Annotated in this window: 43 protein-coding genes and 1 tRNA gene; 20 read left to right on the top strand and 24 right to left on the bottom strand. The window is 63.4% G+C overall.

Annotation, left to right across the window (positions count from 1 at the left end; translation table 11 throughout):
• The 11 genes from AAV94_RS06245 to AAV94_RS06195 form a co-directional block, all read left to right on the top strand.
• On the top strand, positions 1-429 hold a 429-nt coding region (locus AAV94_RS06245), incomplete at its 5' end, for an IS5 family transposase (RefSeq protein WP_046740683.1).
• A gap of 139 nt (positions 430-568) precedes the next feature.
• Positions 569-1,552 (top strand): Bug family tripartite tricarboxylate transporter substrate binding protein, encoded by a 984-nt coding sequence (locus AAV94_RS06240; RefSeq protein ID WP_046741477.1) that lies wholly within the window; start codon positions 569-571, stop codon positions 1,550-1,552.
• 361 nt (positions 1,553-1,913) lie between these two features.
• Positions 1,914-2,513 carry a glutathione S-transferase N-terminal domain-containing protein gene (locus AAV94_RS06235; protein ID WP_046741476.1) on the top strand — a complete coding sequence of 200 codons (600 nt, stop codon included), beginning with the start codon at positions 1,914-1,916 and terminating at the stop codon, positions 2,511-2,513.
• 194 nt (positions 2,514-2,707) lie between these two features.
• Positions 2,708-3,262: a ClpXP protease specificity-enhancing factor gene (locus AAV94_RS06230; RefSeq protein WP_046741475.1), complete on the top strand. Its 555-nt coding sequence runs from the start codon at positions 2,708-2,710 to the stop codon at positions 3,260-3,262.
• 79 nt (positions 3,263-3,341) lie between these two features.
• The gene (gene surE / locus AAV94_RS06225) at positions 3,342-4,151 is read left to right on the top strand and encodes a 5'/3'-nucleotidase SurE (RefSeq protein WP_046741486.1); all 810 of its coding nucleotides are present in this window, start codon (positions 3,342-3,344) and stop codon (positions 4,149-4,151) included.
• A 71-nt stretch (positions 4,152-4,222) separates the two neighbouring features.
• Positions 4,223-5,008 carry a protein-L-isoaspartate(D-aspartate) O-methyltransferase gene (locus AAV94_RS06220; RefSeq protein WP_046741474.1) on the top strand — a complete coding sequence of 262 codons (786 nt, stop codon included), beginning with the start codon at positions 4,223-4,225 and terminating at the stop codon, positions 5,006-5,008.
• A gap of 13 nt (positions 5,009-5,021) precedes the next feature.
• The gene (locus tag AAV94_RS06215; RefSeq protein ID WP_046741473.1) at positions 5,022-5,822 is read left to right on the top strand and encodes a peptidoglycan DD-metalloendopeptidase family protein; all 801 of its coding nucleotides are present in this window, start codon (positions 5,022-5,024) and stop codon (positions 5,820-5,822) included.
• 122 nt (positions 5,823-5,944) lie between these two features.
• Positions 5,945-6,955 carry an RluA family pseudouridine synthase gene (locus tag AAV94_RS06210; protein WP_046741472.1) on the top strand — a complete coding sequence of 337 codons (1,011 nt, stop codon included), beginning with the start codon at positions 5,945-5,947 and terminating at the stop codon, positions 6,953-6,955.
• 268 nt (positions 6,956-7,223) lie between these two features.
• The gene (locus AAV94_RS06205) at positions 7,224-8,660 is read left to right on the top strand and encodes an alkaline phosphatase (RefSeq protein ID WP_046741471.1); all 1,437 of its coding nucleotides are present in this window, start codon (positions 7,224-7,226) and stop codon (positions 8,658-8,660) included.
• 29 nt (positions 8,661-8,689) lie between these two features.
• Complete coding sequence (locus AAV94_RS06200; protein WP_046741485.1) at positions 8,690-10,201, top strand: alkaline phosphatase; 1,512 nt, start codon at positions 8,690-8,692, stop codon at positions 10,199-10,201.
• Between the two features lie 132 nt (positions 10,202-10,333).
• Positions 10,334-11,071 carry a hypothetical protein gene (locus AAV94_RS06195; RefSeq protein WP_156454360.1) on the top strand — a complete coding sequence of 246 codons (738 nt, stop codon included), beginning with the start codon at positions 10,334-10,336 and terminating at the stop codon, positions 11,069-11,071.
• A gap of 45 nt (positions 11,072-11,116) precedes the next feature.
• On the opposite strand, the gene AAV94_RS06190 is transcribed toward AAV94_RS06195, so the two are convergent.
• The 14 genes from AAV94_RS06190 to AAV94_RS06130 all read right to left on the bottom strand — a co-directional run bounded on the left by AAV94_RS06190 (position 11,117) and on the right by AAV94_RS06130 (position 26,618).
• Positions 11,117-11,737 (bottom strand): flavin reductase family protein, encoded by a 621-nt coding sequence (locus AAV94_RS06190; RefSeq protein WP_046741470.1) that lies wholly within the window; start codon positions 11,735-11,737, stop codon positions 11,117-11,119.
• Positions 11,738-11,776: 39 nt separating this feature from the next.
• Positions 11,777-12,397, bottom strand: coding sequence for an isochorismatase family protein (locus AAV94_RS06185; protein WP_046741469.1), 621 nt, complete (start codon positions 12,395-12,397; stop codon positions 11,777-11,779).
• A 44-nt stretch (positions 12,398-12,441) separates the two neighbouring features.
• The gene (locus AAV94_RS06180; protein ID WP_046741468.1) at positions 12,442-13,473 is read right to left on the bottom strand and encodes a M29 family metallopeptidase; all 1,032 of its coding nucleotides are present in this window, start codon (positions 13,471-13,473) and stop codon (positions 12,442-12,444) included.
• A 39-nt stretch (positions 13,474-13,512) separates the two neighbouring features.
• Positions 13,513-14,286: an alpha/beta fold hydrolase gene (locus AAV94_RS06175; protein WP_046741467.1), complete on the bottom strand. Its 774-nt coding sequence runs from the start codon at positions 14,284-14,286 to the stop codon at positions 13,513-13,515.
• A 25-nt stretch (positions 14,287-14,311) separates the two neighbouring features.
• Positions 14,312-15,067 carry a maleate cis-trans isomerase family protein gene (locus AAV94_RS06170; RefSeq protein WP_046741466.1) on the bottom strand — a complete coding sequence of 252 codons (756 nt, stop codon included), beginning with the start codon at positions 15,065-15,067 and terminating at the stop codon, positions 14,312-14,314.
• A gap of 92 nt (positions 15,068-15,159) precedes the next feature.
• Positions 15,160-16,311: an FAD-dependent monooxygenase gene (locus AAV94_RS06165; RefSeq protein ID WP_046741465.1), complete on the bottom strand. Its 1,152-nt coding sequence runs from the start codon at positions 16,309-16,311 to the stop codon at positions 15,160-15,162.
• Positions 16,312-16,569: 258 nt separating this feature from the next.
• Positions 16,570-17,367 carry an ABC transporter ATP-binding protein gene (locus tag AAV94_RS06160; protein WP_046741464.1) on the bottom strand — a complete coding sequence of 266 codons (798 nt, stop codon included), beginning with the start codon at positions 17,365-17,367 and terminating at the stop codon, positions 16,570-16,572.
• The gene (locus AAV94_RS06155) at positions 17,364-18,155 is read right to left on the bottom strand and encodes an ABC transporter ATP-binding protein (protein WP_046741463.1); all 792 of its coding nucleotides are present in this window, start codon (positions 18,153-18,155) and stop codon (positions 17,364-17,366) included. Before AAV94_RS06155 ends, AAV94_RS06160 begins: the two co-directional genes overlap by 4 nt.
• Positions 18,152-20,089, bottom strand: a complete 1,938-nt coding sequence (locus AAV94_RS06150; RefSeq protein ID WP_046741462.1) for an ABC transporter permease — start codon at positions 20,087-20,089, stop codon at positions 18,152-18,154. The genes AAV94_RS06155 and AAV94_RS06150 overlap by 4 nt, the downstream gene beginning before the upstream one ends.
• Before the next feature lie 107 nt (positions 20,090-20,196).
• On the bottom strand, positions 20,197-21,426 hold the full coding sequence (locus AAV94_RS06145) for an ABC transporter substrate-binding protein (RefSeq protein WP_046741461.1): 1,230 nt from the start codon (positions 21,424-21,426) through the stop codon (positions 20,197-20,199).
• Positions 21,427-21,693: 267 nt separating this feature from the next.
• A complete protein-coding gene (locus tag AAV94_RS14370) occupies positions 21,694-22,197 on the bottom strand; it encodes a tannase/feruloyl esterase family alpha/beta hydrolase (protein ID WP_052754939.1) in 504 nt (167 codons plus the stop codon).
• Positions 22,188-23,177 carry a tannase/feruloyl esterase family alpha/beta hydrolase gene (locus tag AAV94_RS14365; RefSeq protein ID WP_052754938.1) on the bottom strand — a complete coding sequence of 330 codons (990 nt, stop codon included), beginning with the start codon at positions 23,175-23,177 and terminating at the stop codon, positions 22,188-22,190. Before AAV94_RS14365 ends, AAV94_RS14370 begins: the two co-directional genes overlap by 10 nt.
• A gap of 621 nt (positions 23,178-23,798) precedes the next feature.
• Positions 23,799-24,251, bottom strand: a complete 453-nt coding sequence (locus AAV94_RS06135) for a MarR family winged helix-turn-helix transcriptional regulator (RefSeq protein WP_046741460.1) — start codon at positions 24,249-24,251, stop codon at positions 23,799-23,801.
• A gap of 72 nt (positions 24,252-24,323) precedes the next feature.
• Positions 24,324-26,618, bottom strand: a complete 2,295-nt coding sequence (locus tag AAV94_RS06130) for a xanthine dehydrogenase family protein molybdopterin-binding subunit (protein WP_156454359.1) — start codon at positions 26,616-26,618, stop codon at positions 24,324-24,326.
• A 391-nt stretch (positions 26,619-27,009) separates the two neighbouring features.
• Between AAV94_RS06130 and AAV94_RS06125 the strand changes: the two genes are divergently transcribed.
• From AAV94_RS06125 to AAV94_RS06115, 3 genes are read left to right on the top strand one after another with little or no spacing between them, the layout of a single operon-like run.
• Positions 27,010-27,528 carry a (2Fe-2S)-binding protein gene (locus AAV94_RS06125; RefSeq protein ID WP_046741459.1) on the top strand — a complete coding sequence of 173 codons (519 nt, stop codon included), beginning with the start codon at positions 27,010-27,012 and terminating at the stop codon, positions 27,526-27,528.
• Positions 27,528-30,527 (top strand): c-type cytochrome, encoded by a 3,000-nt coding sequence (locus AAV94_RS06120; RefSeq protein WP_046741458.1) that lies wholly within the window; start codon positions 27,528-27,530, stop codon positions 30,525-30,527. Before AAV94_RS06125 ends, AAV94_RS06120 begins: the two co-directional genes overlap by 1 nt.
• A gap of 15 nt (positions 30,528-30,542) precedes the next feature.
• Positions 30,543-31,916, top strand: coding sequence for an XdhC family protein (locus AAV94_RS06115; RefSeq protein ID WP_084824779.1), 1,374 nt, complete (start codon positions 30,543-30,545; stop codon positions 31,914-31,916).
• On the opposite strand, the gene AAV94_RS06110 is transcribed toward AAV94_RS06115, so the two are convergent.
• The 8 genes from AAV94_RS06110 to AAV94_RS06075 all read right to left on the bottom strand — a co-directional run bounded on the left by AAV94_RS06110 (position 31,887) and on the right by AAV94_RS06075 (position 40,932).
• A complete protein-coding gene (locus AAV94_RS06110) occupies positions 31,887-32,438 on the bottom strand; it encodes a DUF3299 domain-containing protein (RefSeq protein WP_046741457.1) in 552 nt (183 codons plus the stop codon). The two genes, AAV94_RS06115 and AAV94_RS06110, sit on opposite strands and share 30 nt — an antisense overlap.
• A gap of 36 nt (positions 32,439-32,474) precedes the next feature.
• On the bottom strand, positions 32,475-33,740 hold the full coding sequence (locus AAV94_RS06105) for an ABC transporter permease (protein ID WP_046741456.1): 1,266 nt from the start codon (positions 33,738-33,740) through the stop codon (positions 32,475-32,477).
• Between the two features lie 3 nt (positions 33,741-33,743).
• Positions 33,744-34,454 carry an ABC transporter ATP-binding protein gene (locus AAV94_RS06100; protein WP_046741455.1) on the bottom strand — a complete coding sequence of 237 codons (711 nt, stop codon included), beginning with the start codon at positions 34,452-34,454 and terminating at the stop codon, positions 33,744-33,746.
• A 129-nt stretch (positions 34,455-34,583) separates the two neighbouring features.
• Positions 34,584-35,246, bottom strand: coding sequence for a ZrgA family zinc uptake protein (locus tag AAV94_RS06095; protein ID WP_084824778.1), 663 nt, complete (start codon positions 35,244-35,246; stop codon positions 34,584-34,586).
• 348 nt (positions 35,247-35,594) lie between these two features.
• On the bottom strand, positions 35,595-37,328 hold the full coding sequence (locus AAV94_RS06090) for a PHA/PHB synthase family protein (protein WP_084824777.1): 1,734 nt from the start codon (positions 37,326-37,328) through the stop codon (positions 35,595-35,597).
• A gap of 131 nt (positions 37,329-37,459) precedes the next feature.
• Positions 37,460-39,673 (bottom strand): DUF3141 domain-containing protein, encoded by a 2,214-nt coding sequence (locus AAV94_RS06085; RefSeq protein WP_046741454.1) that lies wholly within the window; start codon positions 39,671-39,673, stop codon positions 37,460-37,462.
• Between the two features lie 33 nt (positions 39,674-39,706).
• Entirely contained in the window at positions 39,707-40,462 is a 756-nt protein-coding gene (phbB, locus tag AAV94_RS06080; RefSeq protein ID WP_046741453.1) for an acetoacetyl-CoA reductase, read from the bottom strand.
• A complete protein-coding gene (locus AAV94_RS06075; protein WP_046741452.1) occupies positions 40,459-40,932 on the bottom strand; it encodes a phasin family protein in 474 nt (157 codons plus the stop codon). The genes phbB and AAV94_RS06075 overlap by 4 nt, the downstream gene beginning before the upstream one ends.
• A 1,160-nt stretch (positions 40,933-42,092) precedes the next feature.
• On the opposite strand from AAV94_RS06075, the gene AAV94_RS06065 reads away from it, so the two are divergent.
• The 4 genes from AAV94_RS06065 to AAV94_RS06050 are packed head-to-tail and all read left to right on the top strand — an operon-like array spanning position 42,093 to position 48,585.
• Positions 42,093-43,595 (top strand): efflux transporter outer membrane subunit, encoded by a 1,503-nt coding sequence (locus tag AAV94_RS06065; protein WP_046741450.1) that lies wholly within the window; start codon positions 42,093-42,095, stop codon positions 43,593-43,595.
• A gap of 15 nt (positions 43,596-43,610) precedes the next feature.
• Positions 43,611-44,681: an HlyD family secretion protein gene (locus tag AAV94_RS06060; protein WP_046741449.1), complete on the top strand. Its 1,071-nt coding sequence runs from the start codon at positions 43,611-43,613 to the stop codon at positions 44,679-44,681.
• A 5-nt stretch (positions 44,682-44,686) separates the two neighbouring features.
• Positions 44,687-47,452, top strand: coding sequence for a ribosome-associated ATPase/putative transporter RbbA (gene rbbA / locus AAV94_RS06055; RefSeq protein ID WP_046741448.1), 2,766 nt, complete (start codon positions 44,687-44,689; stop codon positions 47,450-47,452).
• A gap of 2 nt (positions 47,453-47,454) precedes the next feature.
• Positions 47,455-48,585 carry an ABC transporter permease gene (locus tag AAV94_RS06050; protein ID WP_046741447.1) on the top strand — a complete coding sequence of 377 codons (1,131 nt, stop codon included), beginning with the start codon at positions 47,455-47,457 and terminating at the stop codon, positions 48,583-48,585.
• Between the two features lie 16 nt (positions 48,586-48,601).
• On the opposite strand, the gene AAV94_RS06045 is transcribed toward AAV94_RS06050, so the two are convergent.
• Positions 48,602-49,174, bottom strand: a complete 573-nt coding sequence (locus tag AAV94_RS06045; protein ID WP_197408021.1) for an HdeD family acid-resistance protein — start codon at positions 49,172-49,174, stop codon at positions 48,602-48,604.
• 596 nt (positions 49,175-49,770) lie between these two features.
• Here AAV94_RS06045 and AAV94_RS14600 point away from each other — a divergent pair.
• On the top strand, positions 49,771-50,523 hold the full coding sequence (locus AAV94_RS14600) for a TetR/AcrR family transcriptional regulator (protein ID WP_197408020.1): 753 nt from the start codon (positions 49,771-49,773) through the stop codon (positions 50,521-50,523).
• 176 nt (positions 50,524-50,699) lie between these two features.
• Here AAV94_RS14600 and AAV94_RS06035 read toward each other — a convergent pair.
• Positions 50,700-50,776 (bottom strand) — tRNA-Pro (locus tag AAV94_RS06035).
• A gap of 229 nt (positions 50,777-51,005) precedes the next feature.
• On the opposite strand from AAV94_RS06035, the gene AAV94_RS06025 reads away from it, so the two are divergent.
• Positions 51,006-52,156 (top strand): IS3 family transposase gene (locus tag AAV94_RS06025; protein ID WP_407927304.1). Its coding sequence is split into 2 segments (ribosomal slippage): positions 51,006-51,252 and positions 51,252-52,156, totalling 1,152 coding nucleotides; the frame shifts between segments, so codons are not numbered across the junction.
• Positions 52,157-52,183: the final 27 nt, after the last annotated feature.

The raw sequence follows: 52,183 nt of genomic DNA, 5'->3' as shown, positions 1-52,183 counted from the left end.
CGCATCGGCGACGCGCCGATGCTGCCTGAGCTGCTGACGCAGATCCCGGCGACTGAAGCCGTGGCGACGGTGAGCGGCGATGGTGCCTATGACACCAAGGCCTGTCATGCCGCGATTGCGGCACGCGGAGCCGCCGCCGTGATCCCGACCCGCAAGAATGCGCAGACCTGGAAAGGCAGCAGCGCGGGCGTCGAGGCTCGCAACGAAACCTTGCGATCAACCCGGCACCTGGGCCGGACGATCTGGAAGAAATGGAGTGGTTACCACCGGCGCAGCCTGGTGGAAACCAAGATGGGTTGCTTCAAGTTGCTGGGCGAGCGGGTCATGGCCCGAGATTTCGACCGCCAGGTGACGCAGCTTCAGGTGCGCGCGGCGATCCTGAACCAGTTCACGCGCTTGGGCACGCCACACACGATACGTGTGTCCTGAGCAGACTGGGGAAAGGGGTAGCTGCGCTCAGTGGGGCAATTGCGCAACAGCGCCCATGCGTGTAAACCACAATATCCCGTTAGCGTAGGCGCACTTACGCTGTCGGCGTTGTTTCCAAAATCGTTGGGGAGGCGCATCGATGGCACGTCGTTCTTTACTCATCTCCGTGGTCGCGATGGTGCTGGCTTTGCCTGCTGCGGCGCAGAGCTACCCGGGCAGCAAGCCGATCACCATCATTGTCCCGTTCACCGCGGGAGGGCCGACCGACAAGGTGGCCCGTGATTTTGCCGAAGCGTTTCGCAAGAGCCTGGGTAATGTCTCCGTCGTCATCGACAACGCGCCCGGTGCAGGCAGCACCATCGGCATTGCCAAGGCGGCCCGTAGTGCCCCGGACGGCTACACATTGCTGCTGACGCATATCGGCATGGCGACGGCTCCGTCGTTGTACCGCAGGCTGCCCTTTGATGTGCAGGAGGATTTCGCGTACCTGGGCATCATCAATGACGTGCCGATGACGTTGATTGGTCGCCCCACACTGGAAGCGGATTCATTTCCGGCGCTCATCGAATGGGCCAAGGCGCAACCGGAGGGGGTGAATCTGGGCAATGCGGGCCTGGGTTCGGCGTCACACCTGTGTGGGTTGATGCTGCAGAGCGCTACCCGGCTGGAGATGGTCACCATCCCTTACAGCGGGACGGCGCCTGCGATCTCCGACCTGCTGGGCGGTCAGATTGACCTGCTGTGTGACCAGACGACCAATACCACCGCGCACGTGGCAGCGGGCAAGGTCAAGACCTATGCCGTGACCACGCCGCAGCGGCTGCACTCCGCCATCTACAAGGATGTGCCAACGCTGGAGGAGCTGGGGTTGACGGACTTTAACGTCACGATCTGGCACGGCCTGTATGCGCCCACTGGTACGCCGCAGGAGGTGCTCAGGACGCTCAACAATGCGTTGAAGCAGGCCCTGCGCGATCCGGAGTTCGTGCGTCGCCAGACCGATCTGGGGGCAGTGGTGGCGACCGATGCACGCACCAGCCCGGCTGAGCACAAGGCGTTCGTCGCCGCCGAGATCGACAAGTGGGGGCAGGTGATCCGGGCGGCTGGCCAGTTTGCCGATTGATCCGTGAACATGTGACTGCGTTGCGCCGCAACGCACTGCGGGCGATGCGCCCCAGTGGCGGCCCGGTTATTGCGCTGCGAGCGGCTTCGCCTGTCGTGCCAGAGCGTGCGGTCGTGGCCGCGGTACGCATGACAAGTTCGTGGACAGGATTTCGGCGCAGCCCGGTCAACGGTTGGTGAGATCGCACCCCCTTGAAATTCGCTGGCCGCTTTTTGTATGATTGCCTGTGCGAGACTGCGCCGTGCACAACCTGTGCAGCAGCACTGCCGCTTCACGACAGGCAGACTGCAGCGCGCGGCGGCGTCTTCAACAGTGGCTGCGATTTTGCGCCACTTTTCTTTTTTGTGAGGAAACACCCACCATGATGGTCCTTTACTCGGGCACGACCTGCCCGTTCTCCCACCGCTGCCGTTTCGTTCTGTTCGAAAAAGGCATGGATTTCGAGATTCGTGATGTGGACCTGTTCAACAAGCCTGACGACATCAACGTCATGAACCCATATGGCCAGGTGCCCATTCTGGTGGAGCGCGATCTCATCCTCTACGAGTCGAACATCATCAACGAATACATCGACGAGCGCTTTCCGCATCCGCAGCTGATGCCGGGCGATCCGGTCGATCGTGCGCGGGTGCGCCTGTTCCTGCTCAACTTCGAGAAGGAGCTGTTCGTGCACGTCTCCACCCTAGAGTCGGCGGAGGAAAAACTCAAGGACAAGGCGCGTGCCCACATCCGTGATCGCCTCACCCAGCTGGCACCCAACTTCATCAAGAACAAATACATGCTGGGGGAGAATTTTTCCATGCTCGACGTGGCGATCGCGCCGCTGCTGTGGCGTCTGGAGCACTACGGCATTGAACTCAGCCGCAATGCAGCGCCGCTGCTCAAGTACGCCGAGCGGCTGTTTTCCAGGCCCGCGTATATCGAGGCATTGACGCCTTCCGAGAAGGTCATGCGCCGGTAACGCGCCTGTGCCGCGCGCCGTCCTGCCGGGATGTGCCTTCCAGCGGCCTGTCTTGACAGGCCGTTTTCATGCGCGTGCGGCGCGTTTTGCATGCTCGTGCGCCGAACTTTGGTGTAGGGTATGCATCTTTTGTGGTGCCATTGGCTCAGGACGTGCCATCATCGCATCTTCGTTGATCCCATAGTCAAGCCATCATGAGCGAACCCACCTTGCCCTCCACACAGCCCTATCTGCTGCGCGCCCTGCACGAGTGGTGTACCGACAATGGCCTGACGCCGTACCTTGCCGTCAAGGTCGATGGTTCGGTGCAGGTGCCCCCGGAGTTCGTGCGCAACGGCGAGATTGTTCTCAACGTCAGCTACGATGCCACGGCCAAGCTCCAGCTCGGGAACGACTTCATCGAGTTCCAGGCGCGTTTTGGCGGCGTGCCGCGGCAGATCGTGGTGCCCGTCCATCGCGTGATGGCGATCTATGCGCGCGAGAATGGTCAGGGCATGGCATTCACGGTCACGGATACCGGTGGGGAAGCATTGCAGACGCAGGCCGGGCAGGGCGCTGCGGCGCCCGTGTCTGAAGCAGCGCAGCCTGCTGCGGACGATCATGCCAGCCAGCCCACGCCGCTGCCGTCGCCCCGCAAGAAGAGCCGGCCGACTGCGGTGGCGAGCAGCAGTGACGATGACAAGCCACAGCCGCCAACTCCCCCAGGCCCCGGTGCCGCCAAGCGCCCCGCCTTGCGGGTCGTCAAGTGATAGGGATCTGTACGCGGCTGCAATGGCGCCGCTGCGGCCGCGCCTGACGCGTGCATGCGGCGATGGAACTTGAGACATGCTGAGAATACTGCTGTGCAATGACGATGGCTACCTGGCTCCGGGGATCGTCGCCCTGCACGAAGCGTTGAGCGAGCTGCCGGACGTGCACGTGCTGGTGGTGGCGCCGGAGCACAATAACAGTGCCAAGTCCAACGCGCTCACATTGCACGCGCCCCTGTATGTGCGCGAGGCGCACAACGGCTTTCGCTATGTCAACGGCACTCCGGCCGACTGTGTGCATATTGCGCTGACAGGCTTGCTTGACGACCGTCCTGACCTTGTGGTCTCGGGCATCAACAATGGCGCCAACATGGGCGACGACACGATTTACTCCGGTACCGTCGGCGCTGCGATGGAGGGTTTTCTGTTTGGCATTCCGTCGCTGGCCTTCTCGCTGGTCGAGCGAGACTGGGCGCATCTCGACGCGGCAGCGCGCCGTGCGGCCCTGTTTGTTGCGCAGCTGCAGGCGCAGTCACACATTGCCGGGCAGCGCTGGCTACTCAATGTCAATATCCCCAACCTGCCGCTGACCTTGCTCAAGCCTGTGAAATGGTGCCGTCTGGGACGACGGCATGCTGCCGAACGGGTGATTTGCCAGAAGAATCCCCGCGGCGAGATCATGTACTGGATCGGCGCTTCTGGCGCCGCAGCCGACACGAGTCCGGGCACGGATTTTCATGCGGTGGCGCAAGGCCACGTCGCGGTGACGCCGCTACATGCGGACTTGACCGATTACCGCGCGTTGGAGCATTGGGACAAGCGGTTTAGCGATGACTGCCCGGATGCGTTGGCATCGGCGCAAGACCGAACCGAAAGGGGCCTGGAGTGAGCACGGCACCCAGGCGCCCACGTTTTCCCGCGCAGGTGTTGCCGCAACCGGCTGCGCCGGCGCGGGCAGGCATGCGTGGTCCAGTTAGTTCGGCGGCGGCCTCTGTCATGGTGCCAGCCGGACTCGCGCAAGCGTCGGCGCCGACGGCGACGGCTGTCGGTGCGTTACCCACCTTGGCGGGAGGCAGACTGGTCGATGTGACTGGGCAGCAGGGAGCCCGCGAGCGGATGGTGCAGCGGCTGCGGGGGCTGCAAGGGCTGCATCCAGCGGTCATTGCCGCCATGCGCGATGTGCCGCGCCATTTGTTCGTCGATTCGGCACTGGTGGGCAAGGCCTATGAAGAAAACAGCCTGCCGATAGGCTTTGGCCAGACGATTTCCAAGCCCGCGGTGGTGGCACGTATGCTGTCACTGATCATGGAGACGGTGGGATCCGCTCACGCCGAGCGTATTACAGGCAGGGTGCTGGAGATTGGTACCGGCTGCGGCTATCAGGCCATGGTGATGAGCCGTCTGGCTGACGAGGTCTACTCCATCGAACGGCTGAGGGGGCTGCACGATCGCGCGCGCGCAAACCTGCGACCCATGCGGGTGGCCAATCTGCACCTGCTGTTTGGTGATGGCATGGCCGGTTATGCGCGTGGCGCCCCCTATGCGGCTATTGTTTCCGCGGCGGGGGGCGATGCCATTCCGCAGGCTTGGGTGGAGCAGCTTGCCGTCGGCGGCCGCATCGTGGCCCCGACGGCTACCGCACAAGGCCACCAGGTGCTGGTGGTGGTGGACAAGACCCCCACTGGCGTTCGCCAGCAGACGCTGGAGGGCGTGCATTTTGTTCCGTTAAAATCGGGAGTTGATTAAAGGAAAGGCGACAATGCTTCATCAGAATCGTTGGTTCAACGCGGGCAGTTTGTTGGTGGCGTGTCTGCTGGTTGCAGGCTGCTCGGGTGTGGGCCTGAACCAGGCGCCGGTTGAGGACCGCACTGCGGCAGGCAGTGTGATGCCGCCACAGTCAGCGCCTGCCGGACACTACATCGTCAAGCCTGGCGATACGCTGATTCGTATCGGCCTGGAGACGGGGCAGAGCTGGCGCGACATTGCGGCGTGGAACCAGATCGCCAATGCCGATGTTATCGAAGTAGGCCAGGTGCTGCGTGTCGTGCCGCCGGAAGGAGGCGCTTCACCTGCGCCAGCATCCGGGGTGCAGGTGCGGCCAGTCAGTACGCCGGGCAGTTCTGGTACGCCGGCTGCCGCTGCTGGTCGTGCGGTCACGCCAGTGACCGTCTCACCGGGCGCGGCCAACCCGTCCGGCTTGCAGCTGATGTGGCCGGCCAACGGCCCCTTGCTGGCAGGATTCAATGAGTCGACCAACAAGGGCTATGACATCGGCGGCAATGCCGGTGACCCCGTATTTGCCGCCGCCAATGGCCATGTGGTCTATGCCGGCGCAGGCCTGCGTGGTTATGGCAACCTGATCATCATCAAGCACAACGATGATTACTTGACCGCCTACGCGCACAATCGCAGCTTGCTGGTCAAGGAAGACCAGCGCGTCGAGCGCGGGCAGAAGATCGCCGAAATGGGCGATACCGATGCGGACCGGGTCAAGCTCCATTTCGAGGTGCGTCGTCAGGGCAAACCGGTCAATCCGGCCAATTACCTGCCCAAGCGCTGAGCGGCCTGGCCGCTTTGCGCTGCGATGGACGCGCGGGCCATTGCATTGCGTGAGGGTGGCCTGCACTGCCTTGCATGAGGATCGGTGGTTGTGCGACCGCCGATCTTTTTTATTTCTGCTGCATGCCTGACCTGTCTTCCCTCTCAAGTGCATTGGACGACTCCACTGAGGAGCTGGAAGCCGTTGCCGAACAACGGCATGGCCCAATTGGCGAGCACTTGCACGGTGAGCGGCTGGACAAGGCGGTGCATGACCTTGCCCCCGAGTTCTCACGCAGTTACCTGCAGGGCCTGATCCGGCGCGGGCTGGTGCGCCTGGACGACCAGGTCGTCATCAAGCCTGCGTACAAGGTCTCGGCAGGCCAGCTGCTGGCTGTTGGGCTGCAGCCGAGCGCGCAAAGCCAGGCGTTCCTCCCGCAGCCAATGGCGCTGGACGTGCGGTATGAGGATGAGGATGTGCTGGTTGTCAACAAGCCGGCAGGGCTGGTAGTGCATCCTGCCGCAGGCAACTGGAGCGGTACCTTGCTCAATGGGCTACTGGCGCGGTCGCCCGTATTTGCGACGCTGCCACGTGCAGGCATCGTTCACCGCCTGGATAAGGACACCAGCGGATTGATGGTAGTCGGCAAGAGTCTGCCAGCAATAAAAAATCTCGTCGAGCAGATCGCCAGCCGCGAGGTTTCACGCCGTTACCTGGCCATTGCAAGGCGCGCACCACGCGCCGCATGGCCGTGGGCGCAGGAAGGAAGCAGTATTGACGTGGATGCCGCCATCGGCCGAGATCCGCACAATCGTCTGCGCATGGCGGTGCTGGCTGACACCGCCCCGGGGGCCAAGCTGGCGCGCACTACCATCACTCTTTTGGCGCGACAGGAGGACTGGGTATTGCTGCATTGCGCGCTGCATACCGGCCGAACCCATCAGATCCGGGTGCACGCCAGGCAGCTGGGTTTTCCGCTGGTCGGCGATGCTGTCTATGGGGGCGCCGCGTATCCCGGTCTGGCACGGCAGGCCCTGCACGCCTGGAAACTGGCATTTCGGCACCCGATCACGGGGGATCCGATAGAGGTCCTCAGTGACGCACCAGCCGATCTGCAGACCATTTGCGACGCCCTCGGGCTGCGATTGCCCTGACCTTGCAGATGTGCGCCCGCGGCTTTCGTATCTGCTTTCTTTGAGTGTGGCGAACTAGCGCGCGGATGGCGCTGCCGCTTCTTCCGTGGCGGTGACCGGTGCCAACGTTGGATTCCGGCAAAGTTGATAATTGATTATCGACTTGATATGTTTAAGTGCAGTTATTCGCAATGTTCATGCTTGTGACACGGAGCCGTCATCTGCGCTTTCTATAGTCCGGCACGCTTAGCGGCGTGATGGATGCTGCGGCTTCACACAAGGACTTTTCATGACATACCAGAAATTGACTCCGGTCATGCTGGCTGCTGCAATGCTGCTCGCGGCATGCGGAGGCAGTGATGACAACGGCCCCAGCCCTGTGGTCCCCCCCGAAAACGCACCCAAGAAAAATGTCGTGTTCTTTCTCGGCGATGGCATGGGCATCACCACCTTGACTGCCGCGCGCATTTACTCAAAAGGCGAGGACGGTGCGCTGACCATTGATGAATTGCCCGAAACCGCATTCATCCATACCTATTCGCGCGACGGCCAAGTAACCGATAGCGCGCCCTCCATGGCCGCCTACATGACCGGCGTGAAGATGAATAATGAGGTCATCTCCATGTCCGCCGAAACCAGTGCCGTAGATGCGCAGGGCAAGGCCTATGCCGTCAACGAGGATTCGACCTGCCCGGCTGGCAATGGTGAGCCGGTGCCCACGCTGCTGGAATTGATGAAGCAAGCAGGGTATGGCACCGGTATCGTGACCACCACGCGGGTGACGCATGCCACGCCCGCGACTACCTATGCGCACGTGTGCCATCGTGATGCCTACAACACCATTGCTGCGGCGCTGGTGCCGGGCGGCGAGGGGTACAACGCACGCCTGGGGGATGGGCTTGACGTGATCATCGGCGGCGGCATCCGCAATTTCCTGCCTGCTGGCACGCAAGGCAGCCGTCGCAATGATGAGCGCAACCTGGTGGCCGAACTGCAGGCCGCCAACTACCACTTTGCGGCCAATCGCGCACAGTTCGATGCACTGCCCACCGACGGCAGCAAGATTGCTGCTTTGCTGACTCCCAGTGACATGAGCTACGAGTTCGACCGCGACCCTGCAAAGGAGCCCAGCATTGCCGAGATGACCGAAAAGGCCATCGATGCGCTGGCTGCGCAAAATCGCGGCTTCTTCCTCATGGTCGAAGGCGGCCGCATCGACCATGCTCTGCATGCGACGAACGCCCGCAGAGCATTGGATGACACGGTGGCATTTGACCAGGCGATCGCAACCGCCATCGAGAAGCTCGAAGCGATCGACCCTGGTCTGCAGAACACCCTCATTGTCGTAACAGCCGACCATGACCACACGCTGCAAATGAATGGCTACGCGGCTCGTACCGGCCCGACCACACCGACCAACCCTGGGGTGCTCGGCTTGGTTAACAACTACGTCAATGGTCAGCCCTCAACGGACGTGGATGGCAACAGCTACACCATCCTCGGATTTGGTAATGGCCCGAACCGTCCAGCTACGCGCAGCCCTCTGACCGAGGCACAGGTGGCAGATCCCGACTATCTGCAGGAAGCTGTGGTTCCCCTCGCCGTCGAAACCCATGGTGGTGGCGATGTGTTCCTGGGCGCCAAGGGCATGGGTGCCGAGCGTTTCAAGGGCACGATGGTCAACACCGAAGTCTTTGACTTGATTAAAGAGGCCGTAGGCCTGTAAGCCGCGTCCCACCGATGAGGAAAACCATCATGACATGTACTATCCGCAAATCCTCGATCGTGCTGGCGCTTGGCGCAGCACTGATGGCCGGCGCGGCGCCTTCCTGGGCTCAGCAGGCCAGCCAGACCGCCAAGAACGTGATCTTCTTCCTGGGCGACGGCATGGGGCCGGTGACGGTCACCGCGGCGCGTATCTACAAGGGTGAGAAGGAAATTGCCGCCGGTGCGGACCTGGAGACCTCCGAGCGCGCCGAACTGGTGATGCAAAAGCTCGGCTACGCTGGGCGTATCAAGACCTTCTCCAACGATGGCCAGACGACCGACAGCGCGCCTTCCATGGCCGCGTATATGACCGGCGTGAAGATGAACAACGAGGTCATCTCCATGAGCACGGAAACGCAGGCTTATGCGCCGGATGGCACCCAATACATCAACGGCGAAGATACGACCTGCCCGCAAGGCAATGGCCAGCCGGTGACCACCTTGCTTGAGCTGGCCATCGAACAAGGCCGCGCCACAGGGGTGGTCTCCAACACCCGTCTGGGGCACGCCACGCCAGCAACAACCTATGCGCACGTGTGCAACCGCAACGCCTACAACACCATCGCCGAGCAGTCCGTGCCAGGCTACCCGGAATTCAACCCGAAACTGGGTTCGGGCATAGACGTGATGCTGGGCGGTGGTTGGCGCAACTATCTGCCCAAGTCGGCCTACCCGCAGAGCCGTCGTACTGACGATCGCAACCTCGTGGCCGATCTGACGGCCCAGGGGTACACCTATGTGGACTCCGGCTCCGCATTGATGACACTGGATGCGGCCAATACGAACAAGCTTCTGGGTCTGTTTTCCAACAGCGAAATGGCATACGAGCTGGACCGCGTCAAGCTTGGCCTGGACCAGCCCAGTTTGGCCGACATGACGCAAAAGGCGCTGGAAGTACTCACCAAGAACGACAAAGGCTTCTTTTTGATGGTTGAAGGCGGCCGTATCGACCATGCCCTGCATGGCACCAACGCCAAGCGTGCCCTGGAGGATACGCTGGCACTGGATGCGGCAATCGAAAAGGCTGTGGCGTTCATGGAGGAACGTGACCCTGGACTGGCGAATACCCTCGTTGTGGTGACTGCCGACCATGACCACGCCATCGCGTTCAACGGCTATACCAAAATCGGCAATCCCATCCTCGGACTGGTACACGATTACACGACAGGCGAGGTTGTCAAGGCAGCTGATGGCAAGCCCTACACCACCCTGGTGTTCGGTAACGGTGGGCGCGCCCCAGAAGGCGCGGTTAACCCGGAAGATGGCGATGCGTTCATTTCGCCATCACGCAGCGCTGAGCGGCAGGATCTGAGCAATGCCGATACTACGGCCGATAACTTCCTGCAGGAAGTGGGCGTACCGCTTGGGACTCCCGGTGCTGAAACCCACGGCGGTGGCGACGTGATGCTCTATGCCGGTGGTGCGGGCGCACGCCACTTCCGCGGTACCTATGACAACACCAAGGTGTTCGAGAAGGTGCGTGCAGCTGCCGGGCTGTGACGAAGTCTGCACCAGGCTGAGGGGCGTGTGTTCGGCACGCCACTGCAACCGCCCAGGGCCTGACGCCAGATTGCGCCGGGCCCTGGGCGTTGCCGCAGCTGCCTGATCGATTGAATAAATGGATATCTGACGATGACATCTTCCCAAGTACTGCGCAGCATACTGGTGCGCTGTATGGCACTGCTGGTTCTCGCGACCGCTGGCGTACAGGCAAAAAACCAGCCAGCGGTAACCATGCCTGCGCCCGACGTATACCTGCAGCTGAGCTACCACACCATCAACATCGGTGCGGACGGCGTGCAGCGCGAGGCGAGCTATCAGAAGCTGATGTACCGGCAGGGCAATCGCATCTGGATCGAGAAAACGCAGCCCAAGGCCCTGCTTGACAGCGCCGCGCACGGCCATGCGGTGGCGCAGCGCGGCGGCACGCATGCCGGCCATGCTCATACGCTGGCACAGGATGCGCCGTTGATGGTGACCCGCCAGGATGATGGGCAGGTGCTGGTGCAGGTGGTACTGCGGCAACTGGATCTGCTGATCGATGTGGAGCGCGGCCACCAGGGCAACGTCGGCTACAACGGCTCCTGGGATGCCAGCTACTGGGTGATCCCGCCGGCATCACTGGCAGGACTGCAGCCTGTTGGCAAGCCGCGCGACGGCGTGCAGATCTATCGCCGTTTCGAAGATGAAAGCATGACGGAGGTTGTCTGGGATATCGACAGGCAGTATCCCATCCGCGTGCTGCGCCGTGGTCCGCACGACATGACCTACTATCTGATGACCGCCGAGGAAGTCGCGCCGCCGCAGGTACTGCCATGGACCCAGCTGGCGGAACTCAGGCCGGGTGACTACTCCGATTTGCTGGATTAGGGGCGCTACGCGCGCCGTCCGCTGTCCGATTGCTGTGCGCCATGGTTAGCTGCCATCTGAGGCCTTCGGCCGGGGCATGGTGAAGATTTCATCAATGGTGGCAAAGTCCTGGTAGCCAAGGCGTGTCAGCAGCCTGAATCGGCACACGTCGAAGCGACCCTCGGCCGTCAGGCAGTCGTCGCGCAGATGCACCACATCCACGCGTGCCACCATGAGGAAATTGTCCGCGCCCTGCAGCGTGATGGTGTTGAGCAGACGGCATTCCAGCGCGGCGGGCGCATTGGCCAGGCGTGGGCAGTCGATGGACTCGCAGGGCACCGTAGCCAGGCCCAGCAGTGCCGCCTCGTTGACGACGCCGGGATACGGGGCGGATGACTGGTTGAGCGCCTCGCGATCATCGTAGCCGGCGATGTTGACGCAAAAGACGCCCGATTCACGCGCCAGTGTCAGGGTGTCCTTGCCCTGCGCGCGATCGGGTTTTTGGCCAATGGATGCCACCACGATCTGCGGTGGTTCGTAGGCGACTGCGCTGAAGAAGGAGTAGGGGGCCAGGTTTTCCTGGCCGTCCCTGCCTCGTGTGCTGATCCATGCGATCGGGCGCGGCGAGACGATGGCCGAGAAAGGATTTCTCGCCAGTGGCAGTGGCGCATCGGTACGGTAATGCATGGCGAGCGTTGACTCTGCAGCGCAGTCAGGGGGTGGTCGTTACAAGGACTGCAGCCATTCTAGGATGTCAGAGGAGGAAGTGACATCGGCATATTTTTGCTGCATGTCATAGAGGCTGGCCTCATGGGGCGCCTGGGCGCGATCGGCGCAGCAATCGCGGGGCACGAGGACATTGAAGCCCGCCTGCACGGCATCGACGACAGTAGCGCGCACGCAGCCCGAAGTGGTGGCGCCAGCGACGATCAGGGTATCGGTGCCCGCGGCGGTAAGCAGTGCAGCGAGGTTGGAGCCAAAGAAGGAGGAAGCGCCTTTCTTGGTGATCACAACGTCCTCCGGCTGGATACCGGTGGCCGCATCGATCTCGACCAGACGGGTGCCTTCGAGCAGATCCGCCATGCCCTTGGCCTTGCGAAGCCAGGCCAGCTGGGCGATCTCACCAGGGTGGTAGGCAATCGTGGAGAACACCACCGGAAAGCCCTGGCTGCGCAGCTTGTCGCAAATGCGCCTGGTGGCGGCCATCTGGGCCGAGGCATCCGAAGCGGTCGGATACTGCAAATCCGTAAAGCCGTAGGAGAAGTCCACCACGATGATGGCCGGGCGCGTGCCGCGCGGCACGGGGTGGCCGAATCCGGCCGCCGAATAAATCTGTTCCTGAGACATGGATACTTTCGTCTTTTGAGGGGTTCGCAGCCAGTACGAGGGGCCTAGCCGCGTGTCATCTGAATATCCTTGACGACGATGTCGCCATCGATCACCACCGGCGCATCGTCGAGAAACAGCGAGCAGCCGCGCATCGGAATATCCAGATGGCAGGCCGTATCGTTGGGCCCGCCCAGCTCATTGTTGGGGCCGGTGGAGAACATCACATTGCCGTAGAAGCTGCGCGGCTCCATGCCCATGCCGCCGGGGAACTCGCCGGGCACGAAGTTGTGCCACTTGGCCTGCGGGTTCATGCCCCAGCCCACATGGCTCATGCCATAGCCGCGCTTGTCGCCAAAGCTCTCCATGTAGGCCTTGACGATCTGCGCTTCCAGCCCGCCGCGGATATCGGTGATCCAGCCCTTCTCGATCGTGTAGGTAATGGGCTCGCGCACCATCAGGTTCTGCGGCAGCAGAATGTCGCCGGGCGCCACCACGATCGTGCCATCGACGCCGTCATCGTCCCCGCCGGTAAAGACAAAGCCCGAGGGCCAATGATCCCAGCGGCCGGGCGTATCGGTACAGGCGTACTCGGCTATGGTCGGATAGGTGTTCAGCCGGTAGGTCACATCCGTGCCGTGCGGGGAGGTGATGCGCATGACCTTGGCTTCTTCCAGGATCTTGGCGGCAATCTCCACCTTCTCGCGCAGCTCCGGATAGGGCAGCAGGCGCGCCAGCAGTGCGGGCGGCTCGACTGCAGTGAGAATGCGCGTGCCGGCGGCCTGAATGGCGAACTGCTCCTTGGAAAACAGCAGGAAGATGCAGTCGATGAGCATGTCGCACTGCTTGAGCGCCTCGACCGCATCGGGCATGGCCGCCAGCCCTGTGACGCCCACTGACCAGCCATCGGAGGGCAGGGGGGCGGGCAAGCGCATGTGGTACATGTTGGCGCCCAGGCGCTGGCCCGCGGCCATGAAGGCATCGGCATAGTCCAGCCGGTCATTGCCTTGGGTCAATACGATCAGGCGCTCATCCTTGCGCACGCCTGACATCTTGAGCTGATGCAGGCAAATCTCGGTAAAGCTGGCGTGGTCCATGGTCAATCTCCTTGCTTTGCTACCTGGAACAGGTGGTTCTTACACACGAAAGTCCGAAACGGCCGCCAGAAAACCTTCCAGGTCATCCCAGGGAATCATGTGGCCCGCACCCTCGACCTTGCGCACTTCCAATTGCGGCATCAGGCTTTGCACTTCGGCTTGGTCTTCAGGCAGCACCACGGTGGCGCCACCGGCAATCACCAGGCGAGCGGGCAGCTTGATGTGCGGCAGATCGGCGTGGATGTCATCGGTGGCAAAGCCATCCCAGGCCTGGCGGATAGCGCCCCACTGGCAGGTATGCAGCCACTGCGCGCGCAGCGCCAGTTGTTCCTCGCTCCACGAAGGGCAGAAGGTGCGCATGTCCTCGGCGCTGCAGCCCTTTTGCGCCATGCGGATGGAATCGCTGTACCAGGCCCACTTGGCCGGGTAGGGGCGTCGGCCCGGACCGGACATGGGAGGATCGACCAGGATCAAGCCCGAGAACGCATCGGCATTCTTGCGCGCAGCACGGATGGCCGTGCGTGCGCCCATGGAATGGCCCAGCACAATGGGCTGGCCCAGTTGCTCGCCCAGCGCCACCGCGTCATCGGCCATGGCATCCAGCGTGTAGTCCAGATCGCCCGCCTCGCTCAGGCCGCGCCCGCGCACATCGAGCACGTGCACGTCAAAGTTGTCGGCCAGACGCTCGCCGACAAAGCCCCAGGTAATGGCTGGAGAGGTGATGCCCGGAATCAGCAACAGCGTGGGGCCATTGCCCGGATAGTGGATCAAATGCTGGCGAATGCCGTTTGCGTGCAGGTGATAGCCTCGCATGAGGGATTTCCTTTCGACTGTCGATTCAATAAGCGCCAGAGAGCAGCGCGCCGCCGCCGGGCACGCGGGTGGACAGCTGCAGCGCACGCAGCATGGCCCAGGTGGTGGCTACTGCGGCGGTGACCACCGGCTTGCCGGTCAAGGCTTCCACGGTCTGGATGGCAGGCAGCGAGGGCATCTGCACGCAGGCCGAGAGCACAATGACGTCGGCATCCTGGTAATCCATGGTCTGCACGATGTCGGGCAGGTTCATCGGGTCATGGGCGGCCACGGCCAGGTTGTCCTGAATCTCTAGCGCGCGGCTGTCGACCACGTCGAAGCCCTCGTGGGCGATGTAGTCAAAGACCATCTGCGCCAGCGGCTTCATGTAGGGCGCGACGATGGCGATCTTCCTGGCCTTCATGGCGTGCAGCGCATCGACCAGCGCACCGGCGGAGTTGATCACCGTCGCATCGCTGTCGTTGCCGCGCACCACCTGCGTCAGGCGGTCCTTCGAAGCACAGTGGTAGCCCAGGCCCATGGACATGATGGCCACCAGGCAGGCGTAGCCCATGACGTCGACCTTGGCATCCGAGAGCTCGAGCGCACAGCGGTCGCTGTCGGCATCCATCCTGGAGAGTTCTTCCTTGGTCACATGCTTCATGCGCATGCGCGAGGAGTGAAAGGTAAAGCGCTCGGGCGCAATCAGCTCGCGTGCGCGCAACATTGCGGGTATCTCCGTCTCCATCGTGATGTTGGAGCTCGGCACAATCTGGCCTATTCGGTAGGGTTTGGTGGTCATGAAACACCTTCTGGTGCTGGCAGGGAAAGCAGCCGAGGACGCCTGCTTTCCAATTACGTGAAAAGGCACAAGGCCTGCGCGATGTGGGGTGATCACCCCACCAGCGGTGCGTGGATGGGGTCGTAGGCGTAAACCCATGCCGGATCCTCCGGCTGCTTGAGCCATGTGTTGGCGTTGGAGATGGTCTGCACCTTGGTGGCCCGCTCGCGCCGTGTGGCCTCGTAGATCCTGAAGGCGTCCTGGTACTGGGCCATGCCCGTCTGTGTCAGTGCGCGGGTGAGGATGGCGGCGTCCTCGATGGCCATGCAGGCACCCTGTGCCATGTGCGGGCGCATCGGATGGCAGGCATCGCCCAGCAGGCAAAGGCGGCCACGGCTCCACAGGCTGAGCACATCGCGGTTCCAGAACGGCCATTTGGTCACCTCGGTGGTGGCATCGATCAGGCCCTGCACCATGGGGTGTGCATCGCCGCCGAAAATAGCTTCCATCTCTTCCTTGGAGCTGTCGACGAAGCCGGTCTCGTGTTCCCAGCCGCCCTCGATGGGCACGCCGGTGACGTAGTAGTACTCGCTGCCATCGGCCTTGGTGGCATAAGCCATGATGTGGCGCGATTTTTCCCACCACCATTTGACGCAGCGTTCGTACTCCAGGCCGGTGGAGGCCAGCTTGTTCATGTCGATCAGCGCACGGTGGCCGACCCAGCCGGAAAAACGTGGTTTCTCCGGGCCAAGCAGTTTCTCGCGAATCATGGAGTTGATGCCATCCGCGCCGATGACCAGGCTGGCAGTTACCTGCTTGCCGTCTGCAAAGCTCAGCAACACGTCGCTGTCACGCTCCTGCAGGTCGACCAGGCGATGGTTGAAGTGCACGATCTCGGACGGCAAGGCAGCAATCTGCTCGGCGTGCATGTCACCACGATGGATGGTGATGTAGGGCGCGCCATATTCCGAGACAGCGTAGTCGCCCAGCTTGATCTTCGAGAGGTACTCGCCGGTACGGCCATCGCGCGAGAACCAGTGGCTGGGGTGCGCGCCGATTGCTGCGAGGCGATCTTCCAGCCCGATTTTGCGGAACACCTTCATCACGTTCGGGCCGATGTGGATGCCAGCGCCAAGGCGTGTGAACTCCGGTGCCTGCTCGAAGCAGTGCACGGAAAAACCGGCGTCGATGAGCAACGCTGCCGCGGCGGCGCCGCCCAGGCCTGCGCCGATGACGGCTATGTCGATGTGTTGAATCTCTGTCATTGTTGTTTCCTCGTGTGTCGAACGAAAAGCACGACATGCCTGCGTGCAAGCACGTCGCTGGTAAATGACTGGCGGCCGCGCAATTGGGGGCCGTCGATGCGGGCATGCTCCTCTCACGAAAGGGAGGGCATGGCCCTGTCGCCGCTGAAGGCACAGGCATCCCGCCCGCGCCTCTGGCGGCACGCGTTATCGTCAGTGCGCAGGAAGGGGGCAGGTGGCGTCATGCCGGCATGGCATTGCCGCCCGCGCCGGTCAGCGCTAGACCGTCAGATAGGTTCTGCGTACTTCCTCGTTGGCGGCCAGCTCGGCCATGGTTCCTTCGTACTTGAGCTGGCCCTTCTCCAGGACATAGGCGCGGTCGGAGACCAGCTCGGCAAAGTGCACGTTCTGCTCGGACAGCAGGATGCTCGTGCCCCTGGCCTTGAGCGCCAGAATCATGTGGGCCATCTGCTCTACGATGACTGGCGCCACGCCTTCGGAGGGCTCGTCGAGCAGCACCAGGAAAGGGTTGCCCATCAGGGTGCGCGCGACGGTGAGCATCTGCTGCTCGCCGCCACTCATCTGTCCGCCGGGGCGATCCTGCATGGCGCCCAGGTTGGGGAACAGCTGGTACAGCGCCTCGGGTGTCCAGGTCACGGCTTCGCTGCCGTCGGGCCACAGGCGCGCGGGCTGGCGGCCCACTTCCAGGTTCTCCGTCACGGTCAGATCGGTGAACACACGTCGATCCTCGGGCACGAAGCCCAGCCCCATGCGAGCGATTTCGAAGGACGCCTTGTTCGAAATGTCCTGCCCGAGAAAACTGACGCGGCCGCTGCGCCGGCTCAGCAGACCCATGATGGCCTTGAGCGTGGTGGACTTACCCGCGCCGTTGCGGCCCATGAGTGCCACCACCTCGCCGCGGCGCACCTGCAGGCCGATGTCAAAGAGGATGTGCGCCGCGCCATACCAGGCGTTGAGCTGCGCGACCTCCAGCAGCGTCTGCGTGCCGGGTGTGGCAGGTCCGATTGGCGTGAAGGCATCAGCCTGCGCCGTCGTTGATGCAATAGCCATGGTCATGCCGTCTCCTCCTGCGGCGCCTGGGATGGTTTCTCGAAAGTCTTGCCGCTGCCGAAATACACTTCCTGCACCTTGGGGTCGTTGCGGATCTGCTCTGCCGAGCCTTCCGCAATCAGCCGGCCCCGTGCGAGCACGATCATCCGGTCGGCATAGGCAAACACCACGTCCATGCTGTGCTCGGTGAACAGCACGGCCATGTTGCGGTTCACCACCAGCTGCTTGGTCAATGCCATCAGCGCGTTGCGCTCCTTGGGAGCCATGCCGGCGGTCGGCTCGTCCATCAGCAGCAGCTTGGGGTCGTTGGCCAGCCCCATTGCCAGCTCGACGCGCTTGACGTCGCCATAGGCCAGCTCGCTGCAGGGCCGGTTGGCCTGTGCGCGCATGCCGACCTGATCGAGCAGCTCCAGCGCTTCACTGCGGTACTGCGACGCCGCGCTGCGCCAGAAGGTGTAGATGCGCGACTGGTGCGACAGCAGCGCCATCTGCACGTTCTCGACCACCGTCAGGGAGCTGAATGTTGCGGCAATCTGGAAGGTGCGCCCGACGCCGAGGCGCCAGATGTCACGTGGCTTCATGCCGACCAGCTCGTGCCCTGCGAGCTTGACCGAGCCGGCCGTAGCGACAAGCTGGCCTCCGACCATGTTGAAGGTGGTGGACTTGCCCGCCCCGTTGGGGCCGATGAGGGCGAGCAGCTCGCCCGGGTAGAGGTCGAAGTGGATGCCGTCCACCGCCCGGACGCCGCCGAACGACTTGCACAGCCCTGTTACCTGCAAAAGTGGTGCAGTCATGCCTGCTTCTCCTTCTCGCTGCGAAGGGCCATCCTGGCCGTTTGCCGGTGCGCCCACCAGTCGCCCGCCTGCCTTGCAAAGCCCGCAATGCCCTGTGGGAACACCATTACCAGCAGCAATATCACGCCGCCAAAGAGCGCCCGCCAGTACTCGGTGGCCCGCATGATGTAGTCCTGCAGCACGTTGAACGTGGCTGCGCCGACGATCGGGCCCATCAGCGTCTGCACCCCACCGAGCAGCACCATCACCAGCCCGTCGACCGACTTGTTCACCGACAGGGCGTCCGGGGAGATGCTGCCCTTGGAGAACACATACAGCGCGCCAGCCAGGCCGCCGAAGATGCCGGCAATGACGAAGGCTATCCATTGCACGCGCTTGACGTCAATGCCGATGGCGTCGGCGCGCAGCGTGGAGTCCCTTCCGGCGCGCAGCGCAACGCCAAATGGCGCAAAAAGGATGCGGCGCAGCAGCAGAATCGACAGCACCACCACTGCCAGCGTCAGATAGAAGTAGGCCGAGCCCGACAGCCAGCTGCTGGGCCATACGCCGATCAGCCCGTTGGAGCCGCCGGTGAAGCTGTCCCACTGGAAGACGATGGACCAGACGATCTGCGAGAACGCTAGGGTCAGCATGGTCAGGTACACGCCCGAGAGGCGCACGCAGAACCAGCCGAAGAGCAGGGCGCCAATGCCGGCGACGATCGGCGCCAGTGCCAGCGCCAGTGGCATGGGCATCATCACGGCCTTGAAGAGGATGGCTGCGCCGTACGCGCCCAGACCGTAGTAGGCAGAATGCCCGAAGGAGTGCATGCCGCCCGGCCCCATGATGAAGTGCAGGCTGGTGGCAAACAGCACGGCAATGAGCACGTCCTGCGCCAGCACGGGCGCATACGGGAACCAGTCCGTCAGCACGGGCAGACTGGCCAGAATCGCCACCACCCCCATCATCAGCAGCTTGAACTGTGGCGAGCTCGGGCGCAGCGGCGCTTCGGCGGGGGCCATGTTGCGGCTGGCGGCCTGCGGGCGGCCCATCAGGCCCCAGGGCCGAAACACCAGCACCAGCGCCATGACGAGAAACTCCACCACCAGTGTCAGTTTCGAGAACGAAACCTCCACGCCGAGTATGTGCATATTGCCAAGGCCGATGCAAATGGCCTTGATCTCTGCAATCAGTAGCGCGGCCACGTAGGCGCCCGGAATGGAGCCCATGCCACCGACCACGACGATGATGAAGGCCTCGCCGATGGCCTTGAGGTCGAGCACCAGGCTGGCCGGCTCGCGCGGCAGCTGGATGGCACCGCCCAGCCCGGCTAGCATTGCCCCCAGTGCGAACACGCCGGTGAACAGCCAGGCCTGGTTGACTCCCAGTGCGCCAAGCATCTCGCGATCCTGCGTAGCGGCACGCACCAGCACGCCCCAGCGGGTGCGCGTGAGCAGCAGCCACATCAGTGCCAGCACTGCCGGACCGACCACGATCAGAAACAGGTTGTAGGTCGGGTAGGGGCGCCCGAGCAGATCGATGGAGCCGGTCAAGCCCGGGGCACGACGTCCCAGCAGCTCCTCGGGGCCCCACAGCCAGAGCACGAAATCGTTGATGATCAGCACCAGCGCAAAGGTTGCGAGCAGCTGAAACAGCTCCGTCGATTTATAGATGCGCCGTAGCACCACCACTTCCACCAGTGCGCCGATGGCACCGACAAGCAGTGATGCCAGTACCAGGCTGCCCCAGAAGCCGATGCCGGCGGTGGCGCCGATGCCCAGCCGCTCGACCAGCGAATAGGCAATGTAGATGCCCAGCATGTAGAACGAGCCGTGCGCGAAGTTCACGATGCGGGTGACGCCGAATATCAGTGAGAGGCCGGCAGCCACAAGAAAAAGCGAGGACGCTTCGGCCAGCCCGTTAAGCAGCTGTGCCAGAAAGCCAGTTAAATCCATGGGAATCTCTATTCCTAGATGCGCTTGGCGTGTCGAATGGTCAAAAAGAGGGCGGCTGCTGCCCACGTCCAGTGCAGGACGGGGCAGGTTCTCGCCGCCGTTCAGGCTTAAGGCGTGGCGGGGCGCAGCTTGGCGACTTCCTCGTCAGGTGGCAGCAGCTGCTCGCCGGGGACGTAGTAGAAGTCCTCCATGACGCCTTCACCGTCCTTGAGCGCGATGCGACCCACATAGGTGCCCATGGTCGATTGGTGGTCGATCGCGCGGTACTCGATGACACCGTCGGGCGTTGGCACCTTCAGGCCGGAAAAGGCCTTGATCATCGATTCCGTGTCGGTCTTGCCGCCGGCACGCTTGACACCTTCGACGATGGACTTGATGGTGGAGTAACCCACCACCGAACCCAACCGCAGGTTGCCATCTCCGAACTTGGCTTGATAGGCCTGCACGAACGCCTTGTGCTCAGGCGTGTCGATCGCGTACCAGGGGTAGCCGGTGACGATCCACCCCACTGGCGCCTCGTCGCGCAACGGTTCCAGGTATTCGGGCTCGCCCGTCAGCACACTGACCACCGGAATGCCCGCAAAGGCACCGCGCGTAGTGCTTTCCCGCACCAGCTTGGCCAGATCCGGCCCGAACAGCGCGTTGAACACGGCATCCGGCTTGGCATCGGCCACGGCCTGTACCACGCTGCCGGCATCCACCTTGCCCAGCGGCGGAGCCTGCTCGATCACGAACTCGACATCCGGCTGCGCTTGCTTCAGAAGCGTCTTGAAGGTCTCCGCGGCGGACTGCCCGTATTCATAGTTCGGGTAGATGATGGCCCAGCGCTTCTTGTTCAGCTTGACGGCCTCCGGCACCAGCGACGCTGCCAGCATGTAGGTCGAGGTGCGAAGGCGGAATGTGTAGGGGCTGCCACTGTCCCAGGTGATCTTATCGGTCAGCGCCTCACTGGCCAGGAAGAACACCTGCTTTTGCCGCGCGTAATCAGCCATGGCCAGCCCTACGTGCGAGAGGAAAGTGCCTGCCAGGATGTCGACTTTTTCGCGCGAGAGCAGTTCCTCGGCCTGACGCACTGCTTCGCCCGGGTTGGCGTTGTCATCGCGGATGATCAGCTCGAACTGCTTGCCGTTGACGCCACCCGCCGCATTCGCTTCCTCCAGCGCCAGGGCCATGCCCTGCTTGTAGGCTTCCAGGAAAACAGGCTGCGCCTTGTAGCTGTTGATCTCACCGATCTTGATGGTGTCCTGTGCCGATGCGGCCATGGCAAGGGTGGCGGCACCGATGGCGGTGGCCCAGCGCACCGTCTGCAGGCACTGGGGAAGAAGGGGTAGGTTCATGGTCTCTCCTGGAAGCGGTTGAGGCTGCGCGGTAGCGCGATTCAAGCGACATAGAATGCATGCGCTCGAAATAAGGAAGCAATAACCGTTCCAGGTCGGCCTACGCGAGAGCAGGCAGGGGATGCACCAAAAGAATGCTAATAGACTGTCATTTCAGCTATTTTTTACCTGTTTCAGGGGTTTGTGCATCTTGTTGGTGCCTATCCTAGGGGGTGATAAAACGCCTTCTCTTATGCCAATGTTATGATGTATACACTTAAAATATCTTCATCGACACGCAAAGTTTTCTGCGTCTTCCAGGCTTCCCGAGCCTTTGTAGACAGCTTCCTGCGGGTAGGGGCAGAGCGGGCGAGTGCGGCCTGGCCAGTCCGTGCCCGCGCCCGCCGTCGCGATCAACACGTCCGGAGCGCGGCCTGCCTCCACCCAGCCGATGACAGCGCCGACGGCATCGAACTGGTCGGTCGCATTGCCGCCCGCGCAGTGCGCCATGCCTGGCACGAAAAAGGCGCGTGCGGTATCGGCAGTCTGTGCATCTCCGTAGCGAGCGCGCAGCCGGTCGTAGTACGCCGCAACGTCGTGAATGGAGAAGGCCAGGTCGGCCGCGCCATGGAAGATGATCAGCTTGCCGCCACGCTGTCGGAAGGCGTCCAGATTCTCCGAGTCGCCATTGGTGAACTCCACGCCGCTGCGCGTGAAGGGTGTCTGCGTGGCAAACAGCTTGGCATATTCGGTGTCGACGTCGGCCGTGAGCGAGTAGTCCATCAGATCCATGCCCAGCGTGGGGGCGTGGTGTAGATGTGTGAGGCTTCGCCCGCAAAGATGCTGCGAAACGGCACACCGAACATCCCGACCATTTCCGGGTCATACGGCCAGCGGGCATAAATCAGCTCGCCGGAAGCCAGCTGGCCACCTGCGAACATGTCCTTGACGAATTGCGCTTTCTCGGCGCTCAGGCAGTTGCCGTTGTCTCCTGGCTTGCAGACCCACTCCAAGGGGTCGGGCTGGCAGGCGCCCATTTTGCTCACGATGCCATCAACCGCACCGTCTGCCGCGTCGCAAGCCTGCAGGATGCGATCTTTGACGATCTGCGTTTCCGCAGGCGACATCGCTTGGCTCAGATCCGGCTTGCCATCTGCACCCCTGGGTGCCACCTGGGCGGCACGCTGGACCTGGTGGATGCCTGCCTCGATTGAGGCCTGTGCGAGGCGAAAGCCTGGTGCCGCGGCCACGATGCCGTCAAAGAGCTCTGGATAGCGTTGCGCCGCAATCATGGCTTGCCTGCCGCCGTTGGAGCAGCCGACGAAGTAGGACTTTTGCGGGCTCTCGCCATAGAAACCGGTGATAAGCGTCTTGGCTGCCGCAGTCACCTGCGGCAGTTGCATGTCGCCATACTCATCGCGCGCCTGCGGGTCTGCGCCGAACAGGTAACTGCCGTTTTCCATGCCTGCCTCGGCAATGTGTCCCGAGTCGGTGGTGACCACGGCGAAGCCGTCCAGCAAGGCGTTGCGGGTATTGCCGCCGCCGCTGTAGTTGCCCAGGGCGGTAAAGAGTTGCCCGTCGACGCCTGAGCCTCCCTGGTAATAAAAACGTTGGTTCCATGCCATCGGCAGGCGCAACTCGAACTGTAGTGCATAGGGCTTGCCGTCGATGCCGGTGCGCTGGTTCATGGCGCCTCGCACCAGGCAATGGTCGGGCCAGGAGGTAGCGGTGATCGCGCCAGCGCTGGCGCGCTCGAAGGTCGCCTGCGTCACTGCGCCGCCTGCAACCGTGGCGCCCGGCAGCGCCTCGCAACGATTCGCAAAGGCTCGAGGATCGGAGCGATCGTCCGAAGATGCGTCCCCTCCCCCCGCCACAGGCGGGTAGAGCAGCGGCTGCGAGTAAATACAACAACGGATTGCCCGCGACAGGGGGCAATGGGTGAGTGCGCGTTGGCATGATTGCGTCGGGAGGATGGCAAGTCGCCTTGCCGGGATGGGAAGAGAGGTGCGCGTCCCGTAACTGGCGGGAGCCGACGGGCTGCTGCGTCCCCATGCCGGGCATGGGCAGGACGCCACTGCGCTGCGGCTTGCCACAACAGCCTGAACAGGATTGGTGCCACCTCCAGTGAAGTGCATTTAAGGTGTATGCATGCATTGATTTCTGCAACAACCATGCCATGGCTATCAATAGCCAATGATTTGCTGGCTATTTATTGCAATTTGCAAAATGGTTTGAGTGTCTACGCTTTGTTGTGGCGGAATTTGGCGGGGCGCGGCGCATTGAAACGGGGCCATGGGCTGAGGCCAGGCATCTGGCATGCGGGGGTACGATGGCGATCGCGCGTGCGGCCAGTGCCGCAGCGGCTGGCGTCGGCGCACCTTGCAGGGACGTGTCTAGGCGTGTTCGCCGTTGCTGGCGCACATCTTGGTCAGCAGGTACAGCAGCGCCACGCGCTCTGCGGGATTGAGGTCGCCAAACGTCTTTTCGGTGATGGTGTGCCCAAACGGCACCATCTGCTGCACCATTTGTGCGCCTTCGGCTGTCAGCTGCACCACGACCTTGCGCCGGTCGGTCGGGTCATGCTCCACGGCCACCAGGTCCCGGGCGCGCAGGCGCTCGATGACGCCGCGTACGGTGGCCTGGTCGATCACGGTCGCCTTGACGATGTCGGCAATGGAACTGCCGCCGTGGTCCTTCAGGGCGCACAGCACCACGAACTGGGCGGCAGTCAGCTGCGAGTCCGGGATGTATTGTTGAAACACCATGGTGTGGCGCTGGTAGGCGCGCCGCAGCAGGTGCCCGACCTGGGTGCTGAAGTCATAGGGTGCTGTTGCGTGGCTGGTCATAGAGGGCGCGTGAGGGCAAGACCGACAGGACCGGCGCACCCCGGAAATGGTGCGCGCGGTAACGGAATGATTCTAGAGCGAGGCAGCTGCGGTCGCCTGCGCCGGCGCGCATGCGCTGTGTAACGCCTTCAGGACGACATCGGGCGTGAACGGCGGCGCGCGAAATCGCAGTCCGGTCGCATCGAACAAGGCGTTGGCCACGGCGGCAGCAGAGGGCACGGAGGCCGACTCGCCCGAGCCCATGGGGGGCTCGTCCTGACGGTCCATGAGCACTACGTCGATGTCCGGCAGGTCGGCAAACCCGATGATCGGGTAGGTGCCCCATTCCCTGCTGGCAGCGCCTGCCGCATCGAAGGCCACGCGCTCCATCAGCACGCGGCTGAGGGACTGGATGATGTTGCCGTGGATCTGGTGGCGCACGCCGTCCGGGTTGACGATCATGCCGGTGTCTTGCCCGTAGGTGACTCGCTCCACGCGGATGCGGCCCGTTGCGGGGTTGACACACAGGTCCACCACCCAGGCGCCCCAGGCGGCGCCAAAGCCCGGGAACTTGCTGTGGACGTAGCGCGCGTAGGCAATGCCGCGGCCACGCAGCATGCCATCGCGCTCGGGCGCGCCGCGGCTGCCGTGGGCATGGGCGCACCAGCGCGCGCGTTGCGCGGTGGCCTGCAGCAACTCGCGGGCGCGGGTGTCGTCGAGGTGGCGCAGCCGGAATTCCAGGCGGTCCGCACCGGCGGCCTCGCAGAGCTCGTCGAGCATGCAGTCGTGCGCAAAGGAGTTCGGCAGGGCGGACACGCCGCGCAGCCAGGACGCGCGCACGATCGGCGGCCCATCGTGGCATACCGCCTGCAGGTGCGGGTAGCGATAGGGTGGAATGGCGGTGCGGTCGCCCATCTCCAGGGTCCGGGGCTCGGCTGGCAGCTGGCGCGTCAGCAGCAGTGCCAGCAGTGGCGCGTCGTTCGACGGGTAGCGGATGGCCATGTCGTAGGCCAGCAGATTGCCCTGGTGGTCGATGGCAGCGCAGACCTCCATCAGCTGGGCGGTGCCCTTGGGGTCCCAGAGGTGCTCCTGCGCCCGCGTGAGCTGCACGCGCACGGGGGCGCCAGCGGCGCGCGCGAGCAGCGCAGCGTCCGCGCAGACATCGTCGGCGCAGTTGCGCCCGTAGCAGCCGGAAGCTTCCAAGCGCACGATCTCGATGTGCTGCTCGCCGATGTGCAGCAGACGGTCAAGGTCGGTGCGCAGCATGTGCGGATTCTGCGTGCCGGCCCAGACGGTGAGTCGATCGCCCTGCCAGCTGGCCACGGCGCAGGATGGGCCGATGGAGCCATGCATCTGGTAGGGCCAGACATAGTCGTTGCGCAGCACCGTGGCGGCCTGCGCCATGGCGGCTGCGACGTTGCCATCGCTGCGCAGTGGCCGCAGCGTGGAAGGATTGCTGCGCAGGGCCTGCTTGAGGTCGCTGAGATCCGGCGCGGCTGGTGGCGGTTGCCATCGCACCCGCAGGGCGCGCATGGCGGCTTCGGCCTGCTCTTCGCGATCAGCGACGACGCCGATGAAGTCACCGTGCACGACTACCTGGATGTTGCCGGGCAGGTCGGCCACCGAGCTGGCGTCCACTTCCAGCAGACTGTGGCCGACGAAGGCGCCGCTGTCGCGTCCATGGTAGGGCGGGCGTATGACGCGGCCGTGGCGCATGCCTGGCAGACGCACGTCATGCACAAAGGTCAGTGCTCCGGTGGCCTTGGCGGGAATGTCCACGCGGGCGGCCCGGTGGCCGACCAGGCGATAGGCGCTGGCGGGCTTGAGTTTGACGTCCTGTGCCAGATACAGCCGCTCACGGCGGCCGTGTAGCAGATCGGCATAAGGCACGCGCCTGTGGCCCTGCAGATCGTGCACGCAATCCTGTTGCGCGACGAGGGCATCGCGCGGACAGCCCCAACGTGCGGCGGCGAGATCGATCAGCCGCTCGCGCGCCTGGGCGGCAGCGCGCCGCAGCGGCATGGCGGAAATCTGGATGCTCGCGCTGGCAATGGTAGGGCCTTGGTTGGGCGTGCTGTCGGTGTGGCCCAGCACCATGGTCAGCCTATCGAAGTCTGTTTCCAGCTCCTCTGCAACAACCTGTGCCAGGGCGGTGCGGATGCCGGTGCCCAGATCCACGTGGCCATTGAAGGCATAAACCCGGCCGTCGTCGAGCACGGCAATGAACACCTCCGGTTCATGCGGGACGTAATTCGACGCGGAGCCCGGCTGACCCGGCGCTGGTTGCGCGACCGCACTGGGGTTGCGCACAACCAGCAGTGCACCGTCACGGTGCAGAAGGGCATCACGCAGCGCGCCTGGAGTCTCGGATGGGTTGATGTTCGTCATGGCGATGCGTGGCCGTGCGCACACGAATGGGGAAGGGCGGCACAAAAGCGGTGCGAAATGTGCGGCGCTGGGCGTGAAAGTTGCGTGTATGCATGTGGATTCGATGGCAGGCGTGTCTGCTGCGCTGCGCCAGGCATCCGCGCGGAACATCCGATGGGTTCGGAATAGCTGCAGAGGAATACAAGGTCTGGCAACGGTAGCAGGGAACGCTCTCCGGTGCACGCTGGTGTATGCATTAAGCGTGCCGAGGATGCTGGCGCATCTGCGGGATTTGGAGTGTATGCATTGAAAAACGGGAACGGTTTGTGCTTGCGCAGTGGCATTGCGTCGCGCCGCGTTGCCACGCGCAAGAAAACACGCGGGTGCCGCTGGTTGAATGGACAAGAAAGCAATGAACAATTCGCACGCGCATGCCGGCGTCGTGGTGCTGCAGGTCAATGGGCAGTCCCGGCGCCTGCCGCAGTCGCCCGGGCAGACGCTGCTGCAGGCGCTGCGCAACGACTGCTGTCTCAACGGCCCGAAGTACGGGTGTGGCCTTGGCGAATGTGGTGCCTGCACCGTACTGGTCGATGGCGTTGCTGCCAGGTCCTGCGTGTTGCCGGCCGCTGCAGCGCAGGGCCGCCGCATCACCACGCTGGAGGGCCTGGGCACTGCGCAGGCGCCCGGGCCGACCCAACAGGCCTTCATCGATTGCGAGGCGGCCCAGTGCGGCTACTGCCTCAACGGTATGATCATGACGGTCGAGGCGCTGCTGCGGCGCAACCCCGATCCCACGGAGGCGGAGATTCGCCGCGAGTTGCGGCATAACCTGTGCCGCTGCGGTACCCATGTTGAGATCCTGCAGGCGGCGCGGCGGGCTGTGGCTCTGCATCGGCAGCGGCGCGCGGCGGCAGCCGGGGAGGCCCAGTAATGCCGTCGCAATTGTTGCCGCCCGCGTCGCAGGCGGTCACGGGACTGCCGGAGGACGTTCTGCATGGTGCGGTGGTGCGTCCGCCTGCCATGGCGTGGGACGGCCATCGGTACCTTGGCGCAACGCTGCGTGCGGTGCGCACTGAGACGCTGGCTGGTGGCGCGGGCGTAGTGGCGACCGTGCAGCGTCGGCACTTTGTCGGGGTGGTGGCAGTGTCTGCCGTGCATGCGCGGCAGGCCGCCGAGGCACTGACGCTGCAATGGCAGCCGATGTCCGGCGCGCAGCGCACGGCAGCGCTTGCGCCGGGCGAGGCGTCGTATTGTTGGTCATCCCCCGAGCGCGCACAGGGCGCTGGCGAGGTGGTGGTGTGGTGTACCGCAGCGGATGTCGTGGTCTGGCTGCCGCAGGGGGCAGGCGCCACTTCGATGGTGATCGACGAACTCGCGGCATTGCTGCACGTGCCGCACGCGCGCATCCGTGTGCAGTGCCTGCCAGGGGGCGTCAGCCCGCAGGTCGCACCAGATGGCTTGGCGCTTGTCGATACGGTGGCCGATGCCGCCTTGCTCTCTGCCGCCGTCCATCGGCCGGTGTGCATGCCCATTGCGCCATCGGGCCGCGGCGCACCGCTGGTGCTCGCGCATGCCGACGAATCGCCGGCCCCGGTAGACGCCGCCGCAGCGGCGACGGCACTGGCAGAAGATGGTCCGCCGCCCGGTCAGGGTTGGGGGAGCGGCTGGCAGGCCGGCACGGTCTGGGCAGTCAGGCCGAGCCTGGCGCGCCTGTGCGCCGAGCCAGAGCGCGCGTTCGCCGTTGCGCACACGGCGGTGCAGCTGCTTTATGGAGGCCCTCAGTACCGGGGCGGGGGCGCGCCATTGAGCCATGCGAGCGCAGATGTGCTCAATGCGGCGCTGGTCTTCGCGCAGGAAAGCCGTGCGCATGCACAGGCGTGCGCCCAGGGTCAGGATCCCCTGACCTGGCGTCTGGCCCTGACACCCGATGGGCCGGGCCGTGTGCTGATGGAGCAGACGGCGCGGCGCAGCGGCTGGCTGCAACCGCATCAGGACGACACCGCGTTGTCGCCCGTGATGTCGCCGCTTGCAGATGGATTGCTGCATGGCCGGGGCTTTGCCGCGGCGGGGCTGCAGCACCCGGGCGGGCGCGAGGAATGGGCAGCGTGGGTGGTGGATGTGCACGTCGATCCGGTCTCCGGCCAGGTGGATGTGGCGCGGGTGGTGGTTGGACATGACGCAGGACAGCTGGCGCAGCCTGTCCCTGCGATTGCCACGGACGAGGCGCAGCATCTGGCCCTGGCCCAGGCGATGGTGCCGCCACCCAGGCAGTTCGACGACTGGCCTGCCGCTGGCCCGCTGCCCGCCGTGTCAGATGCAGCGCCGCGTGCGCTGGAAGCCATGTCTGATGCGGGAGTGCCGGCGCATGGGGACGCGCCAGCGGCACCGCTGGCCACCAGCCCTGTACTGGCCTGGCCAGCTGCGGCAGCCATTGGCAACGCCATCTACGACGCCTGTGGCGTGCGGCTGCGCACTGCGCCGTTTGATCCGCGGGAACTGCGCGATGCGCTGGGCCTCGCAGAAAGAGCGCCAGCGGCCAAAACGTCGGTGCGCAAGCGCGGCCTTGCCTGGCTGGCGGGAAGCTGCGCCGCCGTGGCCAGCGCCGCCGCCGTGCTGTGGCCGGCGAAACCGCCCATCGCACCGGTCGACGCGGTTGACCTCTCCGTGTTTTCTGCCGAGGCCATCGAGCGGGGGCGGCTGGTGGCCGCCGCGGGCGACTGCATCGTCTGCCATACGGCTCCCGGCGGTCCGTCCAATGCGGGCGGATTGGCGCTGGAGACGCCGTTTGGCGTGATCTACAGCACCAACATCACTCCCGACAAGGAAACCGGCATTGGCCGCTGGTCCTACACGGCTTTCGAGCGTGCCATGCGCCAGGGCGTGCACCAGGATGGCCGGCAGCTGTACCCGGCCTTTCCGTACACCGCCTTTGCCAAGATGACCGATGCCGACATCCAGGCGCTGTACGGCTACCTGATGTCGCAGGAGCCGGTGCGCTACCAGCCGCCGCAGACCCGGCTGCCGTTTCCTTTCAACCTGCGCTTTACCCTGGCGGGCTGGAACTGGTTGTTCCATGACGACAAGGTTTATCAGCCCGTGCCGGACAAGAGCCTGGCTTGGAATCGCGGCGCCTATTTGGTGGAAGGTGCGGGCCACTGCGCCGCCTGCCACTCGCCGCGCAACGCCCTGGGGGCGGAGAAGTCAGGGTTCGCCCATTACCTGGCTGGCGGCGAGGCAGAAGGCTGGGACGCGCCGGCGCTCAATCGCCTGGCCGAGGCGCCGGTGCCATGGACTGCCGAGGAGCTCTACCAGTACCTGCGCACGGGCTACTCGGCGCGCCACGGGGTGGCCGCAGGTCCGATGGCGCCCGTCATCCACGGGCTTGCCGAACTGGCCGAGAGCGATGTCAGCGCCATCGTGACCTACCTGATGGATCTGCCGGGCAGCAACGCTGCCGTGCCGAACGTGGCAGCGCCCGGCGTGCCGCAGGAGGCGGTCGCCAGTGCGCCTGTCCAGGTGCAGGAGCGTGTGGCATTGCGCGAGCTGGCGTGGTATGTCGAGGGGGAGCGGGTGTTCCAGAACGCCTGTGCGGCCTGTCATGCGGCAGATGGCGGGCCAACGCTTTTCGGAGCCAGGCCGTTGATGCAGACCAACACCAACATCCACGCGGGCACCCCCGACAACCTGATTCAGGTGATCCTGCACGGTATCCAGAATCCCGCTGATCCAGCGCTGGGCTACATGCCCGGTTTCAAGGAACACCTGAGCGAGCAACAGGTCGAGCATCTGGTGCGCTATCTGCGGGCCGAATATGCCGCTGACCAGCCGCCATGGAGCGATGCGGCATTGCAGTCCATCAGTCGTATCCGCCAGCAGCCTGACAGCCATGGTGCGGCGCCCACGCGCAATGCCTTGGGCGCGGCCCCATGACCTGCACGAACCACCATGGCAGAAACCAGTGAACTGACCGTTTTTCGCCAGCTGCTGCAATGGCGCAGTGCCGGCAGGCACGCCGCGCTGGTGACGGTGGTGCATACCTGGGGATCCTCACCGAGGCCGCCCGGTGCATTGCTGGCCTTTGACGAAGACGGTGTGGTGGTAGGGTCGGTCTCCGGGGGGTGCGTGGAGGAGGACTTGCTGCGCGCACAGCTGTTTACAAACGGAAGCTGTGCGTGGGGTCAGCTGCCCGCGCCGCGCCTGCTGACCTATGGCTTGGATGCCGCGCAGGCCCACCACATCGGCCTGCCCTGCGGCGGTACGTTGCAATTGCTGCTCGAACCGGATCCGGAGCCACGCCTGCTCGCCCAGGTTGTCGGGCATCTGCAGCAAGGGCACCTGATCGAGCGATTGGTGCCGCTGTCCGGCGCGGATGTGCAGGTGCGGCAGGTGCCGCGGCCCGGGGCGCTGCATTTTGATGGCGAGCAGCTGCGCATGCCGCTGGGGCCGGCCTGGCGCATGCTGCTGATCGGGGCGGGAGACATTGCCGCCTACGTTGCCGCAATGGCGCAGATCAATGGGTTCCACATCACCGCCTGCGATCCCCGTCCGGGCAGGTTGCACACGATGGCGGCTACCGGGGTGGCCTGCACCACTGCCATGCCCGACGATGCGGTGCTGCAGTTCCGACCGGATGGGCGCACGGCGGTGGTCGCGTTGGCGCACGATCCGAAACTGGATGACCTGGCGCTGCTGGAGGCACTGCGCAGTGATGCCTTCTACGTGGGAGCCATCGGTTCCAGGCGCAATGCAGCGCGTCGGCGCCAGCGCATGATTGAGCAGTTGGGGGTGGCCCCCCGCATGCTGGAACACTTGCACAGCCCGATCGGTCTGCCAATCGGCAGCAAGACGCCAGCGGAGATCGCCGTGGCCATCGTTGCGGAAGTGCTTGCCGTGCGCAGTCGGCTCGACCGCCCGCCTCAACCAGAACGGCCGCAGCAGGTCCAGTTGCCGGCGGTCTTGGCCGCACAGGCCCCATCGCAACCAGCGAGAGAAAGTGCGATCGACGGCACCTATACGGTGATCGATGCGCGAGGCACAGCCTGTCCGGTTCCCATCCTGCGTGCCAAGCGCGCCCTCAACGACCTACGTGCGGGCGAGCGACTACTGGTACTCGCCACTGACGATCGCGCGGCGCAGGATTTTCATGCGTTCGCGGCCCAGACCGGCCATACCGTGACCGAGTATTACGCGAACGCCGCTGGCGTGCACCATATCTTCCTGGCCAAGGCCATGCGGCCACGAGCGCTCGCGAAGACACCAGCGTCAGGAGCAACGCTGGACGCTGCGCCGTCAGGGCTCGTAGGGCTCGATCTGCGCTGACTTGAGACTGTAGCCGCTCACGCCCATTTCCGAATCATTGCGGGTGACAACCATCTCGCCGCTGGCCCAGACGGCGTCGAGCGAATGGATGCCCTTGACGGGGGCATCCAGCTTGATGTGGATGATCTGGTTGGCAGGCGGCGGGGGCGTATGGATGCAGGCGCCGAAGTTGGGCACCAGCAGCAGCTCGGTCAGCCCGTCGCGGCCTTCTTCCAGCGCCACCACATAGCCGGGCAGGCGCACGGTCTTGCCGTTCATGTCGGGCACGGTAGGTGCGGCATCCCAGACCTGGCGCATGCGGTCGTAGAGCTGCTGCGCGCGCGGATCGGTGTCCTCCCACGCGTCGGCGCCAGCTTCGAACAGGTCGGTGAATTCCGCGCTGGGGTCCCAGTCGGCGGGCACCAGCTCGTCCCAGCTGATGGCAGCGGGAGCGTTGGCTGCGGCCAGTACGCCGCCTGTCTGCAGGGCCAAGGTTGCAGCGATGCAGCACGTTGCCAGGCGAAGGGTTGTACGTCGTTTCATGGCTTCTCAGGTAACAAGGGCAGGAATGGGAGAGGGTCAGACAGGCGGCGAGAGGCCATCGACCAGCGAGAGCCGGTAGGCGCGCCAGCCCGGCAGAAGGCTGGCGATGAACCCGGTAGCCAGCAGGCCCGCCAGTATCCACCACTGCATGGTCGTGATGTTGCCTATGGACAGCACCAGCCCAAATTGGTTCAACAGCCACGGGCCGGCAAGCAGCGCGCTGGCCACCAGCGCGATGACGCCGATGATGACGCCAAGTACGGTCGTCAGCGCGCCTTCGAGTGCCAGCAGGCCAACGACATGCCAGGGCCTGGCGCCGACTGCGCGCAACACGGCCAGCTCGCGGCGGCGCTCGTTGAGTCCGGCCAGTACCACGGCGACCATGCCCAGCAGGCTGACGAAGGCCACCAAGCCGGACATCAGCAGCAGTGATTTCTCGCCGGTGCCGATGACGCGCCACAGCTCATCCATGGCCACACCGGGCAGCACGGCCATCAGCGGCTCGCCGCGGTAGTTATTGATCTGGCGCTGCACGGAAAACACCTGCGCGCGCGACTGCAGGCCCACCAGCAAGGCGGTGACGTTGCGCGGGCGCAGGTCCATCTCGCGCACCGCCTGGGCATCGACATTCTGGCCGGGAATGCGCATGCCGGCCTTCCAGTCGACGTGCAGCGCCTCCATCGCCTCCAGGCTGATGTGCACCGTGCGGTCTACCGGCGTGCCGGTGGGCGCGAGGATGCCGCTGACGACAAACGGCTTGTCGTCGTGCTCGGTGGCGTTGATGGGTCCGCCCGCGCCGTGCGTGAGGGTGATGCGGTCGCCCAGCTTGTAGCCCAGCTGCCGCGCCACATCGGCGCCAAGCACGGCGTCGAACAAGTCCTCGAACGGCTTGCCTTCACGCAGGCGCAGCGGCTGCGCACTGCCATAGCGAAAGTGTTGGAAATACGCGCTGGAGGTGCCCAGCACCGGATAGCCGCGGTGGGAATCGCCCAAAGATAGCGGAATCGTCCAGGCCACGCCGCGCATGCCAGCAATGTCCTGCACGCTGTGCCAGCGGATGTTGTTGGTCGCTGCGCCCACGCGGAACACGGAATACAGCAGCAACTGCACCGAGCCGGTGCGGGCGCCGACGACGAGGTCGGTGCCGGAGACCGCCGAGGTGAAGCTCTCGCGCACGTCGGCGCGCAGGCGCTCGACCCCCAGCAGCATGAAGGTCGACAGCGCGATCGAAAACACCGTCAGCCCCAGCGTGAAGCGGCGGTTCATGGCACTTTGCCAGGCCAGGCGAAGCAGGGCGCGCATTGGTCAGGCCTCCGTGACTTCCTGCGGCTGGGCTGCGCGGTTGATGGCCGGCAGGCTGACCTGGCGCGCAAAGCGCGCGGCCAGCCGCTGGTCGTGGCTGACGAACACCAGCGTGCTGCCGGCCTGCCCGCAGGCCTGAAACAGCAGATCCATGAAGCGATCGCGGCGATCTTCGTCCAGTGCCGAAGTCGGCTCGTCGGCGATGACGACCGGCGGCGCGCCGATCAGCGCTCGCGCTGCGGCCACGCGCTGCTGCTGGCCGACCGAGAGGGCGCGTGCCGGGCGCTGCCAGCTGGCTTCGGGCAGGCCCATGGCCGCCAGCCAGTGGCGGGCGCTGGCCACGAGAGTGCCGTGCGCCTGCCGGGCGGCCTGGGCGCGCCGCGTGGAGAACCGGCACGGCAGCAGCACGTTGTCGAGCACGCTGAGATAGGGCAGCAGATTGAACTGCTGGAAGATATAGCCAAGCTGGTCGGCACGGTGCCGGTCGCGTGCGGCGCTGCCCATGGCGGACCAGCGCTTGCCGGCCAGAAGGACTTCGCCCTGCTGCGGCAGAAACACGCCAGCCAGCAGCGACAGCAGGGTGCTCTTGCCGCTGCCGCTCGGGCCGTGCAGAAACACGCTCTCGCCAGCCGCAACCGAGAATGCATCGATCAGCAGGCAAGGGCTGGCCTGTCCTGGCCAGCGGAATACGACGTCACGCACTTGGAGAATCATGGCAACGAAAGGAAATGGGTACGGTGGGCCGGGAAGTCGGATCCACTACAAGCGCAGCGGCCTCGCAGGTGCGAGGCCAGACTGCAGAGGATAACGGCTGAGAACCTGAACAGGTTCTAAGACGGGGGCTTACCAAGTCAGCGTCGTCTCCCCCGTCTTGAGCGTGCGGCTTGCCTGACCGGTCGGCAGCGCCAGTTGTATGTTGATGGTGTGGATGGTCGGAAATGCCTTGGTCAGCAGCACGTCGATGGATTCCAGGGCTTGCGGCTGCGTGCAACGGAACTGGTAGTTGGCCACCACGTCGGCATGGCCACCATGTTCATGGTCGTGACCATCATGGTCGTCGCCATCATGCTCGGCCTTTGCGTCATTTTCATGACTGTGATCGTCTTTGTGCGCATCGCCTGAATGCAGTCCATCCAGCGCGACCGCTGTCTGCTGGCATGCGGCAGCCGCACTGGGCACGAACAGGCCGGAGCCTTGCAGGGTGGCGATGGCGTCGGCAACGGCCTTGTGTTCGGCTTCGTCGTGCGGGGCGTGTTCGAATCCTGTGATGTCGGCCTGCGGCGCAGTCAGTGTGATCAGCAGGTCCTGACCGTCCGCGGCAATGTCCACGCTGACGACCCCGTGCACATGGGCGGCCTCGTTGTGTCCATGGTCATCATGATCGTGACCGTCGGCGTGAGCGAAGACGGGAGCGGCCAGCAGGGCCGACAGCGCGAGAGCGACGCTGTGCGCCCCGTGGCGAGAACGGGTGGCAAGCAGGCGAGAGAGAAAGCAAGATGGGGACATGGCGATAGTCACTCAATGAAAAGCGGATGCATGAGAACGGATGCCGCCCCTGACAGGGCGGTGCCTTTCGATCATAAATGATAAAGCGATTTCATTAGTTGTTGGGAGTTTCGAGGGGTCTCTCGCACGCTGTCACGCCATGGCAATGGTGGGCTGATAGGCGCTTTGGTGGTCACTGCTGTTTAGTCACTGGAGCCATCTCCGCTTGCGGCAGGTCGCTGTGCAGAGATGGCCGTGGTGCCTGTGTCGCTTGCAATGACTGAGCAATGCCTGAGGCGCCAGGCCACTGAAGGTGGGCTGCAGTGGGGCCAAGCCATCCCGGCGTGTGGGGGCCAGCCCGGCGCCGTTTTACCGCAGCCGCACGTAGTGTCCCGGCGCATCGACGATGGCGGGAAAGTTCTCGGCGCCCGTGCGAGGTGGCGCTGCGGGAGCGCCTGAGCGCTGGCGCAGCCAGTCGAGCCAGGCGGGCCACCACGAGCCGCCTTGCGACGGCGCGGCTGCCAGCCATTCGTCTGGCGGCAGGGTGCCGCCGTGCGCGGGGCGCACGCGCAGCTGGTACTGGCGCCGAGGGTGGCCCGGCGGGCTGACGATGCCGGCATTGTGGCCGCCGCTGGTGAGCACGAAGGTGATTTCCGCAGGCGTGAAGCGATGGAGCTTGTAGACGGAGCGCCAGGGGGCAACGTGGTCGGAGACGGTGCACACGCAGAATATCGACAGCGCGATGTCGCCCAGCGAGACCGGCCGACCGGCGACGGGGTAGCGGCCAGCACTGAGGTCGTTGCCGAGGTAGAGCCGGCGCAGGTATTGCGCGTGCATCCGGGCCGGCATGCGGGTGGCATCGGCATTCCACGCCATCAGGTCGTTGATGGGCCTGCGCTCGCCCAGCAGGTACTCGTTGACCATTCTCGACCACAGCAGGTCGTAGGAGCGCAGCATCTGGAACGCGCCGGCCATCTGGTCGGCGCGCAGGTAGCCATTGCGCTGCATCTGTGCCTCCAGCAAGGCGACCTGGCTTTCATTGATGAACAGTGCCAGCTCACCCGGTTCGCTGAAGTCGGTCTGCGCGGTGAACAGGCTCAGCGATGCCAGGCGCGCATCGCCGTCACGGGCCATGGCAGCCGCAGCAATGGCCAGCAGTGTCCCGCCCAGACAGTAGCCGGTAGCGTGCACCTTGGCCGCGCCAACGATGGCGCCTATGGCCTCCAGCGCGGCGGCTACGCCCAGTTCCAGATAGTCGTCCATGCCGAGGTCGCGGTCGTCGGCGTCGGGATTTTTCCAGGACACGCAGAACACCGTGTAGCCCTGATCGACGAGGTACTTGACCAGCGAGTTGTGCGGCGACAGATCCAGAATGTAGTACTTCATGATCCAGGCCGGCACGATCACAACGGGTTCGGGGTGCACCGTGTCGGTTGTGGGCGCGTACTGAATCAGTTCGATCAGGCGATTGCGCAGCACCACCTTGCCGGGCGTGACGGCCACGTCCCGGCCGACCACGAAGTTTTCCACGCCGGCCGGAGGCTGGCCGGTAAGCGTGCGCGTGACATCGTCGATCAGGTAATGCAGACCGCGCAGCAGGTTGGCGCCGTTTTCCTGCAGCGTGCGCTGCAGCACCACGGGGTTGGTCAGCAGCTGATTGCCCGGGGAGCACAGATCCAGCCATTGCCGCGCCGCGAAAGTGACGATGGCTTCGTGGCGCCGCTCGACGCCCAGGATGCCCTGTGTTGCCAGCTCCCACCAGCGCTGTTGCAGCAGAAAGGACTGGTGCAGGACGTTGAATGGCCACTGCTGCCAGGGTTCGGCAGCAAAGCGCCGGTCCTGCGCTGGTGGCACAGGAGGCGACCTGCCGCTGTCAGTCTCTGCATGCGCAATGCTGTCGAACTGGTACCTTGCCAGCGCGGTTGCCTGCTCCAGTGCCCGCAATACCAATTCGGCCTGTTTGCCGGGAGAGATGGCCAGATGCGAGCACCAGTCGATCCATGCGAGCAGCAGCGATTGCGGAGAGATGGATGCGGTGAGGCTGGCGAGCTGCGCGCGCGCGAGCATGTCCAGCGTCTGCAGCTCGGGGGAATCTGCGGCCATGGGGAATCCTGAAATAGTGGCTGAAAGGGCGAGACACGCCATGCAAACGCATGTTGCGGCACAGCATGGCGGCGGGGCTCAGTCTGGGTTTACTGCGCATGGCGCGACGGCTGGCGGGTAAATAATTGCCATCAATCGCGCGCTTTGTTGGGCCGCCGACCACGCGAGCGCCCAGGCGTTGGCTGTAATAGCGCCAATACGTGCTTCAGGCGACGTGCCTCTTGCGGCGAAGGCGCACCGGTCTGCCGCACCAGTGTGTCCAGGAACTCCGCCGCGTCCTGACGCGTCTGCTCAGGGATGTCGACCACCAGCTGCGCGATCGCAGCAATCGCTGCATCCGGCGCGTGCTGAACCAGTCGCGCCTGGCGGCGTATCAGGGCGCGGAAGGCGGCCATGATCGCACCGGCGTTGCCGGCTTGCTCCAGGTGAGGGCGCGCCAGCTGCCAGGTGCAGTGAAAGATCCGCTCGTCAGTCTCGCCGCGCGCTTCCAGTACGTGAATCAGGCCCCGCACCAGCGCTTCGGCCAGCCCACCCTGTACCAATTCGGCCTGTAACCGGGCCTGTTCGCTGGCGATGTAGGCACGATGTTCCGGCGTATCGCCCGGATGCTGGCGTGGCGGATTCTGGTCGTGGATGCTCTGACCGGCCAACGCCTGCAGCGCGGGAGAGCCATATAGCGTGTCGAAGGTCAGGGCGTAGATTGCGTCGCGGTGGTCACGGTATCGGTCGAGCATGTATTCGATGGCCGTGGCTGCACGCTGCTGAAGCTGCCAAAAGGGGTTTTCCTCGTCCACCGCTTGTCGTTGCGCGCGAACCTGTTCAGCCAAGTCGGCCACAGCGGGTGCCAGCGGGTGCAGGTCAGACCACCACTCGTAGCCGATACGCAGCGGATGCAGCGCCTGCAGCCACCGCGCCGACAGTGGCGTGGACAGCGCACGCACCCAGGGCTGGGCGAAGTTGCGGTAGAGCGCGAGATTGATCTCGGATACCCGCGCGGCGGCGGCAAAGCGCCGTTCGCTGGCCGGGTCAGGCTGCACGATTGCGCGAATCTCGTCCACGCCGCTGCGGCGGATCTTCAGCAGGTAGGGGTCGTCGGCCGGGTTGCCCTCGCGGTCCTCGACTTCGGCACGGTAGATGCCGGCCGGCAGCAGGTCGATCAGGTCGATGTTGGCGGCGAATTCGCGGTGTTCCCTGCGCCCGACGCTGCCGGAGACGAAGATGCCCAGGTGGCCGATGCTGTCATGGGTGGCGAAGACGATGGTCTGGTCGTGGCCGGCCACGTCGGCATCGTTGCGGTACAGGTCGGTGATCCAGCCCAGCGCCTGCGGTGGCGGGGTGATGTTGTCGCCGTAGGAGCAGAACACCACGATCGGCGAGCGCACGTTGCGCAGATCGATGCGCACGCCGTCGGAGGTGACCAGCTCGGCGGTGGCCAGCTTGTTGCCGATGAACAGGTTGTCGACGATGTACTGCATCTCGCCGCCGTCCAGGAACACGTGGCCGCCCCAGTACTTTTCGAAGCCCAGATAGCGCGGCCCCTCGGTGTCGACCTTGGCGTAGAGGTTGTACTGCTTGGTCCACAGCGTGTTGGCCGGATCCAGGTTCTCGAAGTTCTGCACCAGCCAGGCGCCGTCGAAGCGCCCCGCGCCCAGGTCGCTGGTCATGGCCGTCAGCCAGCTGCCGCCGAGCAGGCCGCCGGCGTAGCGCATCGGATTCTTGCCCGCCCAGTACGACAGCGGGGCGCCGGCCAAGATGATCGGGCCGAACAGCTCAGGCCAGACCGCGGCGGTCATCAACACCTGCCAGCCCGCCTGGCAGTTGCCGATCACCGCCGGTTTGCCAAGGCTGTCGGGATGCAGCTGCGCGACCTTGCGCACGAATTCGGCCTCGGCGCGCATCACGTCCTCGACCGTCTGCCCGGGCACCGGGTCGGGCAGAAAGCCGACGAAGTAGCACGGGTGTCCGGCCTTGAGCGCGGCGCCGATCTCGCTGTCGGGCTTGAAACCGCCGATGCCGGGGCCGTGCCCGGCGCGGGGATCGACCACGATGAATGGGCGTTTGGTCGGGTCAATTTTGACGTCATCGCCGGGGATGATGCGTACCAGACCATAGTTGACCGGGTGCGGCAGATCCTGCCCGGACATCACCAGTTCGGCCTCGAACTGCAGCACGTTTGGCACTTTTTCCTGCAGGTGCGCACGGTACTGGTTGCCGCGCTGACGGCGGATGTCGGCGTACAGCACACTGCGCTGCCAGGCATCGATCAGGTAATCGGTGGCGGCAGCCGTCCACTGCAGCGGCGTGGCCGGTGTCTCGGATGCAGGCGGAGTGCGGGGCCTGGTCATGGTCGGACTCCTTGTGCGCGATGCGCGCTCTGGTCAATACATGTGCTGGCCGCCATTCATTGCCACGTTACTGCCGGTCATGAAGGCGGCGGCGTCGCTGGCGATGAAGGCAATCAACGCGGCAATCTCCTCGGGCCTGCCCAGGCGTCCGACGGGAATGCCGGCAATGATCTGGTTGCGCACTTCTTCGGGGACCGCCATGACCATCTGTGTGGCGAGATAGCCCGGCGAGACCGTGTTGACGGTCACCCCCTTTTTTGCCACTTCCAGTGCCAGCGCCTTGGTAAAGCCGTGGATGCCGGCCTTGGCGGCCGAATAGTTGGTCTGCCCGAACTGCCCCTTGCTGCCATTGACCGAGGAGATGTTGATGATGCGGCCCCAACCGCGTTCGAGCATGCCGTCGATGAACAGCTTGGTGACGTTGAACATCGAGTCCAGATTGACGCGCAGCACCGCATCCCAGTTCTCCTTGCTGAGCTTGCGGAAGGTGGCGTCGCGGGTGATGCCAGCATTGTTGACCAGGATGTCGATGGCGTGTCCATCGGCGACGATGCGCTCTGCCATGCGCTGGCAGGAGTCCCAGTCCGCCACGTCCACATCGTAGGAGTGGAACGCGTAACCGGCGGCAGCCTCCTTGGCCAGCCAGGTGGCCGCGTCCTCATCGTTGCGAGAATGGGTGACCAGCACGGTGTGGCCGGCATCATGCAGGGCGCGTGCGGTCGCCTCACCCAGGCCGCCCATGCCGCCGGTGACGAGGGCTGTGCGTCGTGTTGCGGTGTTGTCGGTCATTTCGACTCCTTGGCGTCAGGGGCGGTGGCGCCAAACCATGGATTCCACGGCCTGAGCAGTTCGGTCCATGCAGACTCGCTGAATGCGGGGATAGTGCCTCCGGCACCGGGCATGCTGTTCTTGAATGCCAGCAACGCTTGCCGCTGCCACTCCTGGATAGCTTCCTGGAGGCTGGCAGCCACGTGCGTCTGGAGGCGCAATGCTGCTTGTGATAAGGCCTGGCTGTCGCCAGTGAGCTGATGCAGTTGACGCCAGAAGGCCTCGGAGGGCAGTGCGGCCAGCGTCTGCCAGTCGCCCGTTTTTTGCAGTGCCTCGATGGTGGCGTCACAGGCGTTGATGCGCTCGTCCATCAGGCGAATGGCCAGTTCCAGCGACTGTTGGCTCTGCTGTTCCAGCAGCTTCACTATGCGGGTGGCGAGTTGTAGATTGGCTTTATGCATGTCCAGGGACGATTGCGTGGAGTCGGTCATGGCAGGTACCTTTCGGGAAAGAGGAAGGGGCAGGGAGATGGCGTGCCGTTGGCGGGTTGCTGCCTCAGAAATGGAAGCAGCGCCATTCCAGCCATGCGCTGGTTCGCAGCCCATCGGCAGGCGCTGCAGCGCATCAACGATGTGGTGATTTGCGATGACGCGTACGTAATGACGCGTTCAAGGTTGTGTTTTCGGGCGAACGGGCGTTTAGCTGCATGTGTCTATTGCTCCTCCCAGACAAAAGTGGACTTCTTTCATAGGCCGTACCTGATGCATCCCCGCGAGTTGCCCAGTTGCGCTGAAGCCGCCCCGCGCCAACAGAGTGAAGATCGGTGCTGGATCAACGAGGTGATCGAAGTGACGTAGTTAACGACTATTTGGTCGTTAATGCATGATACCTGTCAAAAAATGTTTTCCCGACTTTTCGCACCGACTTGGTGGGGCATGCGTGGTATGGGACGAACTGCTGGCGCCGGAGCACCGCGCGACGCCTTGGATGTGACTGCACCTGTTCGATCAGAGATCTGCGAGAAGCCCGCGAATGGGTCGGCTGACAACTTGCAAGGCGCCCTGTTGTCAGAACGGAGCGGCAGTCCATCCACGGGCGTTCCAATCGACGCTTTCACGGCGGGGCGTGGCTTGATGCCGGTTCTGTCGGGAGCGAGGTCATGGCCTCGTTGTCGCCGCACGCGCCGGATGCTGTAGCGGCGCAGTCATCCATTGCGCGGCATCAGCGTGTTGCCAATTGGTCCCCCCGGCATTGCCGGGAAGCATATGTCGCGACGCGCCTTCAATTCAAGGTCGTTCAGGCGCGTGCCACGCCATCTGACGCATGCGCTGGAGAGGGAGAACGTTTCGGGAAATCGGAAAACTGTTGCACGAGCGGAGTCGCAGACCTGCGTAGCGCTGCAGCTGTGGCATTGCGGCATGTGTGACTTGCTGCTAATAGGCTTGCTGGCACAGCTATACTCGCCACGGTACCTATTGACCGCTTGGTCGTTAGCGGTGATTGCGATGCGTACAGGACGGTTGCGTTCGCTTTTTTCCCGCTGGTGTGTCGCTGTCGTGCAGGATATCCGCCATGAAGGCAGGTGGTGCATTTTTCTCAACGCCACCCGAGAATGCTCTCAACCTTTTCACTTTGATCTTGTCCTGCAACCATGCAAAGCCCTGACCATTCCTTCCTGCTGCGCAGTGCGGTTGCATTGCTTTGCGCTGTGATTGCGGGCTGTGCATTGCCGGATCGCCGCGCGATCGATGCCGCTGTGCAAATGCCTGCCTCCTATCCTTATACGGACAGCAGCAATGGCAGCTTCGGCGCGGCAGTGGCTGACGCGCACTGGCGCGCCTATTTCTCGGATCCGCGCTTGCAGCAGCTGATCGAAATAGCATTGGCTCACAATCGGGATCTGCGCACGGCCGTTCTGCGTGTTCAGCAAGCGCGTGCCAGCTATGGCGTGCAACGTAGTGCGCAATGGCCTACCCTCGGTGCTAGCGGTGAGGCCAGTCGCGCTCGCACGCCCGGGGATCTGTCGCCATTGGGCAGCGCCACCACTGCCAGTCAGTACCAACTTGGCGTGGGCATCAGTAGCTGGGAAATCGATTTCTGGGGGCGTATCGCCAGTCTGAACGAAGTGGCACTACAGAGCTTTCTGGCCACTGATGCAGCGCGGCGCGCTGCCACCGTTGCGTTGATCGCACAGGTGGCCGATGCATATTTCGGGCTGCGTGAGTTGCAGGAGCGCTTGGATCTGGCGCATGCCAATGAACGCAACCAGCGCGAATCGTTGCGCATCTTCACGCGCCGGTTCGAGGTGGGCGCCATATCCCGCCTGGAGCTCACGCAGATGCAGACGTTGATGGCGCAGGCGCAATCGCTGGTGTTGCAGCTGCAGCAGCAGCGGGATGCGCAGAGACTGGCGCTGGGAATTTTGCTTGGTGGCAGCGTCGATCCGGCTAATTTACCCCCGGCGGGTTCGCTTGCCGATGACGTCGCGCTGTTGCCGTTGGTGCAGCCAGGTCTGCCGTCCGATCTGCTGCAGCGGCGTCCCGATATCGTGGCGGCAGAACATCAGTTGCGCGCAGCGCAGGCCAATATCGAGGCAGCCCGTGCAGCGTTTTTTCCGCGCATAAGTCTCACCGCATTTGGGGGAACGGCCAGCAACGAATTGGATGGCCTGTTTCATGGTGCCAACCGGGCGTGGAGTTTTGTGCCGAACCTGTCGTTGCCGATTTTTGATGGTGGACGCAATCGCGCCAATCTGGATCTGGCCGAGGTCCGCACCGAAATGGCCGTCGTGGATTATGAGCAGACCATCCAGAACGCCTTCCGCGACGTGGCGGATGCCCTGTCTGCGCAGCATTGGCTGGTGCAGCAAGCGGATGTGCGCCAGCGCGATCTGCAGGTGCAGCAAGAACGCGCGCGGCTGTCGCGGCTGAGCTATGACAGTGGCGCCTCGAGTTTTCTGGAAGTGCTGGACGCCGAGCGGGATCTCATTGCCGCCGAACAGCAGCTGGCGCAGACGCGCAGGGCGCTGCTGGCCAGCCGAGTGGCGTTGTATGCAGCACTTGGCGGCGGCGCACCACCGCCAGATGGCGGGCAGGTTGCAGTGCAGGGCCCGGCGGCGAGCCGGCCGGTCTCTTCCGATATGCATGTTTTCTGACCTGACGAAATTGCCATGGACCTTCTCAAACGCAAATTCATTCCCATCCTGCTGGTGGTCATCGCAGTGGCCGCTGGCTGGTACGTTTGGCAGCACCAGCAGACAGGAGCGGAGGAAGAGGGGTTCGTGCGCAGCAATGGCCGCATTGAGGCCACCGAGGTCGACGTTGCCACCAAACTGGCCGGGCGCGTCGCGGACATCCTGGTCGATGAGGGGGATTTCGTCAGTTCCGGGCAAGTGGTGGCCACCATGCAGGTCCAGACACTGGAGGCCCAGTTGCGCGAAGCGCAGGCGCAACGCCGGCAGGCGCTCAATGCGGTGGCAACCGCGGAGGCACAGGCAGCCATGCGCGAGGCCGATAAGTCCGCATTGCTGGCGCAGGTGCGGCAGGCTGAGAGCGAGCTCGATGCGGCAAGACGTCGTCTCGCGCGCTCGGAAACCTTGGCGCGCGAGGGCGCGGCGTCCATGCAGACGCTGGATGATGACCGCGCTCGCGCCAGCAGCGCCGAGGCTGCGCTGGCTGCAGTCAAGGCGCAGGTGGCGTCGGCCGATGCGGCGATCGTCGCTGCCCGCGCGCAGGTAGTCAGTGCCCGCTCGCAGGTTGATGCGGTGGATGCAACGCTCGAACGCATCCAGGCCGAGATTGACGACAGCCAGCTCAGAGCGCCGCGTGACGGACGCGTGCAGTTTCGCGTCGCGCAGCCTGGAGAGGTGCTGGGTGCCGGTGGCCGGGTGCTCAACATGATCGATCTCTCCGACGTCTACATGACGTTCTTTCTGCCGACCGAAGCCGCGGGACGCGTGGCGATCGGCGCTGAAGTTCGCATCGTGCTCGATGCGGCTCCCCAGTACCCGATTCCAGCACAGGTATCGTATGTAGCCAGTAGTGCGCAATTCACACCAAAAACGGTGGAAACCGCCGATGAGCGGCAGAAACTGATGTTTCGCGTGCGCGCGCAAATCGATCGCGAGCTGCTGCGCGAGCACCTGGAATACGTCAAGACCGGTTTGCCGGGGGTGGCCTGGGTGAGGCTGGATCCGTCCCGTTCTTGGCCGGCTGATTTGGCGTTGCCACCAGGGCAGTAAGCGGTATGCCGTCCCTTCCTCAGGATGCGTCTGGGCATGTGGTGCGGCTCCAGCAGGTCGTACTTCATTACGGCAAGACGCAGGCGCTGGCTGGCATTACCCTGGACATTCCCGCTGGGTGCATGGTGGGGTTGATCGGCCCTGACGGGGTCGGTAAATCTAGCCTTCTATCGCTGATTGCCGGAGCTCGTGCAGTACAGCAAGGCAAGGTAATCGTGCTTGATGGCGACATGCGCAGCCGCAAGCATCGCAATGCCGTGTGTCCGCGCATCGCCTATATGCCGCAGGGGCTGGGAAAGAATCTGTACCCGACGCTGTCGGTCGAGGAGAACCTGCAGTTCTTTGCGCGCCTGTTCGGGCACGCGCCGGCCGAACGGCGGCGGCGCATCGACGATCTCACGCGTGCTACGGGGCTACATCCTTTTCTGGATCGGCCAGCTGGCAAGTTGTCAGGGGGAATGAAGCAAAAGCTTGGTCTGTGCTGTGCGCTGATACACGATCCGGACCTGCTCATCCTCGATGAACCGACTACTGGTGTCGATCCATTGGCCCGCGCGCAGTTCTGGGATTTGATCGGTAACATCCGTCGAGACCGACGCGGCATGAGCGTGATCGTCGCCACCGCGTATATGGACGAGGCGCAGCGATTCGATTGGCTTGTGGCGATGGACGATGGCCAGGTGCTGGCCACAGGCTCGCCCGAGCAGTTGCTGGCACGCACCCATAGTGATTCGCTGGAAACAGCGTTCATCGCACTGCTTCCGGAAGAAAAGAAACGCAACCATACGCAAGTCGTCATCCCACCGCTGCAGGTCGATGAGGATGACATTGCTATCGAGGCCAGGAACCTCACCATGCGTTTCGGAGACTTCGTTGCGGTGGATAACGTCAGCTTCCGCATCCGCCGTGGCGAGATCTTCGGCTTTCTGGGCTCCAACGGCTGCGGCAAGTCCACCACGATGAAAATGCTCACAGGGCTGCTGCCCGCCAGCGAAGGGCAGGCGTGGCTGTTTGGCAACCTGGTCGATCCGCACGATCTGGATACGCGCCGGCGGGTGGGCTATATGTCGCAGGCATTTTCGCTCTATAGCGAACTGACGGTGCGGCAGAACCTGATGCTGCATGCGCGCCTGTTCGATGTACCTGAGGACGCTGTTGGCGCTCGCGTGCAGGAGATGGAGCGGCGCTTTGGCCTGCAAGATGTGGTACACGCATTGCCTGAGAGCATGCCATTGGGCATGCGCCAGCGCCTGTCGCTGGCGGTGGCGATGGTGCACAAGCCGGAGCTGCTGATTCTCGATGAGCCGACATCGGGGGTGGATCCGGTCGCACGGGATGCGTTCTGGCAGCTGCTGATTGAGCTGTCGCGCCGCGACAAGGTCACGATCTTCATTTCCACGCACTTCATGAACGAGGCGCAGCGCTGTGACCGCATGTCGATGATGCATGCTGGCAAGGTGCTCGACAGTGACACCCCTGAGAAACTGGTGCAAAAGCGTGGCGCCAGCACGCTGGAGGAGGCGTTCATCGGCTATCTGTTGGATGCCGGGGGTGGCAGCGCACCAGTGGCCCCGGCGCAGGCCGAGCCGCTGCCCGTGGCCGGGGATGCGCCCGTGCCGAGCGTACAAGGTCGCGTCAGGCGCAGATATTTCAGCTTGCAAAGGTTATTCAGTTATGCCTGGCGCGAGGCGCTGGAGCTGCAGCGCGATCCGGTGCGCGCTGCGTTGGCACTGGTGGGCTCGCTGATCCTGATGCTGGTGCTGGGCTTTGGCATTGGCACCGATGTGAATGACCTGCGTTATGCGGTGCTGGACCACGATCAGTCCTCACTGTCGCAGAGCTACCAGCTGGATCTGGCGGGCTCGACGTATTTTCAGGAACAGCCACCGCTTGCCGGCTACGATGACCTGGATCGCCGCATGCGCAGCGGTGAGTTGGCGGTGGCACTGGAAATTCCGCCGGGGTTTGGCCGCAGTGTTTTGCGCGGTCAGCCGGTGGCCATCGGCGCGTGGTTTGACGGTTCCATGCCCCAGCGCGCCGAGACGGTGCAGGCGTATCTGCAGGGCATGCACCAGCATTGGCTGACCGAGCAGATGGCGCATCGGACGGGCGGGACGCAAGTTGGCAACATTGCCGTCGAAAACCGGTTCCGCTACAACCCGGATGTCAAAAGCCTGCCTGCAATGCTGCCGGCCGTGATACCCATGTTGCTGCTCATGCTGCCGGCGATGCTGACGGCATTGGCGGTGGTGCGTGAGAAGGAGATGGGTTCCATCCTCAACCTTTACGTAACGCCGGTGACGCGCAGCGAGTTTCTGCTGGGCAAGCAATTGCCTTACGTGGCGCTGGCCATGTTGAATTTCCTGCTGATGGTGCTAATGGCGATCACTGTCTTCAACGTGCCCATCACCGGCAGCTTCTGGACGCTGGCGGTTGCATCACTGCTGTTCTGCTTCATTGCAACTGGCATGGGCTTGCTGGCCTCGGCCGTGACAAAAAGTCAGATTGCCGCCATGTTCTTTGCCATGGTCGGAACCCTGATTCCGACCATGCAATATGGCGGCATGATCAATCCAGTCTCATCGCTGCAGGGCAGTGGCCGTTTCATTGGCGAGGTCTATCCCGTCAGCCATATGTTCACCATCAGTCGCGGCGTGTTCAACAAGGCACTGGATTTCAGTGATCTTTCGGCATCGTTCCTGCCGCTGGTGATCGCCGTGCCGGTGATCCTGTGCGCGGCCATTGCACTGCTGAAGAAACAGGAGCGCTGAGGATGTTGCGCAGAAAAATCAGCAATATCTACCGGCTTGGGGTCAAGGAGCTATGGAGTCTGTGGCGCGATCCGATCATGCTCGGGCTGATCCTCTTTGTGTTCACGTTCTCCGTGTATTCCTCGGCTACATCCATGCCGGAGACGCTTCACAACGCACCGCTGGCGATCGTTGACGAGGATAACTCCCAGCTTTCGCAGCGCATCGTGGCCGCGTTCTATCCGCCTGAATTTCTGCCGCCAATCATGATCGATCAGTCGCAGGTCGATCCGGGCATGGATGCTGGCGAATACACCTTTGCGCTGATCATCCCCGCTGGTTTTCAGCGCGACGTACTGGCCGGGCGGCGCGCGGAGATCCAGCTCAATACCGATGCAACGCGCATGACACAGGCGTTTACCGGCAGCGGATTCATCCAGCAAGTCGTGCTGGGAGAGATCAATGCATTCGTGCAGGGCTACCGCGGCACCGCCGCCTCGCCAGTGGAACTGGAGATGCGCGCGCGCTTCAATCCGACCCTCGACAAAAGCTGGTTTGGTGCGCTGAGCCAGATCATCAACCAGATCGCCATGCTGTCAATCATTCTTGCCGGTGCGGCGCTGATCCGCGAACGCGAGCATGGCACGATCGAACACCTGCTTGTGATGCCCGTCACGCCCGGAGAGATCATGCTCTCGAAGATCTGGTCGACGGGGTTGGTCGTCCTGCTGGCTTCAGCGCTGTCGCTGAACTTGATTGTGCGCTGGGCATTGCAGGTGCCCGTCGCCGGCTCACTGTGGCTGTTCTTTACAGGCGCAGCGCTGGTGCTGTTTGCCACCACTTCGCTAGGCATCTTCATGGCGACAATGGCCCGCAACATGCCGCAGTTCGGCATGTTGATGGTGCTGGTCATGATGCCGCTGCAGATGCTCTCTGGCGGCAGCACGCCGTTCGAGAGCATGCCCGAGCCGGTTCAGTTCGTGATGCAGGCAGCACCCACCACGCACTTCGTTAAGCTGGGCAGTGCCATCTTGTTTCGCGGCGCAGGCATTGATGTCGTCTGGCCGCAGTTTGCCGCCTTGATCATCATCGGCATGGCGCTGTTTGTCGGATCATTCATGCGGTTTCGCAGCACAATCACCCAGATGGCCTGATCGGCGGCTGTCGGCGTCACGACCTGAGCCGACGCACCCTGAAGGCTAAGACCGTTAGCAGCGTACCGAAGACGACTGCGTAGAATGCGATCAACCCCATGATGGAGATCAGCCCGGCAAGCGGGTTCACTATCAGTAATAGGCCAAAGAGCACGGACAGCGCTCCCGCTGCGATCAGTAGCCATTCGCCCGCAATCTCCTTGCGCAAGCGAATGGCGGCGGCAATTTGCAATACGCCGGTGGCAATGGCCCAGAAAGCGATGTAGGCAATCGCGAACGCCAGGACAAGCGATGGTGCAAACAGCGCAACCAGGCCAGCCAAAATGCTGGCTATTCCCCACAGTACTAATGACCACCAGCGCGTGTTAGCTCGCCGGTTGACAACGGCTGACCAGATGCCGATGACCCCGTCGGCCATTGCGTAGATGGCAAATAACAGTAGCAGCACGGTTGCCGAAGCGCCTGGCTGAGCCAGAGTCAACACGCCGAATAGCAAGGCTGCAATACCGCGCAGAAGTAAAAGCCACCAGCCGTGCGCCAAAGCTTTACTGAGGTAGCCGGAGGGAAACATTGACGTCTTGTCGTGCATGCGTGTGAACCTCCATTGGCCCAGATTGGAATCAAAGGTGTTCGCGGATACGAGATCCGTCGGCACCATCGCCGCTGTGGAAATAGCCAGCCCTCAAGATCAGGACATAGCGTACACGATCTTCGAGTATTAGAGTCGGCTCCAGAAGCACGATAGGGCGCCTCATATGTCCATTCATCAGGACTGAACGGGCAACGAACCCGCAAAGTGCGCTGGCGTGCATTGGCCGGATGTGGCCATTGCTGCCTTCTGGAATCGACCAGCCTGTAGTGTGGGTTTGTCGTCACGCCGCGCACGATGCGTTGCGATTGCGCAGAATGCCGGAGCACTTATAGAAGTGACAGTTGATGCGGACGGGCAGGCCATTCGGGGAGGGCTGTGGCTATGCGCCGTTGCCCTACAAGTGGACATCCGCACGCGACTTATCGTACAACCTGCTGTGTGGCGTACTGTTCTGCGCGAGAGCTGCAGAACAGCCTTCTGATACCGTTTCGAATGACTTTCTGCTTGGACGGATTGTGTTCGGGTTTTTTATGGCCCCGAGAGCGCCGCGCAGACACTGTCTCTATACTGCGCAGCCTTTTCGGCATTGCGCCATGCGCCGTTACCTGCGGCGCGCAATCACCATGCGTTCATCCTCATCACTCGACTCACCCACAGCAACGCCTATGGATGCGCCAAGGCGTGTGCGGGTGCGTATGGCGCCGCAACTGCGCCGTCAGCAAATCCTTGATGCCGCACTGGAGCAATTCAGTGTGTTTGGCGTGGCTGGAGCGACGATGGAGGGCATTGCCCAGCGCGTGGGCCTGACGAAGGCGGGGCTGTACGCGCATTTTGCAGGCAAAGATGAAATCTTTGAGACACTGGTGCGGAGCTTCCTGTTTCATCCGATGCAACAGGATTCCTGGCGCTGGCAAGAAGCCGACAGCCTCGAAGAAGCAGTAGACAGGTTCTTGGAACGTGTGTATGCATTGGTCCACGATGCCCGCATGCAAGCCATTTTTCGGCTGTTGATCGCCGAGAGTGCTCGTGTGCCCGACCTCATTTTGCGATGGCATCAGGGCTTCATCGCCAGCCATGCCAGGATTCGCCAGGAAGAACTCAATGAAGGGATTGACCGGGGACTGATTGCAGATAACCCGGTATCCCGCGATTTCACGGTAGTTGCTGCTCCAGCCTTGCTGGCATTGGTGACATGCATGACGCTGGGAGGCGATACTGCCGCTGCGAAACTAGCGCAGATCAAAGCTGCGCACAGGCATATGTTGCTGGTGGTGTTGGACCCGGCTGCTGCAGACGCAATGCGTCGGACGTGCGGACCCTCTAACGAGGCTGCCGAGGCAAATTGAATCGCAGCGGGCAGATCTGGGCGTCAATTTCGGCACGACCTCAGGGCCAATTCTTCGCATGCAGTAAAGGCTGGCGTGTGATTCGGACGCTGCCCCACTCATCCCCTAGATTGATAGCGACGCATCAAGAGAAAAGCCCAGGCAGATCAACTACCCGGGCTTTTTTCATGATTTCCTGGTCGGGGTGAGAGGATTCGAACCTCCGGCCTCTACGTCCCGAACGTAGCGCTCTACCTGGCTAAGCTACACCCCGCTTGAGCAGGCGGCTATTCTAGTCCATCTTGAGCGTTGCGCGGACGAGTTGGGTGGTTAATTGCGCTGCATCTGTTCGCTAGGCCTGCACAGTATTCCCGGCATGGTCTGTCTAGCGTCTGCAAGGGAGGCCAGCCGCGGGGTTGCAAGCTTTTGAGACATTGACCTGCCCCCTCACAGCCGTACCAATCGAATGGAAGTGAGGTCCGTCAACTTGGAGAATGACGGACATGAGGAAGAGTCGATTTACCGAGCAGCAGATCATTGGGTTCTTGAAGCAGGCCGAGTCAGGCCTGCCGGTCAAGGAGGTCTGCCGTCAAGGTGGGTTCAGCGAGCCCACGTTCTACAAGTGGCGAAGCAAGTACGGCGGCATGGAAGCCGATGAGGCCCGGCGCCTGAAGGACCTGGAGGTCGAGAACTCCAGGCTCAAGAAGTTGCTGGCAGAAGCTCATCTCGACCTTGAGGCGCTCAAGGTCGGCTTCGGGGTAAAGCGCTAGCCCCGCAAGACAAGCGCAAGGTCATCGCCAGGATGCTGGAGCAGACCCAGATCTCCGAGCGCAGGGCTTGCCGTCTTGTGGGGCTGTCGCGCGACGCCTGGCGCCATCCACCGCAGCTCGATGAGCACACGATGCGTCTGAACGAACGCATTCATGCAGTGGCCATGGAGCGCCGGCGCTTTGGGTATCGTCGTGTGCACGACATGCTGCGCAAAGAGTTTCCAGGCACCAATCACAAGAAGGTGTTTCGCCTGTATCGCGAGCAAGGCTTGGCCGTTCGTAAGCGCAACAAGGGCAAGAAGTACCGTGGTGAGCGCACGCCTTTGGTGGCCGCTGCCCGGGTCAATCAAACCTGGAGCCTGGACTTTGTCAGCGACTCGCTGTCCAACGGGCGCCGCATCAAATGCCTGACTATCGCCGATGACTTCACCCATGAGTGCGTCGACATCGCTGTGGACCTTTCCATGCCTGGGGCATACGTCGCTCGCATCCTCGAGCGGGCTGCAAGATTCAGGGGCTACCCAGAGGCCATCAGGACCGACAACGGCCCAGAGTTCACATGCCGAGCATTCATAGCCTGGATGCAGACACGAGGCATACAGCACATCCTGATTCAGCCAGGCAAGCCAACTCAAAACGCCTACATCGAGAGCTTCAACGGCAAGTTCAGGGATGAATGCCTCAATGAGAACTGGTTCGAATCCCTGGCCCAAGCCCGCGAGGTCATCGCCATCTGGCGCCAGGACTACAACGAGGTCCGACCGCACGGAACGATTGGCCGGATTTCTCCGGCTGAGTTCGCCGCCAAACACCGCAATCCCAACCCATCAACCACCGAGGCAGGATCAGTTAACCTACATACCCTTGGACCTCTCTCCAACTGATTGGTATGGCTGGAGGGGGCAGGTCAA

Source organism: Lampropedia cohaerens (assembly GCF_001005215.1).
Lineage (GTDB): Bacteria > Pseudomonadota > Gammaproteobacteria > Burkholderiales > Burkholderiaceae_C > Lampropedia > Lampropedia cohaerens.
This window is presented reverse-complemented; position numbering and strand designations above follow the sequence as displayed.

Coding starts and splice junctions, on each gene's coding strand:
- AAV94_RS06230 (WP_046741475.1), top strand. CDS start 2,708: ATGAGCGAACCCACCTTGCCCTCCACACAGCCCTATCTGCTGCGCGCC.
- AAV94_RS06190 (WP_046741470.1), bottom strand. CDS start 11,737: ATGCATTACCGTACCGATGCGCCACTGCCACTGGCGAGAAATCCTTTC.
- AAV94_RS06205 (WP_046741471.1), top strand. CDS start 7,224: ATGACATACCAGAAATTGACTCCGGTCATGCTGGCTGCTGCAATGCTG.
- AAV94_RS06085 (WP_046741454.1), bottom strand. CDS start 39,673: ATGACCAGGCCCCGCACTCCGCCTGCATCCGAGACACCGGCCACGCCG.
- AAV94_RS06210 (WP_046741472.1), top strand. CDS start 5,945: ATGCCTGACCTGTCTTCCCTCTCAAGTGCATTGGACGACTCCACTGAG.
- AAV94_RS06045 (WP_197408021.1), bottom strand. CDS start 49,174: ATGCACGACAAGACGTCAATGTTTCCCTCCGGCTACCTCAGTAAAGCT.
- AAV94_RS06200 (WP_046741485.1), top strand. CDS start 8,690: ATGACATGTACTATCCGCAAATCCTCGATCGTGCTGGCGCTTGGCGCA.
- AAV94_RS06050 (WP_046741447.1), top strand. CDS start 47,455: ATGTTGCGCAGAAAAATCAGCAATATCTACCGGCTTGGGGTCAAGGAG.
- AAV94_RS06220 (WP_046741474.1), top strand. CDS start 4,223: ATGCGTGGTCCAGTTAGTTCGGCGGCGGCCTCTGTCATGGTGCCAGCC.
- phbB (WP_046741453.1), bottom strand. CDS start 40,462: ATGACCGACAACACCGCAACACGACGCACAGCCCTCGTCACCGGCGGC.
- AAV94_RS06175 (WP_046741467.1), bottom strand. CDS start 14,286: ATGCGAGGCTATCACCTGCACGCAAACGGCATTCGCCAGCATTTGATC.
- AAV94_RS06165 (WP_046741465.1), bottom strand. CDS start 16,311: ATGACAGAGATTCAACACATCGACATAGCCGTCATCGGCGCAGGCCTG.
- rbbA (WP_046741448.1), top strand. CDS start 44,687: ATGCCGTCCCTTCCTCAGGATGCGTCTGGGCATGTGGTGCGGCTCCAG.
- AAV94_RS06215 (WP_046741473.1), top strand. CDS start 5,022: ATGCTTCATCAGAATCGTTGGTTCAACGCGGGCAGTTTGTTGGTGGCG.
- AAV94_RS06195 (WP_156454360.1), top strand. CDS start 10,334: ATGACATCTTCCCAAGTACTGCGCAGCATACTGGTGCGCTGTATGGCA.
- AAV94_RS06170 (WP_046741466.1), bottom strand. CDS start 15,067: ATGACCACCAAACCCTACCGAATAGGCCAGATTGTGCCGAGCTCCAAC.
- AAV94_RS06235 (WP_046741476.1), top strand. CDS start 1,914: ATGATGGTCCTTTACTCGGGCACGACCTGCCCGTTCTCCCACCGCTGC.
- AAV94_RS06110 (WP_046741457.1), bottom strand. CDS start 32,438: ATGAAACGACGTACAACCCTTCGCCTGGCAACGTGCTGCATCGCTGCA.
- AAV94_RS06180 (WP_046741468.1), bottom strand. CDS start 13,473: ATGGACCACGCCAGCTTTACCGAGATTTGCCTGCATCAGCTCAAGATG.
- AAV94_RS06155 (WP_046741463.1), bottom strand. CDS start 18,155: ATGACTGCACCACTTTTGCAGGTAACAGGGCTGTGCAAGTCGTTCGGC.
- AAV94_RS06145 (WP_046741461.1), bottom strand. CDS start 21,426: ATGAACCTACCCCTTCTTCCCCAGTGCCTGCAGACGGTGCGCTGGGCC.
- AAV94_RS06130 (WP_156454359.1), bottom strand. CDS start 26,618: ATGACGAACATCAACCCATCCGAGACTCCAGGCGCGCTGCGTGATGCC.
- AAV94_RS06160 (WP_046741464.1), bottom strand. CDS start 17,367: ATGACCATGGCTATTGCATCAACGACGGCGCAGGCTGATGCCTTCACG.
- AAV94_RS06065 (WP_046741450.1), top strand. CDS start 42,093: ATGCAAAGCCCTGACCATTCCTTCCTGCTGCGCAGTGCGGTTGCATTG.
- AAV94_RS06150 (WP_046741462.1), bottom strand. CDS start 20,089: ATGGATTTAACTGGCTTTCTGGCACAGCTGCTTAACGGGCTGGCCGAA.
- AAV94_RS06095 (WP_084824778.1), bottom strand. CDS start 35,246: ATGTCCCCATCTTGCTTTCTCTCTCGCCTGCTTGCCACCCGTTCTCGC.
- AAV94_RS14370 (WP_052754939.1), bottom strand. CDS start 22,197: ATGGATCTGATGGACTACTCGCTCACGGCCGACGTCGACACCGAATAT.
- AAV94_RS06105 (WP_046741456.1), bottom strand. CDS start 33,740: ATGCGCGCCCTGCTTCGCCTGGCCTGGCAAAGTGCCATGAACCGCCGC.
- AAV94_RS06185 (WP_046741469.1), bottom strand. CDS start 12,397: ATGTCTCAGGAACAGATTTATTCGGCGGCCGGATTCGGCCACCCCGTG.
- AAV94_RS06060 (WP_046741449.1), top strand. CDS start 43,611: ATGGACCTTCTCAAACGCAAATTCATTCCCATCCTGCTGGTGGTCATC.
- AAV94_RS06120 (WP_046741458.1), top strand. CDS start 27,528: ATGCCGTCGCAATTGTTGCCGCCCGCGTCGCAGGCGGTCACGGGACTG.
- AAV94_RS06240 (WP_046741477.1), top strand. CDS start 569: ATGGCACGTCGTTCTTTACTCATCTCCGTGGTCGCGATGGTGCTGGCT.
- AAV94_RS14600 (WP_197408020.1), top strand. CDS start 49,771: ATGCGCCGTTACCTGCGGCGCGCAATCACCATGCGTTCATCCTCATCA.
- AAV94_RS06075 (WP_046741452.1), bottom strand. CDS start 40,932: ATGACCGACTCCACGCAATCGTCCCTGGACATGCATAAAGCCAATCTA.
- AAV94_RS06100 (WP_046741455.1), bottom strand. CDS start 34,454: ATGATTCTCCAAGTGCGTGACGTCGTATTCCGCTGGCCAGGACAGGCC.
- AAV94_RS06125 (WP_046741459.1), top strand. CDS start 27,010: ATGAACAATTCGCACGCGCATGCCGGCGTCGTGGTGCTGCAGGTCAAT.
- AAV94_RS06090 (WP_084824777.1), bottom strand. CDS start 37,328: ATGGCCGCAGATTCCCCCGAGCTGCAGACGCTGGACATGCTCGCGCGC.
- AAV94_RS06135 (WP_046741460.1), bottom strand. CDS start 24,251: ATGACCAGCCACGCAACAGCACCCTATGACTTCAGCACCCAGGTCGGG.
- AAV94_RS06115 (WP_084824779.1), top strand. CDS start 30,543: ATGGCAGAAACCAGTGAACTGACCGTTTTTCGCCAGCTGCTGCAATGG.